Annotated in this window: 36 protein-coding genes and 1 pseudogene; 32 read left to right on the top strand and 5 right to left on the bottom strand. The window is 62.8% G+C overall.

Features of this window, described 5'->3' with window-relative positions; genetic code table 11:
* Positions 1-2,434 (top strand): putative metal-binding motif-containing protein (locus Q7S96_04775; protein ID MDO8463550.1); only part of this gene is annotated, 2,434 nt, incomplete at its 5' end.
* A 55-nt stretch (positions 2,435-2,489) separates the two neighbouring features.
* Here the strand turns inward: Q7S96_04775 and Q7S96_04770 are convergent.
* Entirely contained in the window at positions 2,490-3,194 is a 705-nt protein-coding gene (locus Q7S96_04770) for a M48 family metalloprotease (protein ID MDO8463549.1), read from the bottom strand.
* Positions 3,195-3,312: 118 nt separating this feature from the next.
* Here Q7S96_04770 and Q7S96_04765 point away from each other — a divergent pair, with 118 nt between their 5' ends.
* The 7 genes from Q7S96_04765 (at position 3,313) to Q7S96_04735 (ending at position 13,463) form a co-directional block, all read left to right on the top strand.
* Positions 3,313-4,413 (top strand): radical SAM protein, encoded by a 1,101-nt coding sequence (locus tag Q7S96_04765; protein MDO8463548.1) that lies wholly within the window; start codon positions 3,313-3,315, stop codon positions 4,411-4,413.
* Complete coding sequence (locus tag Q7S96_04760) at positions 4,394-5,764, top strand: O-antigen ligase family protein (protein ID MDO8463547.1); 1,371 nt, start codon at positions 4,394-4,396, stop codon at positions 5,762-5,764. Before Q7S96_04765 ends, Q7S96_04760 begins: the two co-directional genes overlap by 20 nt.
* Positions 5,765-5,930: 166 nt before the next feature.
* The gene (locus Q7S96_04755; GenBank protein ID MDO8463546.1) at positions 5,931-7,013 is read left to right on the top strand and encodes a glycosyltransferase; all 1,083 of its coding nucleotides are present in this window, start codon (positions 5,931-5,933) and stop codon (positions 7,011-7,013) included.
* A 59-nt stretch (positions 7,014-7,072) separates the two neighbouring features.
* Positions 7,073-8,302: a glycosyltransferase gene (locus Q7S96_04750; protein ID MDO8463545.1), complete on the top strand. Its 1,230-nt coding sequence runs from the start codon at positions 7,073-7,075 to the stop codon at positions 8,300-8,302.
* Positions 8,244-10,343 carry a putative glycoside hydrolase gene (locus Q7S96_04745; protein ID MDO8463544.1) on the top strand — a complete coding sequence of 700 codons (2,100 nt, stop codon included), beginning with the start codon at positions 8,244-8,246 and terminating at the stop codon, positions 10,341-10,343. Before Q7S96_04750 ends, Q7S96_04745 begins: the two co-directional genes overlap by 59 nt.
* A 5-nt stretch (positions 10,344-10,348) precedes the next feature.
* The gene (locus Q7S96_04740) at positions 10,349-12,160 is read left to right on the top strand and encodes a hypothetical protein (GenBank protein MDO8463543.1); all 1,812 of its coding nucleotides are present in this window, start codon (positions 10,349-10,351) and stop codon (positions 12,158-12,160) included.
* An 88-nt stretch (positions 12,161-12,248) separates the two neighbouring features.
* Positions 12,249-13,463, top strand: coding sequence for a glycosyltransferase family 4 protein (locus Q7S96_04735; protein MDO8463542.1), 1,215 nt, complete (start codon positions 12,249-12,251; stop codon positions 13,461-13,463).
* 314 nt (positions 13,464-13,777) lie between these two features.
* Here the strand turns inward: Q7S96_04735 and Q7S96_04730 are convergent, their stop codons facing one another.
* Positions 13,778-14,086, bottom strand: a complete 309-nt coding sequence (locus tag Q7S96_04730) for a helix-turn-helix domain-containing protein (protein ID MDO8463541.1) — start codon at positions 14,084-14,086, stop codon at positions 13,778-13,780.
* A gap of 67 nt (positions 14,087-14,153) precedes the next feature.
* Positions 14,154-20,528 carry an Ig-like domain-containing protein gene (locus Q7S96_04725; protein ID MDO8463540.1) on the bottom strand — a complete coding sequence of 2,125 codons (6,375 nt, stop codon included), beginning with the start codon at positions 20,526-20,528 and terminating at the stop codon, positions 14,154-14,156.
* Between the two features lie 477 nt (positions 20,529-21,005).
* Here Q7S96_04725 and Q7S96_04720 point away from each other — a divergent pair, with 477 nt between their 5' ends.
* The 9 genes from Q7S96_04720 (at position 21,006) to Q7S96_04680 (ending at position 32,849) form a co-directional block, all read left to right on the top strand.
* Positions 21,006-21,518: a sigma-70 family RNA polymerase sigma factor gene (locus tag Q7S96_04720; GenBank protein ID MDO8463539.1), complete on the top strand. Its 513-nt coding sequence runs from the start codon at positions 21,006-21,008 to the stop codon at positions 21,516-21,518.
* Positions 21,493-22,116, top strand: a complete 624-nt coding sequence (locus Q7S96_04715) for a hypothetical protein (protein MDO8463538.1) — start codon at positions 21,493-21,495, stop codon at positions 22,114-22,116. The genes Q7S96_04720 and Q7S96_04715 overlap by 26 nt, the downstream gene beginning before the upstream one ends.
* 432 nt (positions 22,117-22,548) lie before the next feature.
* Positions 22,549-26,256, top strand: a complete 3,708-nt coding sequence (locus tag Q7S96_04710) for a hypothetical protein (GenBank protein MDO8463537.1) — start codon at positions 22,549-22,551, stop codon at positions 26,254-26,256.
* Between the two features lie 578 nt (positions 26,257-26,834).
* The gene (locus tag Q7S96_04705; protein ID MDO8463536.1) at positions 26,835-27,734 is read left to right on the top strand and encodes an Ig-like domain-containing protein; all 900 of its coding nucleotides are present in this window, start codon (positions 26,835-26,837) and stop codon (positions 27,732-27,734) included.
* A gap of 5 nt (positions 27,735-27,739) precedes the next feature.
* Positions 27,740-28,435 (top strand): hypothetical protein, encoded by a 696-nt coding sequence (locus tag Q7S96_04700; GenBank protein ID MDO8463535.1) that lies wholly within the window; start codon positions 27,740-27,742, stop codon positions 28,433-28,435.
* Positions 28,436-28,445: 10 nt separating this feature from the next.
* The gene (locus Q7S96_04695; protein MDO8463534.1) at positions 28,446-30,521 is read left to right on the top strand and encodes a S8 family peptidase; all 2,076 of its coding nucleotides are present in this window, start codon (positions 28,446-28,448) and stop codon (positions 30,519-30,521) included.
* Between the two features lie 236 nt (positions 30,522-30,757).
* Positions 30,758-31,765 carry a GDP-mannose 4,6-dehydratase gene (locus Q7S96_04690; GenBank protein MDO8463533.1) on the top strand — a complete coding sequence of 336 codons (1,008 nt, stop codon included), beginning with the start codon at positions 30,758-30,760 and terminating at the stop codon, positions 31,763-31,765.
* Between the two features lie 66 nt (positions 31,766-31,831).
* Positions 31,832-32,497, top strand: coding sequence for a glycosyltransferase family 2 protein (locus Q7S96_04685; GenBank protein MDO8463532.1), 666 nt, complete (start codon positions 31,832-31,834; stop codon positions 32,495-32,497).
* A gap of 4 nt (positions 32,498-32,501) precedes the next feature.
* Positions 32,502-32,849 (top strand): DUF2304 family protein, encoded by a 348-nt coding sequence (locus Q7S96_04680; GenBank protein ID MDO8463531.1) that lies wholly within the window; start codon positions 32,502-32,504, stop codon positions 32,847-32,849.
* A gap of 59 nt (positions 32,850-32,908) precedes the next feature.
* On the opposite strand, the gene Q7S96_04675 is transcribed toward Q7S96_04680, so the two are convergent.
* Positions 32,909-34,012, bottom strand: coding sequence for a hypothetical protein (locus Q7S96_04675; protein ID MDO8463530.1), 1,104 nt, complete (start codon positions 34,010-34,012; stop codon positions 32,909-32,911).
* Positions 34,013-34,139: 127 nt separating this feature from the next.
* Between Q7S96_04675 and Q7S96_04670 the strand changes: the two genes are divergently transcribed.
* The 5 genes from Q7S96_04670 (at position 34,140) to Q7S96_04650 (ending at position 39,793) form a co-directional block, all read left to right on the top strand.
* Positions 34,140-35,270 (top strand): glycosyltransferase family 2 protein, encoded by a 1,131-nt coding sequence (locus tag Q7S96_04670; GenBank protein ID MDO8463529.1) that lies wholly within the window; start codon positions 34,140-34,142, stop codon positions 35,268-35,270.
* Positions 35,271-35,287: 17 nt separating this feature from the next.
* A complete protein-coding gene (locus Q7S96_04665; GenBank protein MDO8463528.1) occupies positions 35,288-36,361 on the top strand; it encodes a glycosyltransferase in 1,074 nt (357 codons plus the stop codon).
* Positions 36,358-37,521 (top strand): glycosyltransferase, encoded by a 1,164-nt coding sequence (locus tag Q7S96_04660; protein ID MDO8463527.1) that lies wholly within the window; start codon positions 36,358-36,360, stop codon positions 37,519-37,521. Before Q7S96_04665 ends, Q7S96_04660 begins: the two co-directional genes overlap by 4 nt.
* A 229-nt stretch (positions 37,522-37,750) precedes the next feature.
* Complete coding sequence (locus Q7S96_04655) at positions 37,751-38,425, top strand: class I SAM-dependent methyltransferase (protein MDO8463526.1); 675 nt, start codon at positions 37,751-37,753, stop codon at positions 38,423-38,425.
* Between the two features lie 240 nt (positions 38,426-38,665).
* Positions 38,666-39,793 (top strand): hypothetical protein, encoded by a 1,128-nt coding sequence (locus tag Q7S96_04650; protein MDO8463525.1) that lies wholly within the window; start codon positions 38,666-38,668, stop codon positions 39,791-39,793.
* Positions 39,794-39,842: 49 nt separating this feature from the next.
* On the opposite strand, the gene Q7S96_04645 is transcribed toward Q7S96_04650, so the two are convergent.
* Positions 39,843-41,837, bottom strand: a complete 1,995-nt coding sequence (locus Q7S96_04645) for a hypothetical protein (GenBank protein MDO8463524.1) — start codon at positions 41,835-41,837, stop codon at positions 39,843-39,845.
* Positions 41,838-42,043: 206 nt separating this feature from the next.
* Between Q7S96_04645 and Q7S96_04640 the strand changes: the two genes are divergently transcribed.
* The 10 genes and pseudogenes from Q7S96_04640 to Q7S96_04595 all read left to right on the top strand — a co-directional run bounded on the left by Q7S96_04640 (position 42,044) and on the right by Q7S96_04595 (position 50,369).
* Entirely contained in the window at positions 42,044-42,607 is a 564-nt protein-coding gene (locus Q7S96_04640; GenBank protein MDO8463523.1) for a CDP-alcohol phosphatidyltransferase family protein, read from the top strand.
* Positions 42,597-44,300 carry a hypothetical protein gene (locus Q7S96_04635; protein ID MDO8463522.1) on the top strand — a complete coding sequence of 568 codons (1,704 nt, stop codon included), beginning with the start codon at positions 42,597-42,599 and terminating at the stop codon, positions 44,298-44,300. The genes Q7S96_04640 and Q7S96_04635 overlap by 11 nt, the downstream gene beginning before the upstream one ends.
* Before the next feature lie 4 nt (positions 44,301-44,304).
* On the top strand, positions 44,305-44,895 hold the full coding sequence (locus tag Q7S96_04630) for a hypothetical protein (GenBank protein ID MDO8463521.1): 591 nt from the start codon (positions 44,305-44,307) through the stop codon (positions 44,893-44,895).
* 59 nt (positions 44,896-44,954) lie between these two features.
* Positions 44,955-45,314, top strand: a complete 360-nt coding sequence (locus Q7S96_04625) for a hypothetical protein (protein MDO8463520.1) — start codon at positions 44,955-44,957, stop codon at positions 45,312-45,314.
* 38 nt (positions 45,315-45,352) lie between these two features.
* Positions 45,353-46,378 (top strand): dTDP-glucose 4,6-dehydratase, encoded by a 1,026-nt coding sequence (rfbB, locus tag Q7S96_04620; GenBank protein MDO8463519.1) that lies wholly within the window; start codon positions 45,353-45,355, stop codon positions 46,376-46,378.
* A gap of 70 nt (positions 46,379-46,448) precedes the next feature.
* Positions 46,449-47,306 (top strand): glycosyltransferase family 2 protein, encoded by an 858-nt coding sequence (locus Q7S96_04615; GenBank protein ID MDO8463518.1) that lies wholly within the window; start codon positions 46,449-46,451, stop codon positions 47,304-47,306.
* The gene (locus Q7S96_04610; GenBank protein MDO8463517.1) at positions 47,294-48,283 is read left to right on the top strand and encodes a glycosyltransferase family 2 protein; all 990 of its coding nucleotides are present in this window, start codon (positions 47,294-47,296) and stop codon (positions 48,281-48,283) included. The genes Q7S96_04615 and Q7S96_04610 overlap by 13 nt, the downstream gene beginning before the upstream one ends.
* A 5-nt stretch (positions 48,284-48,288) precedes the next feature.
* Positions 48,289-49,134 carry a glycosyltransferase gene (locus Q7S96_04605; GenBank protein ID MDO8463516.1) on the top strand — a complete coding sequence of 282 codons (846 nt, stop codon included), beginning with the start codon at positions 48,289-48,291 and terminating at the stop codon, positions 49,132-49,134.
* A 14-nt stretch (positions 49,135-49,148) separates the two neighbouring features.
* Positions 49,149-49,535: pseudogene (locus Q7S96_04600) on the top strand (GxxExxY protein).
* A 45-nt stretch (positions 49,536-49,580) separates the two neighbouring features.
* Positions 49,581-50,369 (top strand): sugar phosphate nucleotidyltransferase, encoded by a 789-nt coding sequence (locus tag Q7S96_04595; GenBank protein MDO8463515.1) that lies wholly within the window; start codon positions 49,581-49,583, stop codon positions 50,367-50,369.
* Positions 50,370-50,584: the final 215 nt, after the last annotated feature.

The following is a 50,584-nucleotide window of genomic DNA, read 5'->3' as shown; positions in this document are numbered from 1 at the left end:
CGGTGGAATGGCATACGTCGGAACCGCAGAGACCTGCAACACCGTGGACGACAACTGCGATGGCCTGGTGGACAACGTCCCCGTGGCACTCGTGGCATCGGATACGGCGAACTGCGGGGCATGCGGGAACGACTGCGACATCGCGAATGCAACCTCGGTGTGCGTAGATGGTGCGTGCACCATCGCTGCGTGCGACGCGGGGTTCGCAGACGCGGATGGCGACGAGCTCACTGGGTGTGAGTATCCCTGTACCTCGACCGCTGACCCGACCGATGGCCCCACCGTCCAGTGCGACGGCGTGGACAACGATTGCGACGGTACGGTGGATGCGGGGTGCGCGTGCGCGGATGGGGCGTACCGAACGTGCGGACCCGAAGCACCCGTGTGCAATCTCAACAGCGGCGTATGCCGTGGCGAGTGTGCATTCGGCGTGCAGCGTTGCGTCAACGGAGTGTGGGGTGCGTGCAACGGTGCGCAGTTCCCCGATTCGTCCGAGTCCTGCAATGGTCTCGACGACGACTGCTCCGGCGGCATCCCGAATGCCGAGCGCGACAGCGACGGAGACGGAGTGCTCGGATGCGACGGCGACTGCGACGACAGCGATCCGGACATCTCTCCGAATGCGCTCGAGACGTGCGATGGCACCGATAACGACTGTGACGGCACGACGGACGCGGAGTTCTTCGTCGGTGTGCCGTGCATGGGCATCGGCGCGTGCGGTCCCGGGTTCATCGAGTGCGCCGGTCCGGATGGTGCGCAGTGCTCGACGGACTCCGGCGGCAGTGATGACGCATCGAACGTCGAGACCTGCAACGACGTGGATGACAATTGCGATGGCACGGTTGATAACGTCGTCCCTGCGCTCGTGGCGTCGGATGCCACGAATTGCGGGGTGTGCGGGAACAACTGCGCCATAGAGACACTCAACGCCTCGATAGCGTGCGTGGACGGATTCTGCCGCATCGAGAGCTGCGACGCGGGGTATCAACTCGTTGACGGCTTCTGCCTCTCGTGTGAGGTGTGGCCGACGGCGACAGAGGTCTGCGACGCAGCGTTCGTGGATGAGGACTGCAACGGGATGCGGAACGAAGGGTGTGACTGCGTGGACGGCGCGCGGCAGCCCTGTGGCATTGATCCCGCGCTCCACCGCGTCGGCAGGTGCATCGCCGGAATCCAGCGGTGCGATGCCGGAGCGTGGGCGAGCTGCGAAGGTGCCGTGGGTCCGCTCGCCGACGAGGCGTGCAATGGCCTCGACGATATGTGCGACGGCGATGTCCCTGCGGACGAAGCCGACAGCGATGGCGATGGCTATCGCGTCTGTGCAGGCGACTGCGACGACAGCGATTCCTTCGTCTTTCCGGGTGCCGGCGAGCTCTGCAATGGGTTCGACGACGACTGTGATGGGACGGCAGATGAGGACTTCTTCATCGGCGTTCCATGCGACGGTCTCGGCGGGTGCGGGTGGGGGTTCTACGAGTGTGATGGCGACCTCGCCTTCACCTGCTCGACGAATCCCGGTGCCTCCTCGGACGGTAGCACCGTCGAAGAGGCGTACAATCTCGTAGACGACGACTGCGACGGCCTCGTGGACGAGAACAACACCGCGTGCGATCCCGCAACGGATGCGCCGATCGCGTGCGGCGTTGACCCCGCACTCCACCTCATTGGCCCCTGTCGCGTTGGGTACGCGTCGTGTCAGCCGGATGGGACGTGGGGCGACTGCATCGGTGCACAAGCACCGAAGCCGGAGAACTGCGACGCGATCGACAACGACTGCGACGGTGAGACGGACGAGGATTTCGACTTCCTCACGAGCGAGTTCCACTGTGGTGCCTGCTACCACGGGTTCTGGAACCTGTTGCACGTCACGGGAGCGGAATGCGTGGATGGTGCGTTCACGAACATGTTCTGCTACCTGGGCTACCGTGACATTGACGGCGATGCGGAGACCGGGTGCGAGTACGGCTGCTTCGTCACGGTCGGTGGAACGGAGAACTGCGATGGCATTGACAACGATTGCGATGGCATGGTGGATGAGGATCCCACCTGCGCACCGCCTCCGCCGGCAACGGCTGCGTTCACGTTCCGTGTGACACTGCCGTCGGCATCGCTCGTGGATGCGTCTGCGGAGCTCTGCGCGACGTGGGACGATCTGTCCTACTCGTGCGGCGACTACCCGCTCACGCTCGAAGCGGACGGCGTGACGCTCACCGCGAGCGGCACCGCAGTGACGGGGTACCACGTGTTCAACGTGTGCCTCACGGACTGCGCAACACCGACGATCGCGACCTACCTCATCATTCGTGATGGGAATGGCGCGCTCGACGAGGCAGCACCGTCGTTGGTGACCTTCGACGGTTCGGGAGTGGGCTACACGCTCGTCCCGAACAGCAACCAAGGCGGCAACGGATTCACGACCTTCGTCGTGCCGTAGGCCGCCCGCAAGCAGTACGAGGCCCCCTCCATCATCTGGAGGGGGCCTTTTCTTGTCACCGCGTGCAGTACTGCGGTGCGAGTGATTGGATGCGCGCGATGCGGAGCGCGGTTTCCGGATGCGACGCGAGCGCGCTCGTCCCTTCGCCCATGCCGGGCACGTCGGCGAAGTAGGCCTGTACTTTCTCGAGCATTCGTGTCATCGCATCGCTCGGGAACCCTGCGCCGCAGAGGAGTCGGAGGCCGTACTCGTCCGCGTCGCTCTCGAGCGACCGCGCGTATCCGGCGTTCGGGTAGATCGAGGCGATTTCGAGGCCGAAGAAGGTGAGGATGCCAGCCCACACTGGCATATCCGTGGCAACACTCAGGCCGACCGTTGTCCCGCTCACTGCGAGCTGGGTCAAGAACCACGCCATGAACCGACGATTCGCATGCGCGAGGAGTACATGCGAGGCCTCGTGCGCGATGACCGCCGCGAGCTCGTCGTTGAACAACCGTCGTGCGAGGCCCGCCTCCACGGCGATGGAGCCGGACTCCGAGACGACCGCGCCGAGCTGAGGGTCATCGTAGACGGAGAAGTGCCACGTCGCGGAGTCCGCATGTCCGGCCGCGGCGAGGAGCCGTGCACCTACTTGTGCGACGCGCTCCTGGAGCGCGTAGTCATGGCTTGCACGCGGAATGCTTTGCGACATCGTCGCGCCGCAGCCGGTTCCGATGATGGCGAGTACAAGTCCTTCGAGCCCCAACAAGCGTCGCTGCATGTTCCGTCTCCTTGTGGTACAAAAGGTCTGCTCGAACTTTTGCACTATGTTCGTGCTGTGTCAAGGCCACTTGACAGTTTGATGGTTTTTTGCTATGGTATGGCGTAATGAGACCTCTATGTTTTCAGCACCATTGACCACAAAAATCAAGGCATTGTACGCACGCGTTTCCCGCGGGCGGGCGTTTGGTTCCCCGGCGTTGCCGAAGGATGCGGTCATCGCCGTGACGTACCTTTGCAATTCGCGGTGTACGATGTGCGACTTCTGGAAGGAGACGCGCCAGCCGACGGTGACGCTCGCCGACTACGCGAAGCTCCCGTCGTCGCTGCGCGACATCAACATCTCGGGTGGCGAGCCAACACTCCATCCGCAGCTCGTGGAGATCGTGCGGACGCTCCGTACTGCGTGTCCGAAGGCGCAGATGACCATCTCGACGAACGGCTTCATGACGAAGCACATCGTCAAGCGCGTGTCGGAGATCATGGCGTTCTATCCGGCCATCGCGGTGCGCATCTCGATTGACGGGGTGGGGGACATGCACGAGGAGATTCGTCGCATCCCGCAGGGCTACGACAAGTGCATCGCGACGCTCCGCGCGCTCAAGGAGATTGGTGTCATGAACCTCGGCATCGCGTACACGATGACGAACGAGAACGTGGACCACCTCCACCGGCTCTACGACGTCGCGCGCGCGGAGGGTGTCCAGTTCACCTGCGCGCTCATGCACTCCTCGGAGTTCTACTTCGGCGGTAAGGCGAACGTCCGCGAGCGCAGCCGCGTTGATGCGATTGCCCGCGCGTTCACGACGCTCGCCGATCGCGAGCTTGCGACGTGGAGCCCCAAGCGCTGGGCGCGCGCGTACTTCGCGCACGGCCTCGCGGTGCTTGCCGCGGAGGGTCGTCAGCTCCTGCCAACGCGCGCAGGCGAGGATTTCTTCTTCCTCGATCCGTGGGGCACCGTTGTCCCGTCCGTCATGCACCCCAATGTCCTCGGGACTATCGGGGCGCACGCGACGTTCGCATCGCTGTGGAAGAGTGAGCAGGCGCAGCGTGCGCGTGACACCGTGCGGAAGCACCCCCAGCCCTCCTGGCTCATCTGCACGGCACGTACCGCAATCAAGCGGCATCCCGTGCGCCTCATCGCTTGGGTCCTCCGTCGGAAGTTTGCTATACTGACTCCAGGGTTCCTCAAGGCGTCACATGGCACTGCACACACCTAGCACATGGAAGCAGCTCGCAACCCCCGCATTCCTCGCGGGGGTTGCTGCGGTGGTAATCGGCGCGTCGCCGCTCGTCGCGGGCGCATTCGTGCTCGTTGCGGCCATCGCGCTCTTCGCCGTGCGACCGATGTTCGGGTGGTGCCTCGTCGTCCTCAGCTACCCGTTCATCTACCTCCAGCTCTTCGTCGGTCGCACCGTAAACATTCCATACGTGGATGCGTTCGCGCTGCTTGTCACCATCGCAATCATCGTGCGATTCCTCGTGCGGTTTGTGCAAAACGGCGAGCGTCCGAGCATCGGTGCACTGCCCGGTATCGTGCCGTTCCTCTGCTTCCTCGGTGCTGCGGCACTCTCGCTCACGAATACGGAGGACATCCTGCTCGGCGTCAAGTTCCTCGTGCGTCCCGTGTCGTTCTTCTACCTCATGTTCATCGTGCTGCCGCTCGTCATTATTGACCGTCCGCACCGCCTCTTCACCACGCTGCGCGTGATGTTCGTCGTGGGACTCCTCGCTGCGGCGATGGGGGTGTGGTCACTCGTCTTCCCACCTACGCCCGGCGTGTTCCGGCGTGCGGTGCCGATCATCATCTACGGGATGACACCGCTCGGGACGAACCACAACCTCATCGCGGAGGTCCTCGTGAGCGTTGTACCCATCGGCGTGCTTCTCGCGGTGTTCGCGCGCGGCATGGTGCAGCGGTGGTACGTCGTGGGGACGGTGCTCCTCGCGCTCGTCACGCTCCTCACGTTCTCGCGCAACGGCTGGCTCACGCTCACCGTCGAGGGTGTCGTGCTCCTCGTTGCGTTCGCTCGCGCGCGCGGCATGTACTGGAAGCGGATCGCGGGGTATGCGGTGCCCGTCCTCGCAGCCGCGATGCTCGCCATCGGGCTCTTCTCGCTCACGACGGTCGCGCAGAGCTCAAACACGAACCGCATCCAGCTCACGCGCATCGCGCTCGCGCAGTTCGCGGAGCACCCGATCGTGGGGGGAGGGGTTGGAACGTTCCAGGAGGTCGTCTCCCGCGACCGGTGGTACATCGCGGATTTTGGTGAGCCGCAGGAGGCCCATGGGTTGGTGCAGAAGCTCCTCGCGGAGACCGGAATCCTGGGACTCGTCACCTTTATCTGGCTCCTCGTCGCGCTCCTCGCGTACGTCCTCCGCGCGTACCGCGCCGCGACCGTCGCGCCGCAGTGGCGGCTCATCCTCCTCGCGCTCCTCGCGAGCGCGGGCGGGTCCATCGTCTTCCAGCTCTTCAATACGAGCTACTTTGTCTCCAAGCTCTGGCTCCCCATCGGCATCGCCGTCGTCGCCGCTCGTCTCGCGCAGCAGCGGAGTGCGCTCCGTGCGTAGCGTGGTTTCTGTAAAAGCGTGTCATTGCGAGGAGTGAGTCCGCGAGTGACGTGGCAATCCCGGCCATATCGGCACAAGGTGAGAGCTGGGTACCCTGGATGACCGGGATTGCCACGCCTCGTGGACTCGGCTCGCAATGACACTTCTCGGCTTGCAGTTTACCGCTATGATCCGCCTCGTCCACATCCTCACGTCGTTCGACATCGGTGGTGCCGAGCAGCTCGTGCTCGACATCGTGCGTCGTTTGGATCGGAAGCGGTTCGATGTGCGGGTGATCGCGGTCGTGCGCGGTGGGCCGCTCCGTGCGGAGTTCCATGAGGCGGGCATCCCGACGGATGTCGTGGGCAAGCGGACGACGATCGGTCTCGAGGCGATCCGCCACCTCACCGCCGACCTCCGGACCCCTACACCACACATCGTGCACACGCACCTCTTTGGTGGCGACACGTGGGGGCGCATCGCGGCATTCCGCGCGGGCGTTCCGCATGTGGTGTCCACGGAGCATAACGTCAATCTCGATGAGGGGCCGGTGAAGCGCATGGTGAAGCGTCGGCTCGCGCAGCGGACCGATCGCATCATCGCGGTCTCCGATGCGGTACGCGCGCACAGCGTCCGCGTGGATCGCATTCCGCTCGAGCGGTTCGTCATCATCCCGAACGGCGTTGACACGAAGCGGTTCCATCCCGTCGCCGAGCGACCGCGCGATGGCGCGCGACTCCTGAGCGTCGGGCGGCTCGTGCCGCAGAAGGGGCATGACGTGCTCCTCGAGGCGTTCGTGCTCCTCCGCGATGCTTCCCCGCGCATGCACCTCACAATTGTCGGTGACGGCTCGCAACGTCATGAGCTCGAAGCACTTGCTCGCACGTTCCGCATCACCGATCGCGTGCGCTTCCTCGGCATGCAGCGCGACCTCCCCGTCCACTACCAGCGCGCAGATATCCTCGTCCTGCCATCGCGATGGGAGGGGTTTGGCATTGCGGCGATCGAGGCATCCGCGTGCGGCATCCCCGTCATCGCATCCGGCGTCGGTGGCCTCCGCGAAGCGATCGTGGATGGGGAGACGGGCATCCTCGTTCCTCCCGAAGACCCCAAAGCACTCGCCGATGCCATTCGCGATCTCGCGGACGACCGGCCGCGTCGCATGTTCCTCGGCCACGCTGGCCGTCGCCACGTCGAACGCACGTTCACCATCGAGCGGGTCGTGGAACGGTATGAGGAACTCTACGCATCGCTCCTGCGCGAGCGGTGAGGTCTCACCTCCTGCATTGCGAACGACGCATGGGGCGGCGTGCGCTATACTAATGATGTATGCGGATCGTCCTCGTCAATAAGTTCTGGTTCCCGAAAGGCGGGAGCGAACGGTACACGTTTCTCCTCAAGGACCTCCTCGAGCGGAACGGGCATGAGGTCATCCCGTTCGCGATGGAGGATGAGCGCAACTGGCCTACTGCGTGGTCGGAGCACTTCATGCCCCACGTGGACTTCTGGGAGGCGGAGGATGCGCTGCCCAATCAAACCGGCGCACTCGAGAAGCTCTCGCGCGTGCTCTGGAGTAAGGATGCCGCGAAACGCTTTGGCGCGCTCCTCGATGCAGCCAAGCCGGACATCGTGCATCTCCAGAATTTCGCGCATCAGATTTCGCCGTCCATTTTGCCAGAGTGCACGAAGCGCGGGATTCCTACGGTGTGGACGCTCCACGACTACAAGGCGATGTGTCCGAACTATCGCATGTACACGAAAGGATCACCGTGTGAGCGATGTCAGGGCGGAAAGTATTGGAACGCGGTGCGGTTCAACTGCATGGGTTCGCTTGGCGCGTCGGCTGCGGTCGCACTCGAAATGACGCTCCACCACACCGTGCTCGACGTGTACGGCAAGCACCTCTCCGCGGTGGTCGCACCAAGTCGGTTCATGGCGGAGCAGCTTGACGCATGGGGGTGGGAGGGGCGAGCGGAGGTGATTCCCAACTTCGTGATCCCAGAGACCGACAGCGAAGGGTGGAGCCCGGGCGACCGCGGAGCGGTACTCTTCCTCGGGCGGCTGACGGAGGAGAAGGGGATTGAGGATTTCATTGATGCGGCGGCGCGTCTCCCGGGTGTCCCCTTTGTGGTGATCGGGGACGGACCGCTCGGTACATCGGTAAAAACACGAGCGGCACAGATTCAGAATCTCCGGTGGTTGGGTCAGCTCGAGCGACACGAGGTGGCCACGGAGCTCGCGCGCGCGACGCTGCTCTGCGTGCCGTCGCGGTGGTACGAGAACGCACCCTACAGCATCCTCGAGGCCATGGCAGCCGGTGTTCCCGTGATTGCCGCGAACATCGGAGGTTTGCCCGAGCTCGTGCGCGACGGTGAGACGGGAGTACTCGTGCCGCCCCGCGATCCCGCGACGCTTGCCAAGACGATCGCGAAGGTGTACGGTGATCCGATGACGCGAGCGGCGTACCGCACCGCGGCGCTCCGTGTGATCAGTGAGGACTATGGACCAACACGGCACTACGAACGACTCTCCGCGCTCTACCGCGACCTCGCACGGTGAGCGCAGCTCGCGACGCACCATCGCGTCGTGGTTTGCTGTCCTTCTCCTCGCCGTGGGATTGCTCTCGCTACCGGTTGGTGCTCAGCGCAAGCCGCACCAGTACCCGCGGCTCGCGAACCTCTTCCTCGCGTGGCACCTCTCGGAGGAGGAGGCACGGGACCTCGCACGGTGGGATGTCATCGTGCTCGACATGGAGGTTGCACGGAACACGCCGGTGGCGTTTGACCTCCTCCGTCGCACGAATCCCGAGGCGAAACTCTTCGCGTATGTGACGGCGCAGGAGATTCGACGCGACGCTGCGGCACATCCGCAAGCGGCACTCCGGCGCGATCTCGCCGCGCGCATTGCGGACGCGTGGTACCTCACTTCCGCCGTGGGCGACCGCATCTCCTGGTGGCCGCAGACGTGGCTCCTCGACATCACGGATCCCGCATGGACCGATGCGCTCGCGACGTTCGTCGCCGAGGAGATCGCCACGGACGCGCGGTGGGACGGTGTGTACTACGACAACCTCTGGGGGTCCATCAGCTGGCTCGATCGCGGGGAGTTGGCGCTCGCCGGTGCTGGCAGCGGCGCGACTGCGGCGCAGCGCGATCGCGCGTGGGTGGATGGTACCCGTCGGCTCCTCACCGCGACGCGCGCGCGCGTCCCCGAGGATTTTCTCATCACGGGGAACGGGAGCTCTACCTACGCCGACCTCGTGAATGGGCTCCTCCTCGAGCACTTTCCCAACACGAACGAGGGCGACTGGTCCGCGTCCATGCGCGCGCTTTTCGCGATCGTCGAGCGCGGCACCGCGCCGGTTTTCGCGATGGTGAACACGAACACCGGCAACACCGGCGTCTGGCAGAACTTTCGCCTCATGCGTTTCGGTCTTACATCCGCCCTCCTCGGCGGCGGGTACGCGAGCTTCGACTTCGGCGACCAGGATCACGCGCAGCGATGGTGGTACGATGAGTACGAAGCGTTCCTCGGTGATCCCGTGGGAAAGCCGTTCCGCATTGATGCGGGCGGTGCATTCGATCCAGCGTTCCCGACAGGCGTGTACCGGCGCGAGTACGCCCATGGCATCGTGCTCGTGAATGCGACTGCGGAGCCGTTCACCGTTGCGTTCGATGAAGAATTCGAGCGGCTGCGGGGCGAACAGGATCCCGCGGTGAACTCCGGTGAGATCATTCAATCGCTCACGCTCGCGCCGCACGATGGCACGGTGCTCCTCCGGCCGATTATCGGCATCACCGGTGCGCCGTTCGCCAACGGCGCGTTCGCGCGCGTCTTCGATCACGCGGGGCGGGTGGTGCGCAACGGTTTCTTCGCCTACGATGCCACCGCGGCGGGGAGTGCCACGGTGGAGCACCGCGACCTCGATGGCGATGGCGCGCGCGAGACCATTACCGCGGAGGGCGGGCGGATCCGCATCGCCTCTCAGGGACGCACGGTGCGGGAGTTCGCACCGTTCGGCGAGGTGTACACCGATGGACTCGATTTTGCGATCGATGACCTCGATGACAACCGCACGTGGGAGATCGTCGTTACAGAGCGCGATCGTGGAGCGCGTGTTGGTATCTTCAATCTCCTCGAGGGGCGACTCCTCACGCCGTACCTTGCACCGTTCGGCGCGCAGGCACGGAGCGGTATGACCGTCGCGACAGCGCGTCGCGATCGGCTCTCACGGCCCATCATCGTCGTTGGTGCGGGTGCGGGTATCCGTCCAGAGGTGCGCATCCTCGATTGGTCCGGCCGTCCGACCGGTGCGTCGTTCCTCGCGTACACCGCAGGGTTCCGTGGCGGCGTGCGCGTGGCTGCCGGTGACGTGGACCGCGATGGAGACGATGAGATCATTACCGGTGCGGGTCCGGGTGGCGGGCCGCACGTGCGCGTGTTCGACGCGCTCTCCGGAGTACTCCAGGTTCAGTTCTTCGCTTTCGACGCAGATCGCCGCGGCGGTGTTGATGTTGCTGCGGCCGATCTCGATGGCGATGGACGAGATGAGATCCTCGGTATGTCAACACACGTCTTCACCGTTGCACAGCAACCATGATTCCTATGCCAGACCCTCGCGACATCATTGAGGTTCGCCCGAAGCCGATCGAGCCGCCAAAGCGTCCCACCCGTCTCCCGCCGATCATGGCGAAGACGGTGAACCTCTGCATCAACTGCGTCCAGGGGGCCGGCCGCGCGGTGAAACGTCCCGCCGAGCGACGGTACGAGCGACACTACCACCCGCGCCTCAAGCACGGGCGCAGGCACCTCGTGGCCGACATCGGACTCGCGGTGGGCATCGTCGCGCTCATCGCCGTGAATGCGTGGTTGCTCATCGCTCGGCCGAATATTTTCTCCAACATTGACCTCGCGTGGGAGGTTCCATCGAGCGTGCGCGTGGGGGAGGAGTTCACGGTGACTCTGACGGCGACCTACGACGGCGATGTGGAGCTCACGGAAACATCGTTCGCGTTCGTGGTTCCGGATGCCGTTCATCTCGTCGCGGTGACGCCGGGGGTGTTCGATCCCGTGACGAGCACCGTGCGCCTCGACCACCGTGTCGCTCCGGGAGCGGCGCAGCAGGTGGCACTGACGGCGTACACCGATGCACCGGAGGGGACAGAGCTCGATCTCCAGGTGACGTTCCACGGGAGCGGCGTTGGGCAAGCCGAGCGGCGCGCCTCCGCGACGCGGCTCGTCGTCCGCGGCATTGCTGCGGAGGTGATGCTCAACGCCCCGCCCACAATCCCCACCCATGGGCGAGCACAGCTCGTCATCCACGCGACATCGCATGGTACCCATGATCTCGGTATCCTGACGGTTGTTCCGGAAGTCGTCACCGGTGTGACGATCCTCCATGCGACGCCCTCGAGTGCGGGGCGCGCGGAAGTTGTCGTCGCGACGGGGAGCGCTGGGACATTCCCCCTGCGAATCCATGTGGAGCGGAACGGTGTCCGACTGGCGACGGTGGATCGCTCCATCCGCGTCGTCCACGTGCCCGCGACGCTCTCACTCACGTTGATCGAGGGACCTGGAACCATCGCGCTCGGTGATACCCTACAGCTCTCCGTCTCCCACCACAACCCCGAGGGCGACGTGTCGGGTGAACGGTTTGGCCTCGAGGTCTCTGGGCCGCTTGCAAAGTTTTCCATGCTCACCGGTGGTGACGTGGAAGGTCGTGTCGCCGCGTACTGTCCGTTGCGGTCTGATCTCGCCACCTGTCGCTTCACGCTCACGGCACCCGATCGCATAGACCCGTCATCCTTCGCGGATGGGACGGATTTCTCCTACACGGTGACGCCAGTTCTGGATTTGACCCCCGCTGCCATTGGATCGCCCCGTGCGTCTGTTCTTGGTGAACCGCTCGTCATTCGCGTTGCGGGCAATCTCCGGCTCGCAGCGTTCGCGCGGTACTACACGCCGGAGGGTGATCAGATCGGGCGCGGGCCGTTGCCACCGCGCGTGGGCGCGACCACGCGGTACTGGGTGACGTGGGACATCCGTTCGCTCCTGGTGGATGCGGAGCGCGTCGTCGTGCGCGCAGCACTCGCCGATGGGGTGGAGTGGACGGGGCGCGTCGCCGCGACAGCGGGTGACCACGTTGCGTTCGATCCCGTCACGCGCGAGGTGACGTGGGTCGTCACCGCACTCGCGCAGACCGTTGGCACGCAGTTCCCATCATCTTCTGCGTCATTCGAGGTCGCACTCACACCGACTGCACCCATGGCGGGCACCACGCCGCGGCTCCTCGAGGAGACCCGCGCGACTTCTCGCGATGTTGCGGGAAACGAGACGACGGTCACCGCCGATGCTGTCACCACCGCCCTCACGCTCGATCAGCGCGGACGGGAGAGTGGGGGAGTGGTGCTGCCGTGAACTCTCCGAATTCCCTCTGAAGCTGGCGCGGGAGCGCCAAAGATGCACCATTGACACGAATCCGTTTCTGTGCTACGGTACGGGCACTATGGAACGGATCCGTGTCGCTATGATCGGAACAAAGGGCATGCCGGCCACCATTGGTGGTGTGGAGCGGCACGTCGAAGCACTGAGCCAGCGCCTCGTCGCGGGTGGGTTTTCCGTGACCGTGTACGGCCGGTCGTGGTACCTCGATCGGCATCCGGGGACCGAGCGGACCTACCGCGGTGTTCGCGTTGTGGTACTCCAATCGGTTCGCACAAAGCACCTCGATGCCATCTCACACACGTTCCTCGCCACGCTCCATGCGATGCGCGAGCGGGCGGATGTCTACCATTTCCATGGCGTTGGTCCGGCACTCCTTGCGTGGATGCCGCGGGTGTTTCGTCCGCGGAGCACGGTGTTTGTCACGTTCCATTCTGTGGATCGTCTGCACGCGAAGTGGGGCATCGTCGCGCGCGCCATGCTCACGATTGGTGAGTGGGCGGCGTGCACCTTCCCACACGAGACCATCGCGGTCGGTGAGGTACTCACGGCGTACTGCACGGCGCGCTACGGTGCGCATCCGGTGTGCATTGCCAATGGCGTCGCGGAGCCATCTCCCGCTGCGCGATCCCGTGCGGCGCAGGATATGCTGCGGTCGCATGGGATTACCCCGAAGCGCTACCTCTTTGTCGCGTCGCGGCTCGTTGCACACAAGGAGATCCACACCGTGATTCGTGCATTCCGGCAGCTCCGTCGCGAGCGGCCAGACCTCGGTGGCATCCAGCTCGTCATTGCCGGATCGCCGACGTTCACCGAGCAGTACGAGGAGGAGCTCCGCGTTGCAGCGTCGGGTGACCCCGCGGTGCTGTTCCTCGGGCAGCGGTCCGGTCTCATGCTGGAAGCACTCTTCGCGAACGCGCTCGCATTTGTGCACGCATCGCGTTCCGAGGGTCTCCCGCTCGCCGTGCTCGAGGCGGCTGCGGCCGGAACGATGCCAATCGTCTCGGATATCCCTGAGCACCGCGAGGTTATTGCGCGGATCGGCGGGATGCTCTTTGAGACCGGCAACATGTGGGATCTCCTCTGCAAACTCGAAGTTGCGCTCTCGGGTGCTGCGCACCTCGCCCGCATCGGTGGAGATGCGCAGCGCGCGGTGCTCCGACACTACCACTGGGATCGCATTGCCGTGTGTACAGCGGAACGGTACCGCGCGCATACTGTCAATCGGTACGCTCGCGTACACGCGCTCTCCCCGCGTCTCGTCCGCTCCGCGGTGTGAGCACGTTTGGTGGTAGTCGCGCAAAACATGCTCCCCCTGCGATACGCAGGGGGAGCATGTTTCATTCCCAATAGTACACAGCTAACCCCTCCACCCCGTCATTTCGAGCGGAGCGGTAGCGGAGTCGAGAAATCTCGTTGCCATTGTGCCATGGGATGAGATTTCTCCACTCGTTCGAGGACTCACTCGGTCGAAATGACGGAGAGGAGCGTTCGAGGACTCACTCGGTCGAAATGACGGAGAGGAGCGTTCGCGGACTCACTCGGTCGAAATGACGGAGGGGGATGGGAATAGTCTCGTCTTTGCAGATGTCCCTAGGGTTGATCAACCATGCCCGGATTGGGGGAGTAGAGCTTGTTGCGGATCCGCCACTGTCCCACGTACTGACCGATGCCCTGTTTCTGGAGCTTGTTCTTCGTGGTCATTTTTTTCTGCGACCACTCGAGGAGCGACTCGAAGGAGATGCGGTACCTTCCGCGCACGACGACGTAGCGAATCTCGCCGTCCTTGATAGCACGGCGAATGGTCTGTGCGGAGAGCCCAAACAGCCGCGCGGCTTCGGAGACCGAGACGCGTACCATGGTCCCGTCCTGCTTGTTGTTCGGTGCTGATCGTTTCGCCATGCGAGATCCTCGTCGCATCCCTCCCTCCCGTGTGGAGGGAGGGATGCGTGGTCAGTTCGTCGGTGTATTACTCACGTGCGAAGGTGACCGTTGCCGTGGACGTGAGAGCCGATCCGTCGCCGTAGACGACCGTCGCATCGAGGGCGTGGACGAAATGGTCCTGGTAGCCGAGGGCGCTGAAGACATCGTTTGTGACGAGTCGCTTCACCCCGCCATCAATGTAGTACCGTGCCCCTGCGGAGGATACGATCGTTCCGGTCGGATGGACGTCCGCACCCAGCGGGTTGCCCTGCGTATAGCCCACCCAGAACGAGACCGGCACGTCAACGATCTTCTTGTTCCAGCTCGTTCCGTACAGCGTCTGTGCGCGCTGCTCGGTCTCCACCCAGCGGAGCGCGCTCCCGGGCTCCACGGCGTAGACCTTGGGATCGGACTCAATCTTCACGAGCCACGTTCCCGGGCGCACGGTGACGAATCCTCCGAGCTGGAGTGTCGCCATGTCCGCATTGGAGATGTGCTTCACCTTGCTGAAGTCCTTGTGCCAGGACTTGAACGTGAGCTCGTTCGGGTATACATAGCGTTTCCCGTTCGCGCCAACGAGGTACACCGCGTTTGAGGATGTCGCCTTCACGATGTCGCCGGCGTTGAGACCGATGCTCGTTGCGCCAGGCGTTGCGGATGGTGCGGTCGTTGTCGCGGCGGTCCCACTCCCCCCACCATCGGTCGTTGGCGCAGGTGTCGTCGTTCCCGTTGTCGGCGCGGCGGTACTCGTCGCCGCGGTCGTGATGCTGATCGTATCCGAGTTTCGCGTGTTCCCACTCGTATCCTTCGATCGCAGGATGTAGAAGTACTTGGTCGCCGAGGTGAGCGCGGTGTCCACGAATGTCTTGACGCCCTTGGCAACGCGTGCGATTGCCGTTGCGGCAACCGCGGTTGACGGTGGTGTGTTGCGCAGAATCTCGATCTCCGCGAGATCGGTGTCTGCGGGATCAGTCCATGAGAGCGTCACGCTGTTCGCACTCGCGCTCGAGGTGACGTTCATCACGGCGCCGGGTGCTTGCACATCGCTCGAGGTCGGCGATCCGCCACCACTCGTGGAGCCAACGATGCCGAACGTGGAGAAGTGTGAGATCTCTGCCGTCAGGAGATTGTTCACCTCATCCACCGTTGTCGAGAACGTCTCCCACTCTCCGTTCGCGTCAATCGCCGCGAGGAGGAGCGTGCCTTCGTCGCTGACGCTCGCTGCCGAGAGGTCGCTCGCGCTGAATGGGATCGTGATCGTCACGTTGCTGCTGAGGTCGGAGAGCTCCTTTCCATTCGCGTCCGTCGGGCTGATAGTGAATCCACTGCTCCCGACGAAGTTCGACGTGCCGCCCGGGTCGATGCCCGCGACCGTCGGGTCCTTCGATATCTGCATCGTCGCCGTGGAGCTGTCGGTCGTGGAGAACGCGTTCATCGGTGCGTTGATCGAGAGTCCGATGATGTCCTCGGACTTCATGAGTCCTCCAGCCGTTGGCGTGAAGTTCACGTTGTTGCTCACCGGCGTGAAGCCGCTCACGGCGGTGTCGAGGTCTGCATTGAACGCCGCGGTGCTTGCCGTTCCGTTCGTCACGGTGACGGTCGTTGACGAAGTCGTCTTCTTCCCGTTGTCGCCGATCGTGGTGACGGTCCATGTCCCGTTCGTGAGCGAGAGCGAAGCATCGCTCGTCGTTTTATCCATCTCCGCGACGATGACATTGCCGCTCGCGTTCGTCGCCGTCACGCGCGCGTTGCCGTTGTAGTCCACGTCGCTGTCATCGCGGACGCTGACGATGACGGTGTCACCGGCCGAACCGGTCGCCTGCGTGAGCGCGATATTTTCACTGAGCGTGAGGTTTCCGCCGCTCACGATCGCGTTCGCGCTTGCGGATCCGTATCCGCTCTTTGATGCGCGGATCGTGTAGCTGCCATCTGGAACATTCGTGAGCGAGAGGTTGCTGTTCGTGCTGGTCTGCGATCCCGTCCGCGTGTTGAACATCTTGCCGCTCGTCGTGGAGGTGACAGTGATGGACGCGCCGGCGAGGTTCGTTGAACCATCCGTCACGCGACCAGCGACCGTCCGGAGGTTTGCCGGTGGCGTACACGTGATCGCGGTCGTGGTATTCGCGGTGACGATCGCGGACTGATCGCTGCAGAGGTCGCCGTACTTTGGTGAGCCACCGCGCACGGTGTACGTCCCCGGCGGGATGGTGAGCGTGTACACGCCGGCACTGTTCTGGCCGGTGCCGTTCCCCAGTCCGCTCGAGTCGCGTACATCCACGAACGCATCGGTGATGCCGGTGATCGTGATCTGGAGCGTACCGGTGGTCACCGATGTCCCAAAGTTCACGGTCTGGTTTGCGCTCGAGGTGTCCACGCTCGTGCTCCTCCCGCAGTGACCCTTGCCGTTCGCGAAGCACTCGACGGTGTAGCCGGTTCCGGCGGGCACCTTGATCGAGTACGCGCCCTCCGAGCACGCACCATGGTTCCCGCCGTTCGTGCCGAACGCGCCGATGAACGCGCCCGATGGGCAGGTTCCGCTGACGGTCTTGAAGTCGCCCGCGGTTGCCTGGAGGTTCTTGCCGGTGAGCGATGTTCCGGAGACGACGACGGTCGTACAGCCCACTTGGCCGTAGGACGGTGCGTGTGCCCGGACGTTCCAAGTGCCGTTGCTCACGTAGAGCGTGTAGTTGCCGCTCGAGTTGGTCGGGCTGAACGAGTGTCCGCCGTTCGGGGTGAAGGACGAGCATGATCCGCCAGCGGTGATGCGCTCCGCATCCACGCCTGCGTACTGGATCTCGTTGCCGGACTCATCGAGCACCTGCCCCGCGATCGTCGTCGCGGACTTCTGGAGTTTGATGATGACGCCGGTGAGGCTCGCAGTAGTCACCGTGAGAATCTGTGGCTCGGACTCCGGCATACCCGGTGAGAACGCGCGCACCTCGTACGTTCCACCGGAGACATTGAGCGTGAACGTTCCGTCGGATTTACTCTGTGCGAATCCGCCGTTGCACTGCTTGAATGCGCCGTTGCTGTCGAAGCAGCCGAGCGGGAACGCATTGACGTACACGTTCGCAATGCCGGTTGCCGATCCATCCTGTACCGTCCCGCTGATGGTGTTCGATGCGACATCGAGCGTGAAGGTGATCGCGGAGGGGTCACTGCTCGTCGGGACGACGACTCGGGTGGGCGGTGGCGGCATGAACGCGAAGTCCGGAACCGGCGGAGGGCCGCTCGTGAAGTTGCTGAAGTCAATGTGCGGACCAATGCCGCACTCGTACGTCTTGCCGCCCTTGAGCTTGAGCGTTGTGGTACCTGCTCCCGCAGAGTCGAGTGTGACGGTCTTCATGACGGGGCGCGAGAATTCGCTATCGAAGGTGCCGGCATGGCAGAAGAGATCAACGACCTCGCCGTTGAGCGTTGCGCCGGACGCAATCGTCACACTCAGGGTTTGTCCAGTCACCGCGAGGTTCTCGAACTTGAAGTCCACATCGGAACTGCTCGCGCCGTTGATCGTCAACTGCTTGAAGCTTTCACCGCTGCCGACGTCTGCGGTGGTTGTGGGGTCTGGCGGCATACCACAGCCGTACTGGCCGTTGGAGAGACCGGAGACGGTCCAATCGCCGTTTGCGTCCGTCGTGGTTTCCTGTGATCCGGCGAAGACACCCGCGGTGCTCCCCTCGAGGTATCCTCCCTGCTGCTGGCAGAAGACCTTCGCGCTCGCAATCGCCGTATCGCCTCCGGGGATGTTGCATGTGCCACCGCCGACGCTACTCTTGCACGCGGTGCCGGAGATGGCGTACGCACCTGCGCTCTGGATGGAGAACGGCGACGGGTTGATGGTCTCTCCCTTCTTGATACCGCTGTTGTCCTTCACGATGACCGAGATCTTCTTATCCGTCACCGCGGTTGTCGGGGTCTGGAGTCGGTCGAGCTCAAAGAAGATGCGATCGCCGGATGCGATGGTCGCCGTGCCGGTGGTGACAGTGCAGGTGTTTGCAACCGTGTTGCAGGTGACGCTCGCGATCGTTGGCGCGCCCGCGGCGGCAGGGCCGTTGATGTCCGCGTTCACGAACGACGTTGCGGCTGGCACCGCACGGATGGCGTTGCTGCTGGAGTCCGTGTAGGTGAAACCGCTTGGGAAGGTGAGCGTGAACGTCGAGCTGGCCGGCAGCGAGGCCGGAGCAGGGAACTCACATTCGAGTATTGTGTTCTTGCCGGTGATGCGTACGCGCGGCTCGCAGCGTTGCGGATTGACCCAGTACGAGCCGAAGTCCGTATCGGAGTAGAAGTTCGTGTCCGCAGACCCGGAGAAGCCGAGCGTGCCACCCGTGGTCGTGGCATCGAGCACCGTGAAGTTTGCCACGTTCGCGCTGTTCGTCGTCGAGATGGCGGTGCCGGTGAATCCGGCTGCGTTCGTCACGGTCACTCTGCAGTCCTGGCCGGGCTGGAGCCCAACTCCCATCACGCGCAACTCGCGGAATTCCGCATCCCACGTTGCCGCCTTGCTCGCGAGGGAGATGGGAACTCCGGTGGGACACTGAAGTGCGACGTTCGAGGTGTTCACGTTGTTCGACGAGATGAGGCCGGAGACCGCCATCGGCTGGTCAAATCCACAGACGAAACCGAAGGAGTCCGCATCGCAGTATTGGAGCGTCGGCGCGCTCACCGCCGTTGCGGAGCCGGTCGTGAAGCACTTGTTCGTGATGTCTGCGGCGATGGCATTGCCCGCGAGGTCGCGTATGCCGGTGCCGATGAAGTAGCAGTACCGTTTGGATGCCGTGAGCGCAGCGTTCAAGCTCACGTTCAAATCCCGACCGCTTGGGTCCGTGCTCACGTTGTACGCCGTTGTTGCGATTTTCTCCAAGGTATCGCAGTTGCTGTCGCCGTTCCCATCCGTGTCGTTGCAGAGGCCAAACGTCGTCGTCGTCACGGTGTCCGGTCGGATATTCTCGCTGAAGCTGATGCGGAGTGATCCCGTCACCGCCGGATCAACGCCCGTCGCACCGTTGGCGGGTTTGAGGGGATCCGCAGTTGCGAGCGTTGGCGCGGTGGTGTCCGAGGTTGTCCCAGTCGTGAAGGAGTAGCATGCATCCGCGGTCATGCTGCGGCTCTGCGCGTTCAGGACATTTGCTGCGAGGCAGAAGTCGTAGGTGGTGGACGCGATGAGTGTGACGCCATTCACGCGGAGCGTCCTGCTCGCGCCATCCCATGTCCCGGTACAGCTATTCGCCGTGGTGCAGACATCCGTGCCAAGTACGCCATTCGTGGTTGGTCGCAGACGAATGTTGTCCACGTTGTCCACGGCGTTCGCTGTTCCGTTCGCGAGCATATCTCCCTCCGGTCCTGTGGGGAAGACGAACGCGATCGCCGTGTTGAGCGGCACACTTTGTGTCCCAGGGCCCGGGACGGTGGTGAGAACGCGCGGGGAGGTGGTGTTCGTGCCGGAGTCCACGGAGCCGGTGCGGAAGATGCGTGAGACGCTCGCGCCGAGTGGAATGTTCGTGGAGCCCTGTACCGTCCCGTCCACGGTGAGCTTGTAGGTGGTGGAGGTCTCGAGTGATGCGGCGCAGGTGATGCGGTCGTTTGTTCCGAGGCCGTTGCCCACCGTGACCGTGGAGCAGCGGTTGACGTTCGTCTCCGGACTTGCGCATGTGAGCGCATCCGTCGCTCCGGTGCACTTGTTGACTGTGACGGTGGCCGTGGAGGGCGACGCATCGCCGCTCGTGAGGAGCGACCCCGATGCGATGTTGATGTCAATCGTTGCTTCGAGCGGGACGAAGCTCTGCCCATTTCCCGGGCCGCCACCGGTGAGCGTTGGCGCGGTGCCGTAGCGGAGCGTGAGGGCCTTTTCATCAATGATTGATCCCCCGATATTTTGGCTGTTCCCGGTGTCATCCGTGAAGACCGTCGCTGTCGCCGGACCGGCGCCTGCCGGGTTTGTGACGGGGCCAAACGTCCAGACCATGGGAGTACTCGCCGCGATGGTGACAGTAGGAGCGTTGTCATCGGCCGTCAGCGCGACATACGCCAGGCTACCCGTATTCAAACAGCCAACACCCGGTACGGCGGTGCCACCAACGGTCAGTGAGCAGGTGGTGTAGTTTCCGACTCCCGGGAACGTCGGTACCGCATCCAAAAAATTAACGCCGACGGAGCGTATGTTGCTCGATGCGCCCGAAGGTGTCGTGAGCTTCACGGTGTACGTGACGCCGGTTGCGGCCGTCGCCGGAGTTGACGGCATGACGGTTGCGACCGTGAGTGCCGCAGCGTTCGCCGGCTGCGGGATGAGGACGCCGAGCGGGATGCCGAGCGCCCAGATGATCGTCGTTGCCGCGAGGGTCAACGAGAGACCTCTTCGGGCGGTCGTCCTGGCGCGCCGACCTGCGCGCGAGGCGAGCTGCGTGATGAATGCGTTAGACATACATTTCAGTCCAAACATGGTATTGCCTCCCCGTGAATCCGGAGAGTGCTGAGTGCGAAAAAAGTTGACCTGGTTCTATTGTACCCTGCTCGTGTTTTTGGTTTTGATGTGTATATCTTCGTGGTTCCTGTCATGGAGATTACATGGTTTTTATGTGATGAGAGCTGTGACAGATGGAGTTTTCAATAGCTAAAAAATAGCACGATAGTGTTATAAAATAGAGTTATGTATCGCAGCGTGGCACAGTAGAGCCATTTTTTTATTGATAAAGTGATGTTTTTTAGCACGCTAGAGTGCTAAAAAGTATTGTACGCATGATACTGACACTTGATCATTCTATTGATATCTGCTACAGTGCTTCCAATGAAGTGGCCTTGATGTTGCCCTAATGTCAGGCCATTTTTCTTACTTCAGTTCATGAACGAGCAAGAACGATATCCACACCAAGGAATGGCTGATCCGTCCGTTCAGGATGCTGTGGTCGTCCACCTTCCGACCCTCACGCGATTTGTTGCCTACCGGGTGTCGGACCAGGATGACGCGAAGGATGTCCTCGCGGAGACGGTGTGTCAGTTCATCGAGTACTGCCAGCGAACCGATCGCGTGATCGCGCACCCGCGCGGCCTCCTGTTCCGGATCGCACGCATGCGGCTCGTCGCGTACTACGAGACGAAGTCGAACCGCGCCGGTGACATTACCATCGAGGACGCACCGGAACTTCCGGCGGCAGGATCGCTCGAACGGCGGGTGGAGGCGAGGGAGCAGTTGGAGCAGGTACACGCCGCGCTTGCGGAGATGCGGGAGGAGGATCGGGAACTCATCACGCTCACCGCGATGCTCGGACTGACGATCGCGGAGATCGCGGAAATGCTCGAGACGTCACCGGGGGCCGTCCGCGTCCGGCTCCACGCCGCCAGGAAGAAGCTCAAGAAGCGTTTGCGGGAGAACGAAGCACGCACACCACATGAAGAGCACGTGGACCACACATGAGATGGACGTCGCGCTGCGCAGCTATGGGCAGGCGCTTGCACCGTCCGATGATCGCCTCCGGGATCTGGAGGCGCACGTTTGTCGTGTCGCAGAGATGCGTTTTGGAACGGGGGTGCTCGAGCGATCGGTTCAGTCAATGCGCGCCGTCCACAGTGTGACGGATGCACCGCAGGGTATGCTTACTCTCCTGCGGGCGCTCTTCATGCGTCCCGCGTTTGGGATCGCCGCGATTGCCGCGCTTGCATTTTCTGTCATGAACGTCGCGGGGCGCATGGGCGATGATGCAACGCTCGCGGGTGCCACGCTCCCGCCGCAGACATCCAGCGCGGTTGCGTCCAGTGGTTCGGCGACGGTCGCGCAGCAGGAAGGAGTCAACGCGCTTCCCAAGAGTATCTTTGAGACCGCAGTTGCAGTTGCGCCGCAGACCGCTCCGACGCAGGCGCGCACGGTGCGGCCGGCAGCGACGGATGTCCACCGCGTGAAGAGCGTTTTTTCTGACGAAGAAATCGCGACGCAGTACCGTCGCGGCAAGAACCTCTTTGTTGATGAAGAGCGCGATCAGTTCTACCGCAACCGCAGCATCTTCTTCGGCGGGTGAGGTTCTCCTTCGCCAGTATGAGATTTCTCGCTCGCGCTCGAAATGACAGAAATACTCGAAATGACAGAAATGCTCGAAATGACGGAAGGGGTTCGTCTTTTCTCACCGATGTCATTTCGAACAGAGCGTAGCGGAGAGAGAAATCTCACACGGTACAATATTGGAGCTTGTGAGAAAGGAATACACGGCTGGAGCAATGGAGATATCTCGCGTCTCTCCATCGCTCCCCTCGCGTATCGAGGGCCGGTGCGGAGCCATCGTGGGATGTCTTTGCAGGGAGAGCGGCAACGCTCGGCCTGCGAAGTTCATCCCGCAGGATGTCTCTCGCGCGGGTATATATAAATAGGTGTCGGTCAGCAAAGGTCGTCTCCGATGCAAGTCGGAGGACCGCACACCAATCTCCTCACTAAAGGAGTCAGTCGGATTATCTCTATGCACAGTGCAATCGCACTCGGGAAGCGCACGCTCACGTGGTCCGTCGTTATCACGACGATCGCGTGGTCCATGGGCCTCTCGCTCCTCATCGCTCCGCTCGTCGCGAGCGCGGCGCCAGCAGCGGGAACGCTCATCAAGGGTTCTCTCCCGGCCGTGTACTACTACGCGGCTGATGGGAAGCGTTACGTGTTCCCGAATGAGCCAACGTACAAGACCTGGTACGCGAGCTTCTCCGGTGTCCAGTCGGTCACCGATGCTGAACTCGCAGCGATCTCGATCGGTGGAAACGCAACGTACAAGCCAGGTGTCCAGATGGTGAAGATCACCACGGACCCCAAGGTGTACGCGGTGGCAGCAGGCGGAACGCTCCGTCACGTTGCAACGGAAGCCGTTGCAGTCGCGATCTACGGCGCATCCTGGGCCTCCATGGTCCATGACGTTCCGGACGCATTCTTCGTGAACTACACGATTGGTGCGGCGGTCAATGCGGCATCGGACTTCGACAAGGCGGCGCAGATGGCGGCGGCAACGAGCATCGGTGTGGACAAGGGCATCGCCGGTTCCACGGCGGTGACACCGCCGGTGGTGGTTGGCCCGACCGTCCTCTCCGCGTCTCTCGCGGAAGCGGGTGGCGGCACGCTTGCGCCGCGCGCGGCTGACGCGCCGGTGCTCAAGCTGAAGCTCGTTGGTACCGGCACGGTGACGGGCCTCAAGGTTCTCAAGACCGGCGGTGAGGCGGACGCGAACATCACGGGCGTGAAGCTCTACGATGGTACGACGCAGCTCGGCACGACGCAGACGCTCAACGCGAGCGCGCAGGCGTCTTTCACCGGCATTTCCATTGCGGTGAGCGGCGAGAAGACCATCACGATTGCGGCAGACATCGGCGCGAACGCCGGCAGCTCGTTCACCTTCGAGGTGAATAAGGCGGCGGACATCACGCTCTCGTCCGGCAGCGTCGGCGGCACGTTCCCGCTCAAGGGCGGAACGATGACGGCAGATGCAAACCACGCAGCAGTTGGTACCGCAGTACTCTACCGCGGTGCGAACATGCCGACCTCGGATCAGAACATTGATCCCGATGAGCAGGGCTTCCGTTTCACGCAGGTTCGCGTGGAGGCGGGTTCTGCCGAGGATCTCGTGGTGAAGCAGATCGTTGCGATCCAGTCCGGCACGGTTTCGACGTCCGATGTGAAGGACATCAAGCTCGTGCTTGAGGAGACAGGTGCAACGCTCGCGGAGTCCGCAACGCTCCCGGCCAATGGCCGCGTGGTGTTCGACGGATTGAGCATGACCATTCCGAAGGGTGAGAGCCGGAACTTCTCCGTGAAGGCCTCCATCACGGGCGGGTCCGCGTCCAACCGCACGGTTGGCTTTGATCTCCACGACGGCAACGCGTACACGATCCGTGTCGTTGGTGCGAAGTACGGTTTCGGCATCACGCCGACCCGCAATGACTTCTGTGCCACGGCAGGCGTGACGGGTGGTGCGTGTCAGGCGCAGACCGTTGCGCAGGGCACGCTCCGGCTTGACCGCGCATCGTCCAGCCCGGCAACGGGCAACGTCGCGCAGGGTTCGACCGGTGTCCCGCTCCTCGTGGTGAGTTTCACCGTGACGGGTGAGGAGGTACGCATCACGTCGCAGAACTGGGACTTCACGTTCGCGGATGACTTCGTCTGCACGGAGCTCACTTCCGTCACGCTCTACGACAGCAAGGGCGCGGTTGCAGCCGGTCCCAAGGACTGTGCAACGAACACGATCACCTTCACGGACACGATGACGGTTCCGGTTGGCACGAACGCGTACACGCTCAAGGCGAACGTCGCTTCCACCGCCGGCAATGACGGTGATGGGACGGCGGACACGGTTGTCGCGACCCTCGACGTGAGCGAGTTCACGGCGAAGGGCGTGCAGTCCGGCAAGGTCAGCACGGTGCAGACGACCACGGACGTGGCGGGCAATACGCTCACGGTCAATGCCGCCGCGCTCGCAGCGACGACGCTCGCGACGCCGATTGCGGGTAACGTGATTGCGGGCGTGCAGGACTACGGATTCGCGAAGTTCACGCTCGACGCATCGGCTGGTGGCGAGGACGCGCGCATCGCTTCGATCCAGGTCGCAGATGCGACTGGCGCAGCGGCACTCCCGGGTGACCTCGTCAACTTCGAGCTCTGGGGCGACGCGGATACGTCGGACAGCACCGACACGATGGTCCGTATCTCGACCACGAACTCCACGGCGGCTGCGACGTACACGGCGAATACCGCCGGTATTGACAGCACGTTGACGTTCACCTTCCAGAGCCCGCTCCGCCTCAGCAAGACGAAGAGCGCGACGTACGAGGTACGCGCGGACATCCTTGCGACGGCGGCGACTGGCGCGACCGCGACGCACGTCGTAGACGTGGCGGCGGTGACGGCAACGGGTTACACCACGAGCTCCGCCATCACGATGACGGATGGCACGCAGATCACCGGTGCTGGTCAGGCACAGACGGTTGCGGCGAGCGGCACGCTCAAGGTTGAGCTTGCAGCAGACCGCGCGGTCTCCGGCCCGATCGTTGCCGGTTCCAAGGGTGTCTCGATGACGAAGTACAAGCTCACCGCAGCGGATGAAGATGTTGATGTCACGCAGCTCCCGGTGTTCATCGCCAACCAGGCGGAGGCAGCGGGCAACCTCGCGAACGTTGATACCTTCAAGCTGTACCTCAATGGGACCCTCATCGGGAACCAGGCGGGCTACACGTTCGGCTCGGACGGCGAGAAGAATGTCGTGCTTGACTCCGGTGTACTCCGCGTGGTCAAGGACAGCCCGATGTACCTGGAGATCAAGGCGAGCTTCAACGCGAAGGAGCAGGTGACTTCTGGCAGCGTGCTGCATTTCGGCATCGGCGACGATGACGGTGATGCAAGCTCGTGGGCCGCAGCCGCGTCCGCAACGGTCGGCTACAACATCGTGGCCACCGGCAAGGACTCCGGCGCGACGATTGACCAGAATGACATTGACTCGAGTGGCGTTGATGGCAACACCGCCGGCACGATTGATGGTGGCTACGAGATGGGTGTGTTCGACGGCGTGCTCGCGGTCGGCCTCGACGCGAACTCGCCGAGCGGCGTGCACACGCCCGGCACTGGTAAGGAGGTCTTCCGCATGTGGGCGACCGCAACCGGCGATGAAATCACGGTCTTCGACCTCGAGTTCATCAACTCCGGTTCGGCACAGGGCGGCGACACGAATCAGGTGACCGGTACCGGTTCTGCGTTCCTCTACAACACCGACCGCTCGGTGACGTACGCGGACTGGCTGACGGCGAACGTCACCCAGCCGATGGACGCGGGAACCGGCGGTATCCACGTCAACGGCTTGGAGAGCACGACGGACGATGCGGGTCTTGATGGCGGCAGCTCGGATGGTTGGGACACGGCGCTCATCATTGGCGCGGGCGAGACACGCGTGCTCCTCCTCGTCGGTGATACGACGGGCGCAGGTGGCGCTTCCTCGAGCAAGTCGCTCCAGACGAGCATCAACGACGGTACGGCGACGGCGTCCGGTGTCCAATGGATGGACGTCCAGCTCTCCGGCCTCAACGGCACGAGCTGCACGGCCGCAACCACCGACCTCGCAACGGCGAACGAGTGTGTTGTGGACTCGGCGACGTACACGAAGACCTTGCCGGTCAACGGCAACGGCCTGACCTACAACTAGCACGAACGTTCCGCAACGGGGGCTGCTCCTCCTCGCTTCGCACATCGCGCTGCAGGTGCGATCGGCCCCACGCGGAACCTACGGATAGTTGTGCCACTCGGCTGACCGCCGCTCGCATACTCCTCTGCGGAAGACCAGGGAGGATTCGCACGACGACGTGACCGTGGAGTCGCGGGTGATTCGGGAACCATCGAGCCGCAATCAATGGCTCGACCCGCCCCGCACAGGGCTCACACGCTCGCGACCGGCGATGCATCTCCTTTCAGGAACACCACGCGAGCAGCAGGCGCGGCGCGATGCCGCTGCAAACACCCCTCCGGAAACGGCGGGGTGTTTGCGTTGCGTGTTTGTCATTGCGAGGAGCCACCCATTATTGTCATTGCGAGCCGAGTCCCCGAGGCGTGGCAATCCCGGCCATGCAGTGTACCCGGCTTTCACCTTCTGCCGGTATGACCGGGATTGCCGCGTCGCGGACTCCTCGCAATGACAGGGTAAAGCAAACGGGAGACGTTTTGCTGTGTGCTTTCTCTCCATAGTGCGCTATACTGGAGGTGCTGTTCTTGTACGGCATCAATGCTATGAAACGCATCATTATTCCCGCGGTGCTCGCCCTCCTGTTCGTGTCCGTTGCGGTTGCCCGTGCGCTCGCGCCGCCGGAGGTGCGCGTGGAGCTCGCCCCGCTTACCAACGCGACCGTGTTCGGCGGTCAGTTGGATGTTCTGGGGCTTGATATGACGGTGATCCCTGGAAAGGATGACGTGCTCGACGTGCTCTTCGTCAAGCAGGATGGTACCGCGGAGTGGGAGCGTGACATCGTTGCGGCCGAACTCTGGGCAGATGCGGGCGCGATTGGGTTTCAGGGGATTGGTGTTGATACGCTGCTCGGTGCGGGGACGTGGCTCGGAAGTGAAAACGGCTGGGCGTTCCGTCGGATCAACGCGGACGTTCCCGCAGCGGGCAGACGCTTCTTCATCACCGTTGATGTCCTTCCTCTTCCGACGAACCATGCGACGACACGGCTGACGCTCCAGACGCATCTTGATCGGTTCAAGGCGATGGAGTATGATGCGGGTGACCACGGCATCTTCCTGCGGACCGCTCGGCCTGCGCCAGTCGCGGTGATGACGAGCGCGACGTTGACGATCCAGCAGATTCAAGCCGACACGCTTGCACCAACGGTGCGCATCACGGAACCGGTGGACGGGAGTACGTTCGCGCGGGATTGGATTTTCGTCCGCGGCGTTGCGCAGGACCACGGCGGATCGGCGGTTGCGAAGGTACAGCTCGCGGTGAACCGCGTTGGGAAGGCACAGACGTGGATTGACGCGGTGCCGGAAATCCCCGGCTTTGGCACGTGGGAAGTACGGCTCTTTGGCCTGCCGCGGGGCAACACCATTGAACTCCGCGTGCGCGGAGAGGATTGGAACGGGAATCGCAGCACACTTGGAGCGCCGGTCCTGATCACCCTTACGGAATAACTTCCATGGAGAACATCGTGCAGCGTTTGAACAAACCCCGCGCCATCCTCGCGATCGGCGCAGTGGTGTTCGTGGGGATCGTTTTGCTGGCGGCGCACGAGCGGGCGTCACAGGCGGTGGCGCGTACGCTCACGCCGGGGGACGTCACACTCACCGATGTCGAGCGCAGTGCGCTCGATGCGGACATCGCTGCGGCGTATGTGGAGCTCGCCGATGATGACGACAAGAACGATTTCAACGCGTACGTGAAGATCGCGCTCGCGAAGGAAGACCTCGGCGACCGTGAAGGCGCGGCGGCCATCTACCGCGACATGAATGAGCGGTACGCCGGCAACTATCTATCGTTCCAGAATCTCGGAATACTCTACCAGGAGGACAAGAAGTGCGAGCTCGCCTCCGAGCAGTTCCTCCGCGCGATCGCCAATGCGCCGCGCATTGCACATCACTACCGGAACATCGTCAATCTCTACACCTACGATTGTCCGGAGTATGTCCACGATATTCCCGTGGTGCTCCAGGACGGGCTCGCGATCATGCCGAACTCCGTGGACATCCTCTCGCTCATGGCCGTGTACCACCGTGATTTCGGCACCATCGAGGATGCGATTCACTGGTACGAGTTTCTCCTCGTCTACGATCAGGAAAACAGGACTGCCATTGATGAGGTACGAGAGCTCCGCGAGCAGCTCAGAGGGATATAAGATTTGAGATTTGAGATTGGAGATTTTCGAGCACTGTCTCATGACGTACTGCAGCACCAATACGCGGTGCATATTCCATGCGTTGGTGGCGTTGGTCGTGTTCGCGTTCGCGTTTCCCGCATATGCGCTTTCGCCATCCGATTCGCTCTTGGGCGAGCAGTGGTACCTTGACGCCATTGCGGCGAAGGACGCGTGGGAGGTGACGATTGGGAACCCCGCGTCCATCATCGCGGTACTCGATGTGGGGGTTGACCTCGATCATCCGGATCTCGCGAGCGCGATGTGGCAGAATCTCGGCGAGATTCCAGGCAACGGCGTGGACGATGATCGCAACGGGTATGTGGATGATGTGAACGGTTGGGATTTCGTCGGCAACGATAACGATCCCACGCCCGCGTACGATGTCGCGGGATCAAACCCGAATGATCTCCACCACGGGACGGTCGTCGCGGGCATCATCGCCGCGCGCGGGAATAACGGGCAGGGGATCGCGGGGATTGATTGGCTCGCGAAGATCATGCCGTTGCGCGTACTCCGCTCGGATGGCGTGGGCGATCTGAACGATGTCCTCGCTGCGCTCCGGTACGCGCACGAGCAGGGCGCATCGATCGTCAACTTGAGTTTCGTTGGCACCGAGCGTTCCGTGGAACTCGACGCGCTCATCATCGAGCTTGCGCGCGATGGCGTGCTCGTCGTTGCGGCGGGTGGGAACGAGGATCAGCGCGGTCGCGGGAACCTCGATGACTTTCCTGCCTACCCCATCTGCTCCGGCAATGGTGAGGGGTACGTGCTCGGCGTCGCCGCGACGAACGAACAGGATGAGAAGGCGACGTTCTCGAGCTACGGCGATTGCGTTGATCTGAGCGCACCGGGTTCGCACATCGTCGGGACGAGGTTCCACGATCCCGATCATACCGCCATTGCGGTGGGTGATCGGATTGGGCAGACAACATTCTCAGAGCCCTACGGTGGTTTCTTCAACGGCACCTCGTACGCCGCACCAATTGTCGCGGGTGCTGCGTCCCTCGTGCGCGGCCTCCTTCCGTCACTCGCACCGCTCGACATCATCGCGCTCCTCCGGCAGGCCGCTGATCCGATTGCGAATGTCCCCGGCGCGCTCACGGGCAAGTTGGGTGCCGGACGACTCCAACTCTCGCGCGCGGTGCGCGAAGCGCTCGCACGCGCAACTGCGGCACCGAGCATGACGCACTCCTCGATCGAGTTCAGCAGGCCCATCGTCGGTGTGCTCGAGGATGTCATCGTGCGCGTGGTGGTGCAGAACGACAGCGGCCAGGTACTCGGTGGTCGTAGCGTGCGCCTCCTCTCAGATCGCATTGACGATCTCATCGCGCCCACCACTGCGCTCACGGACGCAACCGGCATCGCATCGTTCTCCATCCGGGCGCAGCAGGAGGGCATTGCGGAGCTCCACGCGCTCATCGGTGACCTCACGGTTGCGACGGGGCGTGTCGTGGTAGCCAGTGGCGGCGCTGCGGGGATCGGTATCGGGTCGCTCCTCAAGGGTTCCACGAGTTCGGTGTACGTCGTGGACGCACGCGGGAAACGGTACGCGTTCCCGGATCGCCAGACATTTGACTCGTGGTACGCGGACACCAGTAGTGTCCTGCGCGTGGACGACAGCGTCCTCGCGGCCTTCCCGCTCGGCGGGCTGGTGACGATTCGACCCGGGACGTTCCTCGTGAAGATTCAGACCGACCCCAAAGTGTACACGGTGGAGCGGGGCGGTGTGCTCCGGTGGGTGCCGACGGAGGAGATGGCTATCGCACGCTACGGTACCGCGTGGGCATCGCGTGTCGTTGATGTGCCGGATGCATTTTTTGCCACCTATACCTCTGGCACGCAGGTGGGTCCGGGTGAGTTCCCGTCGGGCTACCTCTGGGAGCATCCTGCCACTGGCACGCGTGCGATGGTCGAGAACGGAACGCTCCGTGCGTTTGGTACGCGAGAGCTGTTCGCGCAGAATGGTTTGCAGGAGCGCGATGTCTTCCGTCACCTCGTCGTGGAACTCCCGTTCGGGAATCCCATCCTTGGCCGCGAGCAGACGCTCGCTATTCCGATTCCATGATGAGACCGGAGAAAAAGTTGCTAGGTCCTTTCCGTCATTTCGACCGAGTGAGTTCGTACCCCCTTCCGTCATTTCGACTGAGTGAGTCATCGAGCGAGTGGAGAAATCTCGTTTCGCGGTATAATGGGTAGTGGTACTACAGGACGAGATTTCTCGACTTCGCTTTCGCTCCGCTCGAAATGACGTAGGGGGAGAGCAGTGATCCGACGAAAGCATTTTTCTACGGTCTCAATTCTATGTTCGAGCAGCCCATTTTTGACAAGCCGAATATCCTCGTCACCGGTGGCGCGGGGTTCATCGGGTCGCACCTCTGCGAGCGTCTTCTCGATCGAGCAAAGGTCATCTGCCTCGATAACTTTGTTTCCGGTACGCAGCAGAACATCGAACACCTGCTGCAGCGACCGGATTTCGTTTTCATCAAGCACGATGTGACGGCACCCATTGACCTCAACGCGTTCCCCGAGCTCGTGCGCTTCAAGGTGGAGTTCCAGGGCGTGCAGGAGATCTACCACCTCGCGTGCCCGACCTCGCCGAAGGATTTTGAGGACCTCCGCGTGGAGACGCTCCTCGCGAACAGTTACGGGACGGTGAATGCGCTCCACCTCGCGTCGCAGTTCCGTGCGAAGTTCCTCCTCGGGTCGTCCTCCGTCGTGTACGGGGCGCGCGATCGCGAGCGTTACCAAGCCGAGGATGACTACGGTGTCGTAGACCACCTCGGGCCGCGCGCGTGCTACGACGAGGGGAAGCGGTTCGCAGAGACCGTCGTGGCGACGTACCGCCAGCAGTACAGCATCGACACGAAGATCGCACGTATTTTTCGCACGTACGGCCCGCGCCAGCGCCTCCGCATCGGCGAGATGATCCCGGATTTCGTCGTCAACGCGCTCGAGGGGAAGGACCTCACGATCTATGGCGATGAGACCTTTACGACCTCGCTGACGTTCGTGGACGATGTCGTCGCCGGCCTCATCGCGCTCATGGAATCCGAGGAGGGAGGGCCGATGAACCTCGGATCAACGGAGATGCACCGGATCGCAGATGTCGCGCGCATGGTCATCGAGATGACGGGGTCGGCATCCTCGGTGCGTTTCGTCGAGCCGCTCCTCTTCATGACCCCGCAGGGCGTTCCGGATATCAGCAAGGCGAGGAATCTCTTGGGTTGGACACCGATCACGCGCCTCGAGGACGGCCTCCAGAAGACCATTGACTTCGCGCAGGCGCACCGTGAGCTGTTGGGATACTAGCATAAACGCAGAACGCAAAAGTGAGAATGTAAAAGTTCTGCGTTCTGCGTTCATCATTTTGCGTTTATGCGCACCGTCGTCATTATTCCTGCATACAACGAGGCGCAGACGGTTGCCGAGGTGGTACGGCGCGTGCGGGAGCGATGCGCGCGCGTGATCGTGGTTGACGATGGGTCCCGCGATGGGACGGGCGAGCTCGCACGCGGCGCGGGCGCCGAAGTGGTGCGTCATGCGGTGAATCGCGGGCTTGGTGCGGCACTCGGTACCGGCATCGCGGCGGCGCTCGCGCGCGGGGCGACGTGCATCGTCACGATGGACGCCGATGGTCAGCACGACCCGACGGACATCGCGGAGCTCATCGCGCCGATCGAACGCGGCGGTGCAGACCTCGTCATTGGGACGCGCTGGCATCATGCGGCGACAGCCCCGCTCGCGCGTCAGCTCGCCAACCGCACCGCGAACCTCGTCACGCGAGTCCTCTTCGGCGTGCGGTGCTCGGATACGCAGTCGGGATTCCGCGCGATCGCACGTGCGGCCGCGGAGCGTCTCGACCTGCGCACGAATCGCATGGAGGTCTCCAGTGAGATTCTCGCTGAGGCCGCGCGGCTCCGTCTGCGCATCGCCGAGGTTCCCATCCAAACGATCTACACCGCGTACTCGCTCTCCAAGGGCCAGGGACTCGTCACCGGCGCGAAGACCGCATGGGGATTGATGCTCCGACGGATGTTCTAACACTATGCTCATGCGCATCCTCCTCATCGCGGTTGCATGTGCGGGAATCCTCCGTGCGGCGGTGCGGTTTCAGAAACGTGACATTCGGTTGCCGGAGTTGTTACTCTGGGCGGCAATCTGGGTGCTCGTGGCACTCGTCGCGGTGGTGCCGGAGGGGACGAATCGCCTCGCGGATATCCTCGGCATCGGACGCGGCGCGGATGTTGTCGTGTATGGTGCGATCGTGGCACTCGCAGCACTCCTGTTCCGCATGAGCGTGCGCATGGAGCAGCTCGATCGGGCGATCACGAAGGTGACGCGAGAGGTCGCGTTGTCGCAAACGAAAAAAAGCGATCCCAGAGAGGAATCATGACCGCAGACGTGAAGGCCCCCGCTCCGTGATGGAGCGGGGGCTGTGGTGTACGAGGCGGATCAGCCATCGGTACGCAGTGCTTCGGGGAGTGTCTGGATGCTGTCGCGGAAGCTGGAGGTGACGTCCGGCCGTTCGCCTTCTTCCGAATGCCAGAACTCGACGTTGCCGCACGCCGTCACGTGGTGCACATTGAATGTATTGCACGTCCATGCGCCGTTCTTGCCGTCCTCCTCGAAGCCGACGGCGTAGGTGCTCTGGTGCCGGCTCACGTGCCACGCATCGCGGACATCCTTCGAGAGGAGGAAGCGCACCGAGGCGATTATGGGATCCTCGCCTTCCGTGTGGCAGTGCTCGTCCCACGCATGGTACAGCGCGGCGCGATCCTGCGGCGCGGTGGCGGTGAACATGCGGTACGATGCCCAGAGCGTGATCTCGAGGAGTTGTGTGCCAAGCTCGATGTTGCCGCTCACACGCTGACGGATGCACTCGCTCACGAATCGCTGCGTGAGATCGTCGAGCGCGCGTTGCGTGCGCGCGGAATACGGACCGAATCGCTCCTCCTGGATCGGAGTCGGCATGTACGTGTCGAGCGTGCCGCGCTGCATGGTCCACCGATCTTCATACTCACCGGTGGAAACTACTCCCTCTGCGAAACGCATCCCCCATGAGAAAAGGGCACCGAGGAGACGCTCGCGTTCCGCGACGATTTCTTGGAGGCGGTTGGAGTTGCTGGTATCAACGATGCCCCACCAGTCCGTGCGTTCGACGGGTGCGATGTACGGTTTGGGCGCATGTTCGATAATGTGGTGCGCCGCGCGCCGTTGCCGTACCGCCTCGGTGACGAATGCGTGTTCGAGTGCGGCGAGCCGTTCGTTTACATTGCGGATGCGCTCGATAGCGAGCGTGCGTTCGGATTCGGTCATGCGTTCGTTGGAAACGTCAACGACGAGGGGGTTGTGGATGATGGTGACGACGGCACCGGGAGCAGCGGCACAGGTGCCGCGGCTTGGCTGCTCACCGAACTGTTCGTATGGTCGCTCGCAGATGAGCTCGCCGTTCTTGTCGTAAGAGCGCACCACGCGAGGATCGGGTGCGGCATGGTGCTGCGCGTGCGCCGTGTTCGTGATGAGTGATGCCAACATGATGGCGACGGATCGCTGCATGGTTCTCCCTTGTTGTGAAAGAGTATTTCGCGGGCACTGCTCTGGTACCGTCGCATGCGATCTCCGGTTTGTCAAGCCGCTGTTTCCATGCGATGATAGGCAGCATGAATAGGTGGAATGCACCTGCATGATTGCCGTCATTATTCTCTCCTACCACGCGCCGGCAGACCTTCGTCGGTGCCTCGAGAGCGTCCTCCGAACGGAGTTTCCGTCGGAGCGGTTTCGCATTGTCGTCGTGGACAATGCCGCGACGGCGGAGACGGCGGCGGTGCTCCAGGAGTACGTCGGGAGGATAGACGTGCTCCCGCAGCGAGCGAACACCGGGTACGCCGGCGGCATGAACATCGGCATTCGCCACGCGCGCGACCTCGGCGCGAAGTTCGTGACGGTGCTCAACCAGGATACCGAGGTTGATCCGAATTGGCTCCGGCACCTCGTCATGGCCATGGAGTCCGATCCCGCGATCGGCGCGGTGCAGGCGCGCATCATGTATGGCGAGCCGGTGGATGAACGGAAGCGCTGGCAGACCGATGCGGGGCTCGTGCAGAGCGTGGGCAATGCTATCCATCCACTTGGGTTTGGGTCGTTCGGGTTCGCGGTGGGTGCGCAGCGCGCGTGCTGGAGCGACGTGCGTCGCACGCTGCGCGGGTATCCTTGTCCCGAGGTGACGTACCCTTCCGGTGCTGCGGTGATGTACCGCATGACCGCGCTCTCCCGCGTGGGGTTTGCACAGGACGATGCGGGAGATGTGCAGTTCTTCGATGAGGCGTATTTCCTCTACCACGAGGATACCGATCTCGGCGTGCGTCTGTGGCTCTGCGGTTTTCGGTGTGTGCTCGCGCCGCAGAGCGTCGTCGTGCATCACTACGATTTCGGGCGGAGCACCGCGAAGATGTTCTACATGGAGCGCAATCGTATTCGTTTTTTGCTCGAGAATTTCCGCGTCCTCACGCTCCTTGTTCTTGCGCCGGCACTCTGTGCGAGCGAGGTTGCGCTCTTTGTGTTCGCGTGGCGCGGCGGGTGGGGTGCGGAGAAGGTGCGCGCGTGGCGTGATCTCCTGCGACCGGCAACGTGGCGATCGGTGCTGCGCCACCGCGCTGCGAAGCAGGCGGCACGTCGTATGCCCGATCGCGTGGTGACGAGGCGGTTCATCGCGCGGTTCGCAAATCCCGAAGTACGCAACGCGCTCGTCGAACGGGCCATTGACCCGATCGTCGCATGCTGGTGGCGCGCGGTGCGCCCGCTCATCGTCTGGTAGCGGCTTGGAGTTCGCCTATGCGCATCACGCACGTCGTCTCAACCTACCCGCCGTACCGTGGCGGAATGGGGAATGTTGCGCACGAGCTCGTCTCGCGCACGGCGGCGCGTGGCGTTGATGTCCACGTCATCACTCCCGCGTCCGTCTCGTGGAAGGTGCGTCTCGGGAACGCCGCGTGGTGCCCCGCGATGGGGCGACAGCTCGCGGACACTGACATCGTGCACTTCCACTGGCCGTTCATCGGTGGGCTCGCGCCGGTGCTCCGGTGGAAGCTGCGCGATCCCAAGAGGCGGCTCGTGGTGCAGTATCATATGGATCTCATCGGTCGCGGGCGGCGCGGCGTGCTCTTCAGCGTGTACGAGTGCGTGGCGTTGATGCGCCTCTTCGCGCACGCCGATCGCATTGTTTGCTCATCTGATGATTACGCGTGGTACGGCACGCTCGGACCTTTGTGGAACACGATTGCCGATCGCGGTGCGGTGATTCCGCTTGGGGTGGACGCGGAACGGTTTGCGCCGAGCGTGTCACTCGCGGTGCGCCACTCGACACTCGAAACGCTTTTCGTCGGTGGTCTCGATACGGCACACGCGTTCAAGGGTGTGCATGTGCTCCTGCAGGCAATCGCGCAGACGGACAATGTGTCGCTCCGCATCGTTGGCGATGGTAATCTCCGTACGCAGTACGAAGCGCAGGCGCGCGCACTCGGCGTTGCAGATCGGGTAGTATTCCTTGGTGCGGTTTCGGATGAGGAACTCCCCGAGGTCTACCGACGTGCGGATGCGCTCGTCTTCCCCTCCACGTCGCAGTCCGAGGCGTTCGGGCTCGTCGCCCTCGAGGCCATGGCGTGCGGGAAGCCCGTCATCGCATCAAATCTCCCGGGCGTCCGCACGGTCGTTCGTGATGGAGAGACCGGCCGCATCGTTCCATCGAACGATATTGCAGCGCTCGCGCAAGCCATCGGTTGGTTGCGCGACCATCCGGATCACCGTATCGTATGGGGCGCAGCGGGTCGGCGGGCGGTGGAGGAGCACTACGCGTGGGCGCGCGTCGTGGCGGAGTGGATGGTACTGTACAAGCAGCTTGCCCTATGAATGTACTCATGCTCACGAATCGCGCCGGTGCGGATGCACGCGGCGGTGCGGAGCGCATCGTCGCGCAGTTGGCAGTGGCGCTCGAAGAGCGCGGTCACACGGTGACGGTGCGCGCGCGAACCACGTCCGGCTTCGCATCGCTCCACCGCATGCCGACAGTCGTCCGCGTACTCTGGCACGCGATGGACGTATGGAACATCGCGGCGGCGTGGTCGCTCGCGCGAGCGATCCGGAGGATCGCACCCGACGTCATCCACACGCACAACCTCGTGGGGTGCGGCGGGTTCACACCGCGTGTCATTCGGCGCAGCGGCGTGCGGTGGGTGCACACACTCCACGACGTGCAGCTCATCACGCCGTCCGGCCTCCTCGATCGCCATGGGCAGCCGTACACCGCGATCGAGCGATCGCGCGCGGGACGGTGGTTCCGTGCGTTGCGACGGAGGCGCTTCGGGAGTCCCGATGTCGTGACATCGCCGACGCAGTGGCTGCTCGCGCTCCACCGTGATCTCGGATTTTTTCCGGAGAGCCAGAGCACCGTCATTGGGAATCCGGTCTCTGACAGCTCGGAGCCGCTGGTGGCGCACGCGCGCGATCGCGCGGTACGCACGCTCCTTTTCGTGGGGCAGGTGGAGGGGCACAAGGGGGTCGTGCTGCTCCTCGAGGCATTCCGGCAGCTCGTCGCACTGTTTCCCGACGTTGCACTCCACGTGGTTGGGGATGGATCGGTACTCCCGCTCCTCAAGCACGCGAGCCGATCCATGCGGAACGTCGTCCTCCGCGGACGGCTTGATGCCGCGGCGGTGCGGCGTGCCATCGCGCACGTTGATGTCGTCGTTGTGCCATCGGTCTGCGCGGAGAACCAGCCGGGTGTCATCCTCGAGGCATTCGCCACAGGTATTCCGGTCGTCGCGAGCAATGTCGGCGGCATTTCGGAGCTCGTCGAGGATGGTGTCCATGGGTGGCTCATTGACCCCGGGAGCGTGGATGAGCTCATACGGGCACTGCGCCACTGCATCGAGGCACCACAAGCAGTTCGCGCGATGCGCGAGGCGTGCGTGGAGCGGGCAGGGGAGCACCGCATTGCAGTCATTGCACAAATGTTCGATGCGGTGTATACTCATGCAGAAGGCAACGATATGCCATCGCGCTATCGCTGACGTCCATCCGTATGCGGAATACGGCGGAATTCTGTACAGGGACCTCTGCCAAACCATGCATTGTTGTCATTGCGAGGAGTCCTCGACGTGGCAATCCCGGTCATCAGCGCACCGATCCGACAACAACAGTTTGCGTATCCGCCCTATGATGACCGGGATTGCCGCGTCACTCGCGGACTCGTTCCTCGCAATGACAGGGTTATGATTTTTTCAGAAATTCTTACGCGCTATGCGTCCAGTCATTGGGCTCAATCCCTGGGACCGATTCGCGAAAGAGGACCCAATGTTCTACATCGCTACGCGCCGGAAGGCGCAGTGGCGGGAGGAGGATGCGTTCTGGGCATCGGGCGAACAGACGACCGCGTTCATCTGGGACGCGGTGGCACCGCACGTGCGCGGGAATCGGCTCGCGATTGAGCTCGGGTGCGGGATTGGGCGGCTCGCCGTCCCGATGTCCAAGAAGTTCATCCGCCTGAAGGTGGTGGACGTTTCGCCGTACATGCTCGAGAAGCTCCAGCAGCGTTGCCAGCAGTTTGGGGTGGGGAATATGTCGTGCCATCTCTCGACTACCGTATGGTACGAGGAACCCGCGGATTTCATCTACTCCGCGCTCATGCTCCAGCACCTCGAGCGGTTCGATGACGTGGAGGAGTACATCCGGAAGATCGCGCAATGCCTCTCCGGCGTTGCGTTTTTGCAGTTTGATACGCGACCGCGCAACATGTTCGTCGCAGCGCGTCGCGCAGTGCCGGATGTGTTCCTCCCACGGACGCAGCGTCGGGGTATCCGCCGTCACCGCCGCGACCCCCACGCCATCCGCGCGATCTTCCGGCGCTACGGCTTCCGCATCATCGAGGAGCGCGATCCGGGAACGGCACTCCATGCGTTCGTCGTCACGCGGTGAGTGGGACGAGGTGACATACTCCAAAAGAGAAGTACCTATCTTGACCGTATGATGTCCGTGTGCTAGGTTGAGAGCAACTTGGGGATTTGCTTGTTTTTCCCAACGGTTTTGAGGGCAGCGCGGCGCGGACGGATGACGATCGGTCCTGACGCGCTGTTCTTACAATGAAGCGGCAGGTCTGTTGGACGTATGCGGTGCCAACGGGCCGGTCGGAACAGCAGAAGGAAGGAGGCAGGTCACATGGCTGGTCCCGATCCTGATCAAGTAGCGGAGTTCTTTCGTCGGTCGCGGCGTGTGGGATTTACTCCCGGCGCGTTTCGTCGTCTCCTCGGGGACGATACGTTGATGGAGTGGTGGATCGCGGTGCTCAACGAACGGCTCGGCACGGGCCAAGGGCTCGCGGTGAGTGACGATGAAGTACCTCGTGCCTCGACGGGTGCGCCTATCCGCACGGAAGTCCGGTTGTGTACGGACGGTCGAAAGCTCGATGGAACAGTGCCCGTTTTCAATCTCTACGACGGATCCGTACGCTGTCGTATCGTTCGAGAGCCACCCGAATGGCTGGTGACGTTCGCCGGACGGGAAGATGCAGCATACGTTGACCTTGCGGTCGGAGAGGCGTGTATGCTGCAACTCTCGCACATCGGCAACGCGGTGCCGCGGGAGACATCGCTTGCGCTGACGCTCTCCTTTGCGGGTGGAAGCGGCGGGGAGCGCGTTCGGGAAGAACGAATCGTTGAAGTTGCACTGCAGGTGCACTTTGACGCGCGGGCGTGGTTGGAGCGTTTCCAGTCGGCATTCAGTGACGCATGTGTGAAGGCCAAACGCGTAGGCAACGTTGATCCGCAGAGTGTTGCAGATGCGGTACGGTCTGCCCTCGCCCGTTTTCTATCGCACGATCATGTGGTGCGACGAGGACATTCCGATCTTCCCTGGTTGCCTGATCGGGAGTTCATTGCTGGGGTTGTGGCCATTCTCAACGAGCAGTATTTACAGTCCATGGGCCTTACGTTGTACCGGCTGTGCGTGAAGCGCGGGAGCACATTGCGGATGCCCGATGATGTGCCGGCTCGTTTCGGGCACGATGCGGTGTATCGCGTTGCGGTAGCCATGGCGACTGAGCTGACCCACTGGTCTGACTCCCCTGTGCGTTTGCAAGCCCCCGAGCTCAATGCACTGTATGCGGACCTCAAGCATCGTGGCACCGAGATGGAGGTTGTTGAGCGTTCGCTCGCAGGCACCCGTCATCATCGAGGGTTCCTTTCGGTAGACGCAAATCAAGATGAGGCGTTGCAGGTGCTCTGGATCTCCGAGATTGGCATCAGCCAAGCGGAAGAATGTACGCCCGCGATGGGGTACCTGTACTGAGGCCGTAGAAGACCCCCACCGTGAGAACGGATGGGGGTCTTTCATTTGGTTATGGGTTCGCATCGAAGCGGAACACGCGGAGGTGGAAGAATGCTGGTGCGCGGTTAGGCGTTTGGGGGTTGATCTCTCCGTCGGCAATCGCAACCGTTGCCTCGACGAGGTTCGTGTAGTTCGTCCAGTAGTCGTGGAGGACGATGTAGGCGCGGGTGGCGTTGACGAGGGACATCGCGGCGTGAATGGGTGCAGGGTCTGGTGTCACGGCGGTGACGTAGTTCCAGAACTCGCGGGCGATGGGGCCGCCTGCGGGGAGGGGGAAGGCGAGGACTTCGCGACCATCGTCCAGGATGTGCGCGGGGCGGAAGCCGAGTTCGCGGATTGCGGCAGCACCGAGCATTTGGTTGGCGAGGACGACGTAGGGTTCATTGCCGGCGTCGTTCGCGATCGCGTGGACGGCGGCGATATCATCGGCAGAGACGCTCCAGAGGCCGGAGCGCGCTTGTGCATCATTGCGTGGGTAGGCGAGGAGGAGGGTGAGCGTGGCGAGCGTTGCGAGCCCCACGGTCCACGCCGCGCGCAGCGACAGCGTGCGCGAGCGAACAACAATGGTGTGCAGGACAGTGCCCGCGAGCGGGACCGCGAGGAGCGCGGCGAGCTGGAGGAGGCGGAGCGGGAAGTCCGTCTGCTCTTCTGCGAGCTGCGTGGGGATGGAGACGGTGAGGAAGACGGCGAGTGCTGCGCCGAGGGCGACGCACGGCGGGAGAATCATGGAGACGCGTGAACGTGGGGCAAGCCGCCACCCGATGATCGCGAGGGCGATCCAGAGGAGGGGGAGCGCGATGCGAGCGATTGCGAGCGCGTCGGCGGTGGCGAAGTCCGCGGCGTGGAAGGTGAGGGTGTTGTGGATTGCAGGTACAAGATTGCGGAGCGGGTCCAGCGAGAAGGCGACGTGGAGATCAAGTTGCGGGACGATGCGCGTGGTGAGTGCGAACGCGATGGGGAGTGCGAAAATGCCGCCGAGTGCAGCGAGCGTGCCAAGGATGCGCTGGCGATGTCGAAAGAGGATGAGCGCGATAACGCTCGCGATGATTGGGATCCCACTCAGAGGGTTGGCAAGGAAGGAGGCGAGCGCAGCGATGAGGGAAATGGCAGTGTCATTGCGAGTCCCGACGCTTTGGTTGGGGCGAAGCAATCCCGGGAATGGCCGAGATTGCCGCGTCGCTCGAGGCCTCGCTCCTCGCAATGACAGCACTGCCGCGAGGCCAAAGACAAAGCTCAGTGCCTGCGGGGTACTCACGGCGAGCGGGAGGAATGGGACGACGAGGAGCGCGAGGACGCCACCGCGGGGCAATGTGCGGTGCGCGAGCGGAACGAGGATGACCACCGTGAGGAGCGGAACGAGGAGGCGATCCGCGAGCGCGAGCGGGATACCCAGCGTCGCGATGAGCGTCGCGAGGCCGTAGTGGGCACTGTAGAAGAACGGAGGCGGCGCGAGCGCGCCGGTGTCGAGAATGATGCGCTGTGCCGCGACGTGGAGGAAGTGATCAAACCCAAAGCCGAGTGGGTACACGAGGATGGCGACGAGTGCGGTGATGCCAAGCGCGAGCGCGACGCCGATAGCACCAATGCGCGGATGCGTCCATCCCGCGAAAAGTGCCGCTCCAACGAGGATCGCATAGAGGACGAAGAAGGCATCGGGAACCTGCGACCACGGAGAGCGAATGGGTGCCGTGGTACCGGAGACAACGAGGACGATGATCGCGGCGAGCGCGAGCATCGTTATGCCGAAGAGGAGGATGATGGAGCGTCGCGGAGCGTCTGTCTGTGCATGCCGAATCCACCCCCTCCAGCTCCGACGTTGCGAGATGGAAGCAAGCCGGAGTCCCGAACTGGCTTCGGGACTCCCCCTCAAGATGAGGGTGAGAGTCATGATGGCAGCTCCCGCGAGCACGAGGATGCGCACGGGCATCGCAAACCACCCGAGGAGTACGAGGATCCCTGACAGGATGGCCGTTCCTGCTACAATGGTGATGAGGCGTTCGAGCATCTGCTTCCATCCTACCTGATCAGCGACGCAACGGGTGACTGTAGAACGTGTATGTCATTTCGACCGTAGGGAGAAATCTCACCCGCTTCAATACCTTGAAACGTGTGAGATTTCTCCTCGCGGACTCGTCGAAATGACATGGAGGCGGGGTTTTGTAGATGTTCTGGCAATGGCTTCATCTGCGTCATCTGCGCAGTGATCTCCCTATGAATCTCCAACCCTTCTTCGACCGGCTCCTCGCGCGGACGGTGCTCGTGTTCATTCCGCGTCAGGTCACGCCCAATCAAGTGACGGTGTTCCGCTTTGCGGCAACGCCGCTCGTGCTCTACCTTATCCTCATCGGTGAGTACCGCTGGGGACTCATTGCGTTCGCAATCGTCGCGTTCTCCGATGCGGTGGATGGCGCGCTTGCACGGACGCGCAACCAGGTGACGCAGTGGGGTGCGATTTACGATCCTCTCGCGGATAAGCTCCTCATCGCGAGCATGGTGCTCGGTGTCGTCGTGCGCGAGCTCAATCCCATCCTCGGGTTGACCATCGTCCTCATCGAGGCCGTCATCCTCGGCCTCGCGTGGTACGGTCACTCGCATGGGCGGTCCGTGCACGCGAATCGCTGGGGGAAGCTCAAGATGAGCTTCGAGGTGCTCGGGGTCACCGTGCTGCTCCTCGGTCTCGCGTTCGGCATTCCGGCGACGATTCCGATCTCCCAAGCGACGTTCGTCGTCGCGATCCTCTTCGCGCTCATCTCGCTCATCACCTATGGAATCTAGCGGGGGGGAGTGGGGGAGTCGTGCGATGCTCATCGCCATTGCGATCCTCGTGACGCTTGGCACGTCCGTGCTCTCGTGGGACAACCTCCGAAGCGGAGACCTCGCACCGCGCTTTCACTGGCCGGATGAGACGACGAATGCGTATGTTGCGGAGCGGGTGGCGCGGGGGGAGTCGCTCGTGGTTGACGAGCCGCGCAATGTGAAGGCGGGAAACCTCATCCATCCGCGGACGGCGAATGTGCGTGCGGACGGAGCGATGGTCCCCGGTGCGTACCTCGGGTTGCCGCTGTGGTATGGGTTGCTCGGTCGCGTGTTTGGTGCGCGCGCGATGCTGTTTTTCACGCCGCTGCTTGCGGGGTTGGGGTTGCTGGCGTTCGCGCGTATCGTCAGGGTGTTGTGGGACTTTCGCACTGCACTCATCGCGACACTCCTCCTCGCGTTTCATGGGACGCTCTGGATGTTCACGGCGACGGCGTTTTTGCCGAACGTGCCGTTCGTGGTGTTGTTGCTTTTGGCATTTGCGGTGCTCGTCGGGCACCCCCCCCAACTCCCCCTCTGGAAGAGGGGGAGGGTAGTAAGGAATCCCCCCGCTCATCTTGAGGGGGGGCGAGGGGGGGTGGGGGGTTGGCTGCTCGGCGGTTTGCTTATTGGCATTGCACTGACGATGCGGACGCATGAGATCGTTTGGGTAGCTGCACTTGGAATCGTGCTCGCATGGCGACAGCGCGCGTCGTGGCGGCAGATGGGAGCGGCGGCACTCGGGATCGTGCTGCCGTTCGTTCCTGTGCTCGCCCTCAATGCGCAGCTCTACGGGTCGCCGTTCACCACCGGCTACGCGCTCCTCCACGAGAGTGGCGCGCTGCCGACGGAGTTCGTGCAGTCGGGTGGTATTCTCCGCGCGTTCGTCGCGCCGTTCGGATGGGATTTCGCCTCCGCGTTTCGGCGGTTTTGGGAGTATATGGTGGTGCCGTACTGGTGGTTCATGGCACTCGCGGGTGTTGGGGTTGTTCGATCAGTGATTGGGGCTGGTGAGATTTCTCGCTTCGCTCGAAATGACACAGGGGAGATCCGAAATGACAGAGGAGAGAGGAGCGTAGCGATACGAGGGAATGGCGCGTACGTCGTCATGGGTACGCTTGTCATCGTCGCTTGGCTCATTCTGTTCTACGGGTCCTGGACGATTGCGGACCCGCTCGTGCGAGCAACAAATGTGCTCACCATTTCCTACGCGCGCTACTGGCTGCCGATCATTGTGCTCCTCGCGCCGTTCGCCGCTAGTGGATTCCTCGCGCTCCTCGCGCGCGCTTCCCGCATGCGGCTCCCCATCGCTGCGCTCGTGTTCCTCGCCATTGCAAGTACGTCTGGTCGGAAGATCATTGCCGATCCACTCGAGGGTCTCGTGCGACAGCGTCAGGCACTCGCAGAGCATCGCGAGCGTGCACGCGCGGTCATCGCGGCAACGCCCGACGATGCGGTCATCCTCTCGCACCGTATGGACAAGGTCTTCTTCCCCGAGCGCGCGGTCGTGCACGCGCAGGACGCGCCCGATGCGGATTTCATGCGGCGCGTGGGACTCCTCCTCGAAAGCGCGCCCGTGTACTGGTACGCTCCAGGGGTGGTCGAGGTTCCATTTCCGCTGACGGCGGTTGCACCAATGCCGTTCGGTGAGACCCTTTACCGCGTGGGAGATTGACCCTATGACGATCTCGCGACAAACGATTCGTTTCGCTCTCTGGGCCTGCGCGGGGCTCTTCCTCGTGCTCCTCGCGGCGCGTGACGTGCAGCTCGATCGGAAGTTCGAGGCGCACGCCGATAGTGTCGAAAACCGATCAACACCGTCTGTGACCTCGTTTGGCCCGCCGCCGCGTGTTGCGCTCACGCCTGCAACATCCGGCGTGCTCCTCATCGGCGAACCCGTGTATGCGGATGTACGGCTTCCGCGGTGGTTCGAACGTGTCACGCTCACCCTTCGGTACGATAACGACCACGGTGTCCCGTTCCGCGTGGGGGTGCGCACGCATCCGGAGCTGTGGCAGTTTGACGTGAAGACGGTGGATGGTGGCGTGGTGAATGGTGCGGAACTCGTCGTGCACCCCGACGTCCTGCGCGAGATGGATGGCACGGTACGGATTCCCTTCACGCTTGAACGTTCGTGGCAGGTGGAGCGCAACGTCTACCGTTTTATTTTCTCTGCGCCGGGCATCTCCGCGGAGCGACCGATAGTGATTCGTGACCTGACGGTGACGGCGGAACGTGATGCGATGTGCTTCATGGGTGTGTGTCTATGAGTACAAAGAAGGAACGTGTGAGATTTCTCCACTCCGCGCGCGGACGCGCTTCGGTCGAAATGACGGAAGGAGGGAATGCCAAGAGGTGGATGGTGCGGGAAGTGCTCCTCGTCCTCCTCGTACTCTACCCGCTCCTCCTCCTGCTCGATGATCTCGAGCCCGGGTTCGTGCGCAGTGTTATCAATCCGCACGCATTCTTGCTCGCGCTCATCGCAGTGGCTATGATCGCTCCACAGGATGCCACACACGCCGCTCCATCGAGCGCGTGGGCGTGGCTCGGCGGAGCGTTTCTCGCCGCGCTCGTCGTGGGAGGGTGGTCCTTCTGGACATTGGGCGGCGGAACGCTCGCCGCGGTCGTCGCACTCCTCGCCGCGGTTGCGGTTGGTACGGTGTTCACTACGCTGCGTGAAGATGTATGATCTGTGCATCATCTGCGCGATCTGCGCACTGATCTCCTATGCGACTCCTCGTCACCGGCGGTGCCGGATTCATCGGCTCGAACTTCATCCGCGCGACGCTCGAACGGTACGCAGATGTGACGATCGTGAACTACGACGCGCTCACCTACGCCGCGCATCCTGATGCGCTCGCGGACGTCGCGGAGCGATTTGGACCGCGGTATGCCTTCGAGCGGGGCGATATCACGGACAGCGTGCGACTTCTCAATGTCGCGCGGACGCACCGCATTGAGGCGGTGATGAACTTTGCGGCGGAGACGCACGTCGATCGCTCGATCCACGTCGGAGCCCGTGCGTTCGTGGAGACGAACGTGCTGGGGACATGCACGCTCCTCGATGTTGTACGGCAGCTCGATATCGCGCGATTCGTCCAGGTCTCCACTGATGAGGTCTTTGGTGCGCTCGACCTTGACGATGCGGCACCGTTTACCGAGGAGACGGCATTCGCACCGAACTCTCCGTACGCCGCGGCGAAGGCGGGTGGCGATCTCCTCTGTCGCGCGTACGCGCGAACGCACGGGACACCGGTCATCGTCACACACTGCTCGAATAACTACGGCCCGTACCAGTTTCCGGAGAAGCTCATCCCGTTCGTCATCTTCCGCGCGCTCGCGGGGCAGCCGGTGCCCATCTACGGCGACGGGAAGAACGTGCGCGATTGGATTCATGTGGACGATCACGCCTCTGCGCTCCATCGCGTGCTCCACGAGGGGAGCACGGGTGAGACGTACGGCATCGGCACGAACAACGAGCGGAGCAACCTCGAGGTCGTGGGCGCGATCCTCGACATCCTCGGCAGGCCGCGTTCGCTCATGGAGTTTGTCGCGGATCGCCCCGGACACGATCGGCGGTACGCGATTGACGCGACGAAGATGCAGCAGCTCGGGTGGGCACCGCTGTACACGCGCGAGCGTTTCGCGGACGGGCTCGAGCGCACCGTGCGTTGGTACCAAGAGCACCGCGACTGGGTGGAGCGCCTGCGCACGCGGGTAGGCGAGGTCAACGCGCACCTCCAGGGAGCGTAGGGGTGGCGCCATCCGGAAGGCGGGACGGCGCCTTTTTCATTCCACGGCGATGCGCTAGGATAGAGGCGGTATGGATCTCCGCATTGTCATCGTCTCCTGGAACGTCCGCGAGCGGCTGCGGGTGTGCCTGCGCTCCATTGTGGAACATGCGGGAGGTATTGCGTTGGATACGGTTGTCGTGGATAACGCATCCGCCGACGGGACCGTGGACATGGTGCGTGCAGAGTTCCCGTGGGTGCGAGTCATTGCGAATGGGGAGAATCGCGGGTTCGCCGTAGGATGCAATCAGGGCATCGGAGCTGCAAGCGAGTCGGAATCGGAGTACGTCCTGCTCCTCAATCCGGATATGCGTGTGCTCGCGGGGACGCTGCCGGGGATTGTGGCGTTCATGCGGGAGCCGCGGAACGCGCGCGTGGGGATCGCGGGGTGTCACCTCGTTTCCGAGAAGGGTGCAACGATTCCGCACGTGCGGATGTTCCCGCAGCTCTCCGATCAGCTCGCGATCCTCGCGAAGCTTCCGCATGTTGTTCCGCGTGTGCTCGATCGCTACCTCGTGCGCGATTTCAACTACGCGCGTGAGGCGCATGTGGATTCCATCCGCGGGTCGTTCTTCTGTATTCGTCGTGCGATCATCGAGCAGCTCGGGGGTCTCGATGAGGAGTTCTTCCTCTGGTTCGAGGAGGTGGACTACTGCAAGCGCGCGACCGATGCCGGTTGGCAGGTCTCCTATACACCGAGCGTTCGATGTGTGGACTTCGTGGGACAGAGTTTCGCGCAGGTGCCCACTGCGGCAAAGCAGCGCATGTTCACGCGGAGCATGCTCACGTACTTCCGGAAGCACCACGCGCCGTGGAAGTCCCGCGTGCTCGGAGGTGCTCGTCCACTTGCGGTTGGCATCACCGCACTCCATGACGTATGGCATCGCTGACACTCCAACTCGTCACCTGGAACGGTGCGGCGTACCTGCCGCACCTCTTCGCGTCGCTCCGCGAGCAGACGATGCAGGGTTGGGATCTCGTCGTGGTGGACAACGGGTCCACCGATGCGACGGTGGCGACGCTGTCGCGCGAGTGCGCGCGCTGGCGTGCATCCGCCACACCAAAGGTGCAACACATCCGCAACGCGGAGAATCTCGGGTTTGCAGTGGGGCATCATCAGGCGTTCGCATGCTCCACGAGCGCATTCGTGCAGCTCATCAACCAGGATGTCGCCCTTGCACCGGATTACCTCGCGCGTTGCTTCGCTTTTTTCCAAACCCACCCCAACACCGCTGCGGTACAGGGCGCGCTTTGTCGGTGGGATTTCCCCACGCAGACGCGAACCGATGAGATTGACTCGCTCGGGCTCCTCGTGCGACGCAGCCGTCAGGTGGTCGAGCTGGGAGCGGGGGAGGAGTACGGCAGCGTGACGTTCGGCGAGGTTTTTGGGGTTTCCGGCGCGCTCCCGATGTACCGTCGCGCCGCGCTCCAAGCGGTGGCGCATGACGGTGAGGTGCTCGATGCATCTTTTTTCTCGTACAAGGAAGACGTGGACCTCGCGTACCGGCTGCGGAGCGCGGGGTGGCGCGCGTTCGTCATCCCCGCGGCGCGCGCGTGGCATGACCGCACCGCGGCTGCACACCGGAAGCGCCGTCATCGGAGCGCCATCGAGCGTCGGCTATCCTATCGGAATCACCTCCTCACGCTCGTGAAGAACGAGCACCGCGCCACGCTGCGCGCCGACGTGGTACCCATCCTCCTCCATGAAGCGCAGAAATTGTTCTACCTCGCGGCGACAGAGTGGGGGACGCTCCGCGCGCTCAGAGACCTCCCGCGCCTCGTGCCGGTGATGCTCGAGAAGCGTCGGAAGATCATGGAGCGATACTGCGTGGCACCGGAGGTGATCGGGCGGTGGTTCACCGCGTAGCGCGTATGCATGACCTTGTGACGATCACCGTGAACTACCGCATGGCCGCGAGCGTGGTCACCATGCTCCGGTCGCTCTACCGCGATGTCGCGGGGAGCGGACTCACCGTGCAGCCCGTCGTGGTGGACAACGCATCGGGCGACGGTATCGCAGAGACGATTGCACGGGAGTTCCGCGATATGCACCCGACGCCCATCGTCATTGCCGCGTCCGGCAACGGCGGGTTTGGGAGTGGGAATAACATCGCGCTACGGCAGTACGATGCGCGCTACTACTTCCTCATCAATCCCGATGTCGTCTTCCTCGCTGAGCAGCCGCAGGTGACGAAGCGATTGTACGATTTCCTCGAGGCGAACGAGGCGATTGGTATGGTCGCGCCGCAGCTCCAGCTCCCAAACGGTTCCATGCAGCGATCGTGCATGCGCTTCCCTTCATTCTTTGACCAGCCCATCCATCGGCTCGGGCTTCACCAGCGGTACCGCTGGGCGTTGCGCCGTGTGGATCGCATTCACATGGAGGATGTGGACCACACGAAGACGCGCCCCATTGATTGGGCCGTCTCCGCTGCAATGGTCATCCGAGGGAGTGCGCTGCGCGAGGTTGGTGGGTTCGATGAACGCTACTTCATGTACTTCGAGGACTGCGATCTCTGCCGGATGTTCTGGTCGCGCGGATGGCCGGTCTACTACAAGGGCGATGTCGTCGTGGAGCACGGCCACGGGCGGTCGTCTGCCCGCGTCCCGGGCCTCAAGTCGCTCGTCGTCAATCCGCTCACCCGCTCGCACCTCACGTCGCTCGTGCGGTACCAGGTGAAGTGGGGGTGGAGATCGCTGCGCAGATCACACAGATAACGCGCTGATACGCTATGGATGATTTCCCACAATTGGAGTTGACTCGTCAAACAATCGGTATTGCGTTTCGGGTGTACAACGCATTGGGATATGGGGTGCGTGAGCAGTATATCCATCGGGCATTATGCAAAGAGTTTGATGATGCAGGCATTGCGTATCAGCATGAAGTGGTGGTTCCATTGATATATCGGGGTGAACAGATAGGAAACTATCGTCTTGATTTTGTGCTCCGCAATGAGCTCGTTGTCGAGATAAAAGTTGTTCCTTTCATATAGCACATCCACAAGAAGCAGGTTCTCGAATATCTCCGTGCTACAGGGAAACAGCTTGCCTTACTCCTCTTCTTCACGCAGGATGGGATCAAGGCTAGACGTGTCATTCTCTCATCTCAGGATCGATAAGGTATCTGCGTCATCGGCGCGATCAGCGCAGTGATCTCCTATTCTATGCGAGGCGTCATCTTGGCCGGTGGGAAGGCGACGCGGCTCCGGCCGCTCACGTACGTGACGAACAAGCACCTCTTGCCGATTTACGATCGGCCGATGATCTACTACCCGCTCCAAGCCATGGCGCGTTCGGGGATCACGGAGGTGCTCCTCATTACGGGGCCGGAGCACGCGGGGGGGTTTCTCAATCTCCTGCGTTCCGGATCCCGGTTTGGCTTGCGTCTCCAGTACGACATCCAAGAGGAGGCGGGCGGGATCGCGCAGGCCATGGGCCTCGCGGAGCGGTTCGTGGATGGCGAGAAGATCATGATGTTGCTCGGCGACAACATCTTCACTGCAGACCTCCGTCCCTACCTCCAGCAATTCGTCCAGCGTCCGCAGGGCGCGATGGTGTTCGTCACGCGCGTGGAGGATCCGCGTCAGTGCGGTGTCGTGGAGCTCGACGCTTCCGGGCGCGTCGTGTCGATTGAGGAGAAGCCGCAACAGCCGAAGTCCAACCTCGCGCAGACCGGCATCTACTGCTACGACAGCCAGGTGTTCGATGTCATCCGCACGCTCGCCCCCTCGGGGCGCGGGGAACTCGAGGTGACCGACCTCAACATGTGGTACGTCCGGCAGGGTCTCCTCTCAGCTCCGGAACTCCCCGGGCTCTGGATTGATGCAGGCACGTCGCACGATGAGCTCCTCCGCGCAAACCAGCAGGTGGCGGCACTCTGTGCCAGCGGCGAACTCCTGCGGATCGGTGCAGTCAATCAGGAGCCGATCTCCGCGATCCTCCACGCGCACTGAAACGGCCGAGCACCCGCTCGGCCGTTTCACGTTGGAGCACGAGAATGCGGTATCATGAAGCATGAGAGGTGCCTCCCCGTAGCGGAGACCTTCAGGTCTCCATCTTTCCTCCCCGCCACCAACCCGCCTACCCCAACGCCCGGATGGAGGTCTAAAGACCTCCGCTACAATCCTCGGCGCTCACGCGCCAGCTGCGGAGAGAGAAGATCCATTAT

Source organism: bacterium, from assembly GCA_030647005.1.
Taxonomy (GTDB): Bacteria; Patescibacteriota; Patescibacteriia; order JACPHY01; family JACPHY01; genus JAUSKG01.
The sequence above is the reverse complement of the archived record's forward strand: the minus strand, read 5'-3'. Positions and strand labels throughout refer to the sequence as shown.

Excerpts from the sequence above, each read along its gene's own strand:
- Q7S96_04770 (MDO8463549.1), bottom strand. The coding sequence starts at position 3,194 with ATGCAGCGACGCTTGTTGGGGCTCGAAGGACTTGTACTCGCCATCATC.
- Q7S96_04765 (MDO8463548.1), top strand. The coding sequence starts at position 3,313 with ATGTTTTCAGCACCATTGACCACAAAAATCAAGGCATTGTACGCACGC.
- Q7S96_04760 (MDO8463547.1), top strand. The coding sequence starts at position 4,394 with ATGGCACTGCACACACCTAGCACATGGAAGCAGCTCGCAACCCCCGCA.
- Q7S96_04755 (MDO8463546.1), top strand. The coding sequence starts at position 5,931 with ATGATCCGCCTCGTCCACATCCTCACGTCGTTCGACATCGGTGGTGCC.
- Q7S96_04750 (MDO8463545.1), top strand. The coding sequence starts at position 7,073 with ATGCGGATCGTCCTCGTCAATAAGTTCTGGTTCCCGAAAGGCGGGAGC.
- Q7S96_04745 (MDO8463544.1), top strand. The coding sequence starts at position 8,244 with ATGGACCAACACGGCACTACGAACGACTCTCCGCGCTCTACCGCGACC.
- Q7S96_04740 (MDO8463543.1), top strand. The coding sequence starts at position 10,349 with ATGCCAGACCCTCGCGACATCATTGAGGTTCGCCCGAAGCCGATCGAG.
- Q7S96_04735 (MDO8463542.1), top strand. The coding sequence starts at position 12,249 with ATGGAACGGATCCGTGTCGCTATGATCGGAACAAAGGGCATGCCGGCC.
- Q7S96_04730 (MDO8463541.1), bottom strand. The coding sequence starts at position 14,086 with ATGGCGAAACGATCAGCACCGAACAACAAGCAGGACGGGACCATGGTA.
- Q7S96_04725 (MDO8463540.1), bottom strand. The coding sequence starts at position 20,528 with ATGTCTAACGCATTCATCACGCAGCTCGCCTCGCGCGCAGGTCGGCGC.
- Q7S96_04715 (MDO8463538.1), top strand. The coding sequence starts at position 21,493 with ATGAAGAGCACGTGGACCACACATGAGATGGACGTCGCGCTGCGCAGC.
- Q7S96_04710 (MDO8463537.1), top strand. The coding sequence starts at position 22,549 with ATGCACAGTGCAATCGCACTCGGGAAGCGCACGCTCACGTGGTCCGTC.
- Q7S96_04705 (MDO8463536.1), top strand. The coding sequence starts at position 26,835 with ATGAAACGCATCATTATTCCCGCGGTGCTCGCCCTCCTGTTCGTGTCC.
- Q7S96_04700 (MDO8463535.1), top strand. The coding sequence starts at position 27,740 with ATGGAGAACATCGTGCAGCGTTTGAACAAACCCCGCGCCATCCTCGCG.
- Q7S96_04690 (MDO8463533.1), top strand. The coding sequence starts at position 30,758 with ATGTTCGAGCAGCCCATTTTTGACAAGCCGAATATCCTCGTCACCGGT.
- Q7S96_04685 (MDO8463532.1), top strand. The coding sequence starts at position 31,832 with ATGCGCACCGTCGTCATTATTCCTGCATACAACGAGGCGCAGACGGTT.
- Q7S96_04680 (MDO8463531.1), top strand. The coding sequence starts at position 32,502 with ATGCTCATGCGCATCCTCCTCATCGCGGTTGCATGTGCGGGAATCCTC.
- Q7S96_04675 (MDO8463530.1), bottom strand. The coding sequence starts at position 34,012 with ATGCAGCGATCCGTCGCCATCATGTTGGCATCACTCATCACGAACACG.
- Q7S96_04670 (MDO8463529.1), top strand. The coding sequence starts at position 34,140 with ATGATTGCCGTCATTATTCTCTCCTACCACGCGCCGGCAGACCTTCGT.
- Q7S96_04665 (MDO8463528.1), top strand. The coding sequence starts at position 35,288 with ATGCGCATCACGCACGTCGTCTCAACCTACCCGCCGTACCGTGGCGGA.
- Q7S96_04660 (MDO8463527.1), top strand. The coding sequence starts at position 36,358 with ATGAATGTACTCATGCTCACGAATCGCGCCGGTGCGGATGCACGCGGC.
- Q7S96_04655 (MDO8463526.1), top strand. The coding sequence starts at position 37,751 with ATGCGTCCAGTCATTGGGCTCAATCCCTGGGACCGATTCGCGAAAGAG.
- Q7S96_04650 (MDO8463525.1), top strand. The coding sequence starts at position 38,666 with ATGGCTGGTCCCGATCCTGATCAAGTAGCGGAGTTCTTTCGTCGGTCG.
- Q7S96_04645 (MDO8463524.1), bottom strand. The coding sequence starts at position 41,837 with ATGCTCGAACGCCTCATCACCATTGTAGCAGGAACGGCCATCCTGTCA.
- Q7S96_04640 (MDO8463523.1), top strand. The coding sequence starts at position 42,044 with ATGAATCTCCAACCCTTCTTCGACCGGCTCCTCGCGCGGACGGTGCTC.
- Q7S96_04635 (MDO8463522.1), top strand. The coding sequence starts at position 42,597 with ATGGAATCTAGCGGGGGGGAGTGGGGGAGTCGTGCGATGCTCATCGCC.
- Q7S96_04630 (MDO8463521.1), top strand. The coding sequence starts at position 44,305 with ATGACGATCTCGCGACAAACGATTCGTTTCGCTCTCTGGGCCTGCGCG.
- Q7S96_04625 (MDO8463520.1), top strand. The coding sequence starts at position 44,955 with ATGACGGAAGGAGGGAATGCCAAGAGGTGGATGGTGCGGGAAGTGCTC.
- rfbB (MDO8463519.1), top strand. The coding sequence starts at position 45,353 with ATGCGACTCCTCGTCACCGGCGGTGCCGGATTCATCGGCTCGAACTTC.
- Q7S96_04615 (MDO8463518.1), top strand. The coding sequence starts at position 46,449 with ATGGATCTCCGCATTGTCATCGTCTCCTGGAACGTCCGCGAGCGGCTG.
- Q7S96_04610 (MDO8463517.1), top strand. The coding sequence starts at position 47,294 with ATGGCATCGCTGACACTCCAACTCGTCACCTGGAACGGTGCGGCGTAC.
- Q7S96_04605 (MDO8463516.1), top strand. The coding sequence starts at position 48,289 with ATGCATGACCTTGTGACGATCACCGTGAACTACCGCATGGCCGCGAGC.
- Q7S96_04595 (MDO8463515.1), top strand. The coding sequence starts at position 49,581 with ATGCGAGGCGTCATCTTGGCCGGTGGGAAGGCGACGCGGCTCCGGCCG.